Origin of the sequence: Variovorax boronicumulans, assembly GCF_030812215.1 — a bacterium.
In the GTDB taxonomy this organism is placed as follows: domain Bacteria; phylum Pseudomonadota; class Gammaproteobacteria; order Burkholderiales; family Burkholderiaceae_C; genus Variovorax; species Variovorax boronicumulans_C.
Genome location: NZ_JAUSSG010000003.1, coordinates 221,429 through 278,201, shown reverse-complemented (window position 1 = coordinate 278,201; position 56,773 = coordinate 221,429). Strand labels below are relative to the sequence as shown.

Sequence of the window (56,773 nt, the reverse complement as noted above, 5' to 3'; positions counted from 1 at the left end):
GAACTGGCGCTGCAACGCACGCGCATTCGACTGGCCAGCGGCGCGCGGCTCGAATGGCTGCCGCTGGAAGCGATCTGCTACAGCGGATGCCAAGCCGAGAACCGGCTGTCGATCGAGGTCGAACCGGGCGCGGAGATGATCGGATGGGACGTGACCGCACTCGGCCTGCCCAACGCCAACCAGCCGTTCGAGCGAGGCAGCTACCTGCAGCACATCGAAGTGCCCGGGGTTTGGCTGGAGCGGGGGCGTATCGATGCGGCGGATCAGCGGTTGCTGCAGAGTCCGCTGGGTTTTGGCGGACACAGGTGCATGGCGTCGCTGTTCTTCGTGTCAGGCTCGCCGGCAACACGGGCGCGGCGCGAAGTGCTGCTGGGGCATGCGCGCAGATTGCTTGAAGCGCACGAACTGTTCGATAGCGCTGGTGCGACCAGCCCGCACGGGGAGGTGGTTGTGCTGCGCGTGCTGGCGCCTGTGGTGGAGCCTGCGATGCAGTTGCTGCGGCAGGTCTGGCAGGCATGGCGGGGGGAGCTGTGGCAGTTGCCGGCAGCTACGCCGCGGATCTGGGCAACCTGAGCGCGTCTCGCTAACGCATGGGCAACTTCAAGACCAAGTCGAGCAAGTTGTCAGAAACAGCTTTTCCGGCGCAAGGCCGTTCCTCATACTTCCTTCCGTCCGCCTTCCACACCCCGATGAACTTGTTTCTGCCTTCACGTATGGTGATTCCATAAGAAACCTCGCCGACGTTAAACAGCACTGAATCAACAACCATGCCTTCTCCGTGTGGATTCAAATGCTCGCCCCGAAAGAAGTCGACGTGACGCGCGCCTTCGAAGGAGGGAAGCCTCAGCTCAATCGAGGAAGGACGCCCATAACGGTATTCCAGTTCTGCTCCCGGATCGAACCCGCGAATGATCGACGGGCCACAAAGCGAGGCCACTTTTTTGCTGCGCTTGATCTGGCAAGAAAAATATATGACCTCGTCCGCTGCACAGTGGGAGGGGGCGATGGCGCCAGCCTCGGCGTTGTGCAAGGGGGTCGCGAAAATCGCGATTGCGGCCGCATATCCTGCATAGCGATAGCGCGCTCGTTCCCGATAGGTCATGTATTTTCCTTTTGTCGCACCAAGGTTTTGCTGTCGGCAGGAACTGGTGCGTCATTCAATAGGCTCCAGACATAACCGAAGTATTCGACTCGATTCTCGAGGTGGGTAGTGCCGCCATTCACGGCACGCGTTACCAGCTCGATTGTTCCGGGAGCGGCGCCTGCGTCGGCGTGACGATTGATGCTTGCCCCCCGGAAGGCTCCTGCATTGATCCAATACTTCAATGCCACGTCGGCAGATATGAATGCATCCGCGGCCAGCAACGCCGGACTAGGGTCCGAGGTGTAGTTCCTCCCTCTGTAGGCTTCATAGCCTGCATAGTTGACACGCCCCGTCAGCTGGATAAGTCCTCGTCCCCTGAAGCGCTGGCCGTCACCGACCTGGATATTGCCGAGTGACTGAGCTTTTGTTTGCACTTGAGCCGGCCTGAGAGCAGCGTATTCGTTGCGAGTGTACGTAACACGTTGGCCATTTACCCTGTGGTAGACCAATCCAAGCCGCCAGGCAACGCCGCTGCGGTCGTCATGGTCGACGCCTGCCTCCCCCGGTGTGATGACTTCGTACATCGTGCGGAAATAGCGCTCGTTTCCTGTTTCTATGTTGTATTGCAGTGCGCCCGTTTCCTGAAAGCATTGGCTCAAGAAATGAGCTTTGCGTAACGCTGAATCCATCAGCCCATACTTGCGAAAGGCCTTGTTGAGGGCGATATGCAGGCTGGGCGGCATACCGTTTCCTTGTGTCGATCCATCGCGAAATCGCCGCATCGACTCCTCCCAACTCACACGGCTCGCAGCTGTTGATTTTCTTGGAAGCAGTTGCGCCATCTCTTTGAGCGCCAACCATCCGCACCTTCGCATCGAACCCACGAATTCCCTCGGGTGAAATCGCCAGTCAGCTTCTTTGAGCACCTTTGGCAAATCCTCAAAGGTGAGTCCATGCGCATGCTTGACGAAGCGATCCCATTTCCGGACCCCTGTGGGATCGTCGTCAGTCGACTTGAAATCTTCGGTCTCCAGCCAGCCATAGCGCGCCTCGACGGTCGTCCGATCCCACTCGCACGGGAACTTGCAGATCGCGCGTCGCAATTTCTTCCGCACGCCCGCCTCCCCGAGCCGCTTGGCCAACTCGACGCGTTCCATGCGCTGCTCGTTCTTCGGATCGGGATCGCGAATCAGCGTTTTCATATGCAGCGAGTCGCACCGCAGATCGGAGTTCGGGTCGTCGTCGAAGCAGTTCCAGCCCATGACCGGCAGAAAGTCGGAATCGCTGAATTTGAAGGTGCCCTGTGCGTTGAGATCTGCCCAGACCTCTCCAGTAGGCGTTGCGATCTTGCGCCAGTGGGCGGCGTTGGCGGGCAAAGGATCAGGCCCCAGATTGCGCCCGAAGCGCAGCAACTCGTACCAGCCGCTGGGGCTGCTTGCCGTCCGGGCTGCTGCGTCCAGGGCGCCATGGCGGTCATTGCACACGGCGTACAGGTCGTACTCGAAGCTCTGGCTCGCTGCACTCTTGACAGCGACGGACGCATTGACGCTGCTGATGTAGTCGTACCGGCTGTCGTTTCTGGATGTGCCAACAGACGCACCGAATCTGTCGTAACTGGTAAGCGTCGCTATGCCGTTCTCGTAGGCGATTTGCACCCACTGCGGATCCGAGAGCGCGTGAGCAGCGGTCGCACCAGCCGCGCCACCGGCACCATTCGCTACACCCAATTGACTGGTCGGCCGGCTCGCGCTTGTTGGCGTACCGGCTGGCAAGTAGATGTAAACGCTGCCGAATACGCTGTCGGCCCGACCGTCGGAGGCGGGCACCTGCGGATCCAACGGGTCGGCCCAGTTCGGCCCTCGTCGGGTCAGCCGCCGGAGATTCGCCTCGTCGCAGCAGATCTCGAAATGAATCTGCCCGTCATGTCCGTAGATCTGGCCAGGTGCCCCTATCTCATCCTTGCGGTAGATCGCATCGCCGACCGCCCACGGCGCCTTCGTCTTCGGACAGTGCGCGATGCTGGCGAGATGCATGCAGGCGCTGTAATAGACAACCTCCGTGACGACATTGCCCTCGGCACCGATCTCGGTCTTGTGCTCGATGACGACAAAGCCATCGCTGGTCCATGCGGCCGTGGGCGTATCGGCATGAAAAGGGTTGTAGTTGAGCGCGTGCTTGATGTCGCTGTTCGGCAGGGTCGGCGCGTGGACAAAGATCACCTTGCCATCGGCAATCGCACGAACGGGCAGATAAGCGCCACCGGAGCTCGGTGCCTGGATGTGAATCCCGTTGTGCCACCCCAGCTTCAAACTCAAGGGAAACGAGCCTTCCGGTGCATTGGTGCTCGCCAACCACGATGAGGGCTGTGCCATTGCAGCGTCGAGCCAGGCTTCTTCGGATTGCCCAGCGCGATCGGGCAGGAAAGGAGGACTGATGATCATGGCAACGCTCAGAGTGAGAAAGGGAAAGCCGCACCCTCGCGCGAAGCAAGGGTCAACTCGGGGCGCGGAAAGGCGACCACCTCGACCGGCCGGTTCATCGGCCCGACCAGCGCATGGCTGGCCGCATGCTCGACCCACCGCCCCTGTGTGCCGTGCTCGATGCCCTGCGCGTTCCATCGGCTGAAGCTGCCCCCGCCATTGATCAGCACTTCTTCTTTCGCCGTGATCGTGATGCGATTGGCGGCATGGGTGATATCGAGTTTGGCCAGCAGATGGATGCTCTGCTGCAGCGCCTTGAATTCGATGTTCGCGCCGGCCGCCACCAGCCGGATGCCGGCCTTGTACGAGAACATGCGGATGGCCTGCTTCACGCTGACGAGGAAGCTCTTGCCCGCGCTCACGCTGGTGTGGCCGCCGCTCGTCAGCGCGTGATGCACGCCGCTGGCCATGTGCGTGGACTGCGCCGTCGTGCTCTCGATGCCTGCCGGGCTGGCCAGCACGAGGTGCGGCTCGGCCAGTTCGGGGAAGCCGCCCTCGGCCCCGCGCCCGCCCGCCCCCTTGATCGCATCGTTCTGCGCCTTCAACACTCGCGTCACTGCATCCTGGTCACCCGTCGCGTGGGCTTCGGCCTGCTGGGCCGCGACTGACAGCTTCTCGTGCTGCTCGTGGCTTCCGGTGAGGCGCGTCAGTGTCTCGCCCATGGACTTGATGTGACCGTGCGCATGGGCGCGCGTCTCGGTCGTGATCAACAAACCTTCCGCGGCTCTTACAGCGCCATGCCCGTCGGTGCGCAGTTCGAACCCCTCGCCGCGCGGATCCTTGCGCCCCGCGTTGTCCTCGATGCGCGTGATGTGCCCCAGGCTGAGCTGGCTGTGCTGGTGGTCGGACTTGAGCTGCGCCTGGATCTTCGCGTCGGTGTCGTCCAGGACGAGGTGATTGCTGCGGCCCGCGGCGCTGTTGCCGCCTTCCTTCGTCAGTTCCCTCGACCTGAACCCCGAGAGCGCCGCCTGGCCGGGCAGCGTCCACGGCGGCAGGTTCGACTGGTTGTGCACGCGCCCCGTGCACACCGGAAGGTCCGGATCGCCGCCGATGAAATCGACGATGACCTCCTGCCCGATGCGCGGAACGTGCACGCCGCCCAACTGGTTGCCGGCCCACGGCGAACTCACGCGAATCCAGCAGGTGCTGTGCTGGTTCTTCTGGCCTAGCCGGTCCCAGGGAAACTGAACCTTGATGCGGCCGAGGTCGTCGGTCCAGAGGTTCTGGCCTTCGGGCCCCACGACAACGGCAACCTGGGGGCCGTGCGTGAAGGGCTTTGAACGCGCGAGCACGGGACGAAGCACTTCGGCAACGGGGTGCGCCGTCAGATCGACACCGATGCGCCACTGCTGCTTTCTGTTTGCTGCCGCCTCCTTGACCTGGCTGTCCTGCGCGACGTCCTCGATGAGGAAGCGCGTTTCCAGGATGAGGTACTCGGCATTGGCGCGCTCGCTGGGGTGCGCCCTGAGCTTGAACGTGCGTCCCGCCGCCATGCCGCGCAGATTGCCGCTGGCCTGCATCCGCGCCCCGTGCGTGCGCAAGGCCTGCATGCGCAGCAAGGCGAGCTGGTGCCCGTCGCCCTGCGGATCGTTGACTGCCTCCGCGCCCGCCCGGGGTTGCGCAGGGTGGCTGCCGGCGCGCGGGTGATGCCATTGGTAGACCTCCTGGTCGGCTTGCCCGGTCGGACGCGGCGCCTTGCGGCTCGCGCCCAGGTCGGCGCGGGGCCGGGTGTAGTCGTAGTCGCGGGTCGCATAGCGGCCGCTGGTGAGCTGGTGGCGGGGAACCACGCTGTGAAGGTATTCGGCATCGGGCTTCCAGCCCGGCGGGTGGTAGTCGATCTGCCGATACGCCACGTTCTCGCTGGTGCGGTAGGCGCCCATTTCGTCGCAGAGAACGAGGCGGTGCTTTCCTTCGGCGTGCTCGAAGTGATAGCTGATGCCCCACTCCTCGCAGAGACGGCAGAAGAAATCGAAGTCGCTTTCGTTGTACTGCGTCTGGTAGTCGCGGACCGGGTACCTCTCCATCAGGCGCTTGTCGAGCGGGAAAGCGTAGTCGGCCAGCAGCGCATCGAGGATCTGCACCACGCTCAGGTTCTGAAAGATCCTGCAGTCGACCGACAAGGCGGCCAGGTGCAGCCACGGCCGCAAGGTAAGCCTGTATTGCACATGCCGCCCTTCCTCGCCCCAGAAAGCCGCCTCGGTGATGAGCGCGTTGATCTCGCGCGGCGCGCCTTCATCGAGTTCGATGAGGCAGCTGATTTCGCGTCCGATGAAGTCGTCGAGGTTGAAGTCCGCCGCGCCGCTGGCGCCGAGGTTCAGGCTGTCGGGCGTCTTGAGCAGCAGTTCGTATTCGAACAGTTCGTTGACGCCCTCCCGGCCCGACAGGCGCACGGGCTCCAGCGCCGGGCGGCCGAGAAAAACGGGAATGGCGGGACTTTGGATCTGAAGCGTGCGTGAAGAAGAGGAAGGCATCGCCGCAGTGTTCCGGCTGGGCCGGGATAACACTGAGAACAATGGTCACGCATGCGAGGCCACGGCCAGAAAACCGCGGATCGCAGGAGATATGTCATGCCTCGCCGTCAGGCCGGCATGTCCGTCCGCGGCAACCGCAGGTGCTTCTTCAGCGTCTCGAACACCTGCCGCGTGACCGGGTTCACCACATGGCTTCGCACATACAGGTAGTACGCGAGGTCGGGCAGCCGCGGCATGCCGTCGCCCGCGCCCAGCACGCGCAATCCCGCGTCGAGTTGCTCGACGCCCCGCGCCGTCACGCCCAGCCCCGCCCTGAGCGCCGCCTTGATGCCGATCAGGCTCGACGAGGTGTACCGCGGCGTCCACGCCACGCCCGCCGCATCCAGCGCCTCGTGCCCGATGCGCCGGAAGATGCTCGGCCCGTCCGCCATGATCAGCGGCACCGGCTTCGTCGGGTCGTGCACATAGCCCGCCGCGCACAGCCACACGGTGGGCGAGTTGCGCAGCACCACACCCTCGAACTGCGACTGCGGATCGGCGCGGTTGGAGATGATCATGTCGACCTCGCCGCTCTTGAGCGATGTCATCAGGTAGGGGCTGCGGCCGATGTGGATGTCCAGCTGCAGCAGCGGCGACGTGCGCGCCACCTCGGTCAGCAGCAGCGGCAGCATGGTCTCGGCCACGTCGTGCGGCGCGCCGATGCGCAGGTTGCCTTCGAGCTGGCCCTGCCGCAGGCTTCGGAGCGCCTCGTCGTTGAGCGCGAGCATGTGGTGCGCATAGCTGAGCAGCCGTTCGCCGTGCTCGGTCAGCCGCTTCTGGCGGCCCTGCTTGATGAACAGCGGATGCCCGATCTGCTCTTCCAGCCGCTGCATCTGCTGCGTGATGGCCGACTGCGTGCGCCCCAGGTGAACGGCCGCAGCCGCAAAGCTGTGGTGGCTGACAACGGCCGCAAACGAGCGCAGCAGTTCGAGATCGAGCGTGGGCATACATTAATTTTATTGATGTGTTTCTTCTGCCGCTTGGATTGTTGCGTCACGCCGCCGTCACTACAGTGAATGCACACCAAACAGGCAACCCCACTGGAGAAACCGCATGAGCACCCCATCCGAGCAACGCCGCCAGGCGGTCGAGGCATCGATCGCCGAAATGAAGAAAGCCATCGGCGGCGCTGAACCAACCCGCGCCAAGCTCGATGCGGTGCTCGATTCGCTGCAAGGCCTGGCCGCCCACACCGAGTACTGGGGCGCCAGCGACTTTCCGCCGCCCGAAGCCGGCGAGCACCAGGCCCGCTACCTGATCGCCGAAGACCCGGACCAGAGCTACGCGCTCTACCTGAACGTGATGCGCCCGGGCAAGAAGATCGTGCCGCACAACCACACGACCTGGGCCTGCATCGCCGCCGTCGAAGGCACCGAGCACAACCGCGTGTACGCGCGCACCGACGACGGTTCCGTGCCGGGCGTCGGCAAGCTCGAGGAGACGGCGCTGGTCGTCGTCGCGCCGGGCAAGGGCATCGCGCTGATGCCTGAAGACATCCACTCGGTCGAGATCCAGGGCGAGCAGGTCATTCGCCACCTGCACATGTACGGCCGCGCGCTCGAAACGCTGAACCAGCGCACCGCGTACGACCTTGCCGCCGGCACGTACCAGACGATGGGCATCGGCGTACAGACGCGCCGCTAGGCCGCCCTCCTTCCACTTTTCTTGCTTCCTTCATGCGGGTCGCGCTGGCGCGACCTCGCAGGACCTCGTTCGTCCCAACGACTTGCTTGCCTCCATGACTTCCTACATCGACCCGAAGACCCTCAAATCCTGGCTGCACGACGGCGGCGAGATCGCGCTGCTCGACGTGCGCGAGCACGGCCAGTACGGCGAGGCGCATCTGTTCTACGGCATCCCGCTGCCCTTCAGCCGGCTCGAGATCGATGCGCCGCGCCTGGTGCCACGCCGCAGCGTGCGCGTGGTTGCGTACGACGACGGCGAATCCGCCGTGGCCCTGCGCTCGGCCGAGCGGCTGGCCGCGCTGGGCTACACCGACGTGCATGTGCTGCAAGGCGGCGCCCCCGCATGGAAGGCCGCGGGCTACGTGCTCTTCGCGGGCGTCAACCTGCCCTCGAAGACCTTCGGCGAGCTGGCCGAGGAGGTCTATCACACGCCCCGCGTCAGCGCCAACGAACTGGCCGGCATGCTCGCGCGCAAGAACAAGGTCGTGGTGCTCGACGGCCGCCCCGTCAGCGAGTTCCACAAGATGAACATCCCCGGCGCCACCTGCTGCCCCAACGGCGAACTGGCCTACCGCGTGCGGCAGCTCGTGCCCGACACCACCACGCCCATCGTCATCAACTGCGCCGGCCGCACGCGCAGCATCATCGGTGCGCAGACGCTCATCAACCTCGGGCTGCCCAACCCGGTCTATGCGCTGGAGAACGGCACGCAGGGCTGGTACCTGAACGATCACACGCTCGAACACGGCGGCACGCAACGCTACGCGGCCGACAGCGGCAGCACCGACCTGCGGCCTGCGGCAAAAGCGCTCGCCGAACGCTTCGACGTGCCCACGGTGTCCGCGAAGACCGTGCAGCAATGGGCGGCAGAAACGGATCGCACCCTGTTCCTGTGCGACGTGCGCACGCCCGAGGAGTTCGCGGCCGGCAGCCTGCCCGGCGCGCAGCACACGCCCGGCGGCCAGCTGATGCAGGCAGGCGACCAGTACTTCGGCGTGCGCGGCGCGCGGCTCGTGCTGCTGGACAACGACGGCGTGCGCGCGCCGACGGTCGCGAGCTGGCTGCGGCAGATGGGGCACGACGCGAACGTGCTCGAAGGCGGACTTGCGAGCGGGCTGTCGCTCGCCCCCACTGACACGCCGACCGCCCCCGCGTTGAAGACCATCGATGCCCAAACGCTGTCCGCGCGGCTCGCGCAAAGCGACGTTGCGTTGATCGACCTGCGCGGCAGCATGCAATTTCGCGCCGGCCACATCCCGCGAGCCCGCTGGTCCATCCGCCCGCGCCTCGCCGCGGACACGAGGGGCGAGACGCGACAGATCGTGCTCGTCGCCGACGACGCTGTGCTCGCCGCATGGGCCGCCGCGTCCGAGCTCGCCGATCACGCCCCGCTGCTGCTCGAAGGCGGCATGGCCGCATGGCGCACCGCCGGCCTGCCCGTCGAAGCCACGCCCGCATTGCCCGCCGATGCCGACTGCATCGACTACCTCTTCTTCGTGCACGACCGGCACGACGGCAACAAGGAAGCCGCGCGCCGCTACCTGGCGTGGGAGACCGGCCTCGTTGCACAGCTCGATGCACAGGAGCGCGCCGCGTTCCGGCTGCCTTCCGCCGCCTCGCACACCTAGCCACCGCCTTCTTTTCGCTCGTCGTTGTCCGTTCCTATTTCAGGAGTTCTGCCATGTCGTCTGCTCTTCGCGTCTCACGTTTTGCCCGCCTTGCCGTCGCCGCCACATGGCTCGCCGCGCTGGCCCTGCAGCCCGCATCGGCCGACCCGCTGCCCGCGCGCAACGGCTTTCCCTCGCAGACGGTGAAGTTCATCTCGCCCTTCCCGCCCGGCGGCGGCAACGATGCGACCGCGCGCCTGGTCACCACGCGCCTGCCTGAAATCATGGGACAGGCCGCGGTGGTCGACAACCGCGGCGGCGCGGGCGGCAACATCGGCGCCAAGACGGTGGCCGATTCCAGGCCCGACGGCTACACCGTGCTCACCTCGCAGGTGTCGATCATGGCGGTGAACCCCACGCTCTACGCCTCGGCCGGGTTCGACCCGGTGAAGAACTTCATCCCGATCACGCAGATCAACGCCGCGCCGCTCGCGCTCGTGGTCGATGCCAACTCGGCGCTCAAGAGCTTTGCCGACCTCGCCACCAAGGCCAAGGCCACGCCCGGCAAGGTGACCTATGCAACGCCGGGCAACGGCACGCTCTCGCACCTCGTGGGCGTGGTACTCGCCAAGGACAACGGCATCGACATGACCCACGTGCCCTACAAGGGCGCCGGCCCCGCGCTGACCGACCTGCTCGGCGGACAGGTCGACGTGCTCGTGACTTCCACCGCCTCGGTCGCGGGCCTCGTGCAGAACGGCAAGCTGCGCGTGCTCGCGGTGACCAGTCCGCGCCGCATCGGCGTGTTCGCCAAGGTCCCCACGCTCGAAGAGCTGGGCTATGCCGGTGCGCGCTTCGAGGACTGGTACGGCTTCTTCGCGCCGGCCGGCACGCCGCCCGAGCGCGTGGCCTACCTGAACGAAGCCATCGTGCGCACGCTGCGCCTGCCCGAGGTGACCAAGCTCGTGAACGACGGCGGCAGCGAAGTGGTGGCCAACTCGTCGGAAGCCTTCGCCGCACAGTTGAAGCAAGACATCGACCGGTGGTCGCGCATCGTCAAGCTCTCCGGCGCGAAGGCGGATTGACGCACCATAGAGGCTTGGCCCACGCTCGACAGAACACCACCATGTCCGACTTGCAGAAAGAAGACCCCGCGGTACAGGCGCTCGATACCCGGCTCACGCGCACCGGAAAATCCCCGTCCTATTTCGGCGGCACGCCCGTCAACGCGCCGCTGGTGCGCGCCAGCACCGTGCTGTTCGACAGCGTGGCCGCGATGCGTGACACCCGTGCTCGCCGCGGTGACGAGCGCGCCTTCAGCTACGGCGCACGCGGCACGCCCACCACCTTCGCGCTCGAAGATGCGGTGAGCGAACTCGAAGGCGCGTATCGCACGCGGCTCTTTCCGACCGGCCTCGCGGCCATCGGCATGGTGCTGCTGTCGTATCTGAAGCCCGGCGATCACGTGCTCATGTCCGACAGCGTGTACGAGCCGACGCGCAACCTGGTGCATTCGTTCCTTGAACCGTACGGCATCCGCAGCAGCTTCTTCGCGGCGGATGGCAGCGGCATCGAGGACCTGTTCGAGCCCACCACGCGCCTCGTGTACGCCGAGTGCCCCGGTTCGCTGGTCTACGAGATGTGCGACCTGCCCAAGCTCGCCGCGCTCGCGCATGCGCGCGGCGCGTTGCTCGCGGCCGACAACACCTGGGGGTCGGGCGTGCAGTACCGGCCTCTCGCGCTCGGCGCGGACATCTCCACGATGGCCGCCACCAAGTACCTCTCGGGCCACTCGGACGTGATGATGGGCACCGTCGCCACCACGCGCGAAGCCTGGCAGCCGCTCAACGAGCGCTGCGACGCCTTCGGCATGACCGTGAGCCCCGACGACGCCTGGCTGGTGCTGCGCGGCATGCGCACGCTTTCGGCACGGCTGCAGATGCACGAGCGGCATGCGCTCGAAGTGGCGCACTGGCTCGAGGCCCGACCCGAGGTGGCGACGGTGTTCTGCCCCGCGTTGCCGCAGCATCCGGGCCATGACATCTGGCAGCGCGATTGCCGCGGCACCAACGGGCTGATCTCTTTCGAGTTCAAGACGGGCACCGAGAACGTGGCCGTCGAGCGCTTCGTCGATGCGCTGTCGCTGTTCGGGCGCGGCTCGTCGTGGGGCGGCTACGAAAGCCTCGTGGCCTGGACCAACATGCGCGCGGCGCGCAGCGTGACCGACTGGAACACGCGCGGCGCGGTCGTACGGCTGCACATCGGCCTGGAGGCACCGGCCGACCTGATGGCCGACCTGGCGCAAGCGTTCACCGCTGCCAACCTGGCTAAGGCGTGACGACCAGCGTTCCCTGGTGATAGACCGGCGTGGTAGCGCCGTTGGCCGTGTAATCGAACTTGATGCGGAACGCATAGCTCCCGGCGGGCAGGCAATCGTTGATCGACAGGCCCGTGCTCGGATCGGATTGCGCGGTGCGCACGCAGGCCGAGTGGCCCAGGCTGATGAAGAAGAGGTTCGGGTCGGGGCGGTAGTCGCGCACGCTCGCCTCAATGAAGCGGCCACGCTTTTCCACCGGGATCGCCGCCTGCTGTTCCGGCGTGTAGAGGATTTCCTCAGCCGGAAACTGCGCAAGCGCCAGCGTCCCCTGCGATTGCGTCACTGTAATGCCGTCGGTCTGGTAGTAGACGGCGTTCGCAAGGCTCGAGGTCATCGTCAGCGGCGACGGCGCGAAGACGTAGGGCACGTTGGCGTTCTTCGCCACGTCCAGCTTCACGGTGAGTCGCTTCGGCGGCACGTAGCCGACATTGGACCGCGTCTCGAATGTGTATTCGAGCGTGTACTGCCCCGTCAGCGTGGCAGCCGGTATCTCGAGATTGAGGGTGCCTTTTCCGTCGCCGTCGTTCACCAATGACGACTTCACGTTCAGCGGCGAGTACCCGGCACGCACTTCCGACGATGACATGGGCGTGCCCTCGGCCGGGTTGATCTTCAGCGCGATCTTCTGGACGTCGGGGCTGAACGGCGTGCTCACCGCGATCGAATCGCTGCCGTTGGCGTCGAAGGTCGTGTTGCGCTTGACGACCACGTCGTACGGAATCTTGAACGGCACGTTGCCCAGCCGCACCGAGCAGATGCTGTCGAGGCAGGCATAGACGTTGATGTTGCCGCGGTAGACGCCGGCCTTCTTCGGATTGGGCTGCACCAGCACGCTCACACCGCCCTGACCGTTGCTGCTGAAGGGAATGCTCTGGGTGTTCGGCTTGAAGAGACTGTCGGGGTCTTCCAGGATCACGTAGAGCGTCTTGCCCGTGACGACGCTGAGGTCACCCGTCGCCATGCCGGTGAGCATGTTGACGTCGATGCTGCCGCCTTCGTAGAACTCCGCCTTGATGCTGGCAGGCGTGACGCTGGAGATGGAGAGGTTGACGGTGGTAAAGGTCGGGCTGATCGGAAGCCCCGATCCCGTGGGCTGGGCGGGCGGCGCAGCGCCGAGCGGGAAGCCGCCCCCGCCGCCGCCACCTCCTCCACCGCCGCAGGCGGTCAATCCAATGGCCACGGCGATTGCGCCGACGAAGCGCAGCAAACTGCCTCCCATGTTGTTTTCCTTTGATGTGTTGTGTGTGACAGGTGAGACGGCAGCGGACAGAGAGCTGTCACGCGCCGCGCGGGAAGATACCTGCGCCCTCGCGCACCGACAACTAGGTAGTTTGGGCAGTGGCGTTGACCCGCGTCGAGGTCTTGCCCTACCATTCCGGCCGCGGTGCAAGCCGCACCCGGGCCCGCGGGAAGGGTTGAACCCACTTGCTTTCGCATGTTGCCGCGCGCTCGCGCGGCGCCATCCACCAGCTCCTTTGTGCAGCCGGATTTGCGGGTCGTCGGCGCTTCATGCACGGAGGTTCATGTGAAACGCATTCCCGCCAGGCCCGATCTCGGGCATCTCAAGAAGCAAGCCAAAGAGTTGCTTGCCGGCTACCGAAGCGGCGACACAGCCGCCTTCTCCCGATTCCGCGAATCCCTCCCCCTTGCCGCCGGCAAGGACGATGCGGCCATTGCCGCGCTCGGCCTGCGCCTGCACGATGCGCAGTCGTGCCTCGCGCGCGAGTACGGCTTTGTGTCGTGGGTCGATCTGCAGGGCTTCGTGCTCGCCCGCATCGCGCAGGCGAACGACCCGGCGCGCGCGGTGCTGCTCTGGCTGCGCGCCGCGTATGCGGGCGAGATCTCGGGTGGCAACAACCTCGCAAGGCCCACGGTGGCTGCGCGCCTGCTCGAGGAAAGCCCGGGCCTCCTGGGCGACGACCCCTACCTCGCCTGTGCCATCGGCGATGCCGATGTGCTGCGCCGAGCGATCGCGCGCGATCCGGAGTGGGTCCGGCGCGCGGGCGGCCCGCTGCTGCTGCCGCCGCTCAATGCCGTCGCGTACTCCAGCCTCGTGCAACTGCCGGCCTTTCGCGAGCGCCTGCGCGCATGCGCCAAGCTGCTGCTCGATGCCGGCGCCGACCCGAACCAGACCATCGGCAGCCGTTGGCCGCCTGCATCGCTCGCTGCGCCGTCCGACACAGACCGCCTGTCCGCGCTGTACGGTGCAGCCGGGCAGAACCGCGACGTAGAGATCACGCGGCTGCTGCTGGACGCCGGCGCAGACCCGAACGACGGCGAATCGCTCTACCACTCGCTCGAAGAACCCGCCTGCACGCGCCTGCTGCTGAAGGCCGGCGCGCGCGTCGGCGGCACGAACGCGCTCTACCGCGTACTCGATCTCGACCGACTCGAATCGCTGCAACTGCTGCTCGCCCATGGGGGCGATCCGAACGAAGCCGCACCCGGCGTGCCGACGAGCGATTGGGGACGGCCGCTGCTGTGGGCCATTCGGCGGCGGCGCTCGGCCGCCCATATCGAGGCGCTGCTGGACGCAGGCGCCGATGCCTCCGTGCGCACACCCGAGGGCATCGACGCCCATACGCTCGCGCTGCGCTTCGGGCTGACGGACGTGGCCCGGTTGCTCGCGCAGCGGACCGGCGGCGATGCGCAGTTGCCGCCCGAGGAGCAGTTCGTCGCCGCATGCGCGCGCGGCGACGGGGCCACCGCGCGGCGCGTTCAGGCGGAGCATCCGCAGGTGCTTTCCGCGCTGTCGCCCACGCAACTGCGCCTGCTGCCCGAACTCGCCGCGCAACCGGGTTGCGGCGACGCCGTGCAACTCATGGTCGAGCTCGGCTGGCCGATCACCACGACCGGCGGCGACTGGGATGGCTCGGCGCTGAACCACGCCGTGTTCCGTGGCGACGCGGCGCTCACCCGCTTCCTGCTCGCGCACGGCGCCACCTGGACCGAGCGGCACGGCTTCGGCGACAACGTGCGTGGCTCGCTGTCGTGGGCCTCGCTCAACCGGCCCACCGACGATGGCGACTGGGTCGGCTGCGCGGAGGCGCTGCTCGCCCACGGCATGCCCATGGTGCAGCCCGACCCGGGCGGCTCGGACGGCGTGCTCGTCGATGGCCAGCTCGCGTGGTTCTCCGACGAGGTGACCGACTACCTGCTCGGCGCGTCCAGGGCGCCGTGAAGCGCAACGAGCGGGCCGCACGTGCCCGCTTGCTTCACGTCAATCAATCGCAAGCGCTCGCGCCCGCCGGCGAATTGCGCAGCCGGTTGAGAAACGTCAGTTGCACCTTCGCCGTTTCGCTCCCCTGCATCGCCGCCTGGCGCATCCACTGGCGCGCCTCGCAGCGATCGGCCCGCACCGACATGCCGTAGAGCACCGGTCCTGTGAGCAGCACCATGCCGAGCATTTCCTGCGCTTCGGCATCGCCCTGCGTGGCGGCTTCCCTCAGTTGCTGGAGCATCGTGCGGTAGTCGCGGGCGGTCTGGGCTTCGAGCGCGAGCTGGAAGCGCTGCGCCGCATGCAGCTCGAGGCTGCGATCCGACGGTCCCGCCGCGGCGAACGCCGCCACGAGGCAGAGCACGCCCGCAAGAAAGATGCGCCAGCGCAGCGACCAGCTTGCGATCTGGTTGAGTTCGGATGCCATCGATGTTCTCCACATGTCATTGATGTGGTGCCATCGTGGCCTCGCGCGCGCCAAAAGAAAAACTGGAATTCACGCAGGGCGCCTCAGGCGGCGCCTGAGGCTCGTGCCCCTCGTTGCGCGCTCAGAACTTCGCGGTCAGCGCCACCTGCAGTTCGCGGCCCGGCCCCGGCATGATCAGGTTGTCCACGGCGCCGTGCGCCGAGACGTAGTACTTCCTGCCGGTGATGTTCTTCAGGTTCACCGAGAGTTCGTAGCGTTCGGTCCGGTAGCTGGCCGCAAGGTCGCCGGTGACGTAGGAAGGCAGCGTCACCAGGTTGGTCAGCGAGGCGTAGCGCGCAGCCACGTAGTTCACACCGCCGCCCGCGCTCAGGCCGTTGCCCAGGTCCTTCATGAGCCACACGAAGGCCGAGTGCCGCGGCGTGAGTGCCGCCACCTTGCCCTGCACCGGCATCGCTGCCCCCACGGGCAACTGCAGCGAGCTCACAGTGGCCAGCGACTTGGTCATGCGGCCGTCCAGGTACGCATAGCCCGCGCTGATGTCCCAGCGCCCGGGCAGCTTGCCGGCCAAGGCGAGTTCCAACCCGTTGGTGCGCTGCGTGCCCACGTTGATCTGCCGTGCCGGATTGGCCGGGTCGGTGTTCTTCATGCCCGAGCGCTCGAGGTTGAAGAGCGCCGTCGTGAGGTTGAGCGCGCCGTCCAGGAAATCGAACTTGGCGCCGATCTCCTTGTTCACCGTGATCTCGGGTTCGTTGGCCGCGTTGTTGGCCGACAGCGCGAAAGTCTCGGCCGACGGCTGGAACGAACGGCTGTACGACACGTAGTACGACTGCGCCTCGGTCGGCTGCCAGACCAGGCCCGCGCGCGGGCTGAACTTGCGGTCGGTGCGCGAGATCGGCGCGAGCGAGCGCTCGAACGAGGTCTCCTGGTCGAACACGTCGTAGCGCCCGCCGACCAGCGCCTTCCATTGCGGCGCCAGCGTGATCTGGTTCTGCGCGTACAACGCCGCCGTCTTGAAGGTGGAATTGCTCGGGATCGCGCTGCTGGCCTGGTAGCTCGCGAACGGAATGGGCGCCGGCGCGGCCACCGGATTCAGGATGCTCACGCGCTCGTAGCCCGTGGCCGACGACACCGAGTACAGGCGCTTGTCCTGCTTGCCGAATTCGGCGCCGACCAGCCACTCCTGCTTGAAGCCGCCGAGGTCGTTGCGCCAGGTCAGGTCGGTCTGGTTGAACCAGCCGCTCTCGTCGCGGTCGACAAAGCCGCGCGTGCGGCCCACGGTCATGCGCACCGGGTCGGTGGTGCCGCTGGGCAGGGTGTTGAAGCGGTCGAGCTTGTAGCTGTAGTAGCGGGTGATGTTGCGCAGGCTCAGCGCTTCGCTGAAGCGGTGGTTCAGCGTGGCGGTGAAGGACTGCACCCGCGTCGTGGTCGTGTCGTCGCGCTTGGCGAAGGCGGAGCCGTAGTAGGTGCCGATGGGCACGTTCACCGGCCGGCCGTTGAGCGCCGGAATGCCGAAGTCGGTCAGCCGCTGGTCGTAGGCGTTGGTGTACTGCAGCAAGAGGTCGGTCTGCGGGCTGAACTTCATTGCGAGCGAGGGCGCGATGTTGTAGCGGTCGATGAACTGCTGGTCGCGGTAGCTGCCCGATTTCTCGCGCGCGACGTTGAGGCGGAACGCCATGTTCTCGCCGATGGGCCGGTTGATGTCGGCGGTGAGCCGCTTGAAATCGTTGCTGCCCAGGCCGAGCGAAACCTCGCCGAAGGGACGCTCGAAGATCGGCTTCTTCGTCACGCGGTTGACCAGCCCGCCCGACGAGCCCCGGCCGTACAGCACGGCGGCCGGGCCCTTGAGCACTTCGATGCGCTCGGTGTCCGACAGGTCGCGAAAGTACAGCGCGTCGTCACGCACACCGTCCACGAACCAGTCGGCGATGGCGGTGAAGCCGCGGATCACCACCTGGTCGCGCTGGCCGTCGCCGGCGTTGAAGGACACGCCGGGCACGTTGCGCAGCGCGTCCTGCATCGAGGTCGCGCCCTGGTCGCGCAGGAGCTGCGCGGGCAGCACGTTCACCGCCTGCGGAATGTCGCGCAATGGCGCGGAGCCCTTGGTGGCGGTGCTGCTGGCGGAGGGCGCGTAGCCGGCATCCTGCTCGGCGTTGACGGTCACTTCCTTGAGCGTGCTGGCGGCGTCCTGGGCATGGGCCGTGCAATGAAGAACGGCCAGCGTGGCGACGAACAGGGACGGATGGCGCAGGCGAAAACGCGGCGCGCGCGAACGAACGGACATGGTTGAAATTCCCTCAGGGCGATCTTTTTTGAAAGCGCGAAGCGCCATGCCGTCCCGCCATCCATCGGATGACGAAACGCATGGGCCCTGCCTGGAAAAATCTGGGTTGGGTTCCCTTCCCGATCCGGACCGGCGCAGCGTCCGGGGGATCGGTGAAGGGGGTCGCATCGCGCGACCGGGGGATTGTAAGCAGCCGTACTACACGGTCTGTTGGCGGTCAGCCGGCGATCAGTTCGCGCTCAGGTCCATCAGCATGCGCGACAGCAGGTACACCCGCGGCACCACGCTCTCGACCTCGGCGTACTCCTCCGGCGTGTGGATGCCGCCACCCACGATGCCGAAGCCGTCGAGCACCGGCACGCCCACGCCGGCCACCAGGCTCGCGTCGGCCGCGCCGCCGCTGCTCTCGATGGTGAGCTTCTTGCCGATCTCGGCGTAGATGCCCTCGGCCATCTTCACCAGCTTGTCCGAGGCGGGCGAACGCGGCATCGGCGGCAGGCCGCGCACGAGGCGCACGCGCACTTCGGTGTCGGGGATCAGCTTGTTCTGCGAGATGCGCACCATGTCCTTCTCGACGCGGTCGAACTCGTCCGGCGTAGCGACGCGCACGTCGCCCTTGGCGCTCGCGCTCGCGGGAATCACGTTGGTCGCGCCGTTGGCCGTGAGCACCGTGAAGTTGACCGTGGTCTTCTTCGCCGCGTCCGCCGTCTTGGAGAGCTGCAGCACCTGGTGCGCCAGTTCCATCGCGGCGTTGCGGCCGGTCTCGGGTGCGACGCCCGCGTGCGCGGCCAGGCCCTTCACCTCGACAAGCGCCGTGGCCGAGCCCTTGCGCTCGACCACGAGGCCGTCGGCCGGGCGGCCCGGCTCCAGGTTCAGCGCCACGTCGTGCTGCCTGGCCACGCGCTCGATGAGCGCGGTGGTGCCGACCGAGCCCATCTCCTCGTTCGTGTCGATGAGGAAGGTGATCTGCCCGTAGTCCTTGAAGCCGATCTTCTGCAGCACCTTCAGCGCCTGCAGCCCGGCGACGACGCCGCCCTTGTTGTCCATCACGCCCGGGCCGTAGGCGCGGCCGTCCTTGATGTAGAACGGCTTGGCCGCGGCCGTGCCGTCCTTGAACACGGTGTCGATGTGGGCGAGGATCAGGATCTTCTTCTTGCCCTGCCCCGTCAGCGTGGCGACCACGTTGGAGCCGGGGTGCGGATCGGCCGGGAAGGTCTCGATGCGGGCACCGAGCTGGCGCAGTTCGTCGACGGCGATCTCGCGGACCTTGGCGAGCCCTTCGGTCACCGTCGAGCCCGAGTCGATGTTGACCATGCGCTCCAACAGCTTCAGCGCCTCGTCCTTCTGCTGCGTGGACGCATCCAGCGCACCCTGATGCGGCTTCTGGGCCATGGCATTGCCGGCCAGCAGCGCACAGGCGAGCACCACGCCGTGGCAGGCGATGCGCAGCGGCGCGCGGTTCTTGGTGGGGGATGAGCGCTTGGGAAAAGTCATACGGTCCGTTTCTGTTGTTCGTTCGATGTGCGGCATCAGCCCGGCACGAAAAGAAAAGCCTGCTCCACGCGGGCGGAGCAGGCTATCACCCGCGTTCCGCGCGGGTCAAGCGAACGACGTACCGACGGGGCGCTAGCAGCAACGCCCTTTGCCGGCCCCGTACCGCGCCTCCAGCCGCTCGCGGAAGAAGACCTCGTAGCTCATCGGCGCTTGGTCGGGGTGCGTGGCCGCCATGTGGGTCAGGTAGGCGTCGTAGTCGGGCAGGCCGACCATCAGCCGCAGCGACTGCTTGAGCGAGCGGGCGAAGTAGCGCCCGGCTTCCGGCAAGGCGAGGGCCATGGCCGTACTCAGTGGGCAGCCGCAGCCGACGCGCCAGCCGGTTCGAACGGCGTCTCCTGCGTGGTTGGCCGGTTGGCCGCGCGCGCCGCAAGGCAGGCCTTGATGCTGTAGACCAGCACGCTCAGCACCACGAACATGAAGAGCGCACACAGCGCCGCATCGAGGCGGTCGTTGAAGACGATGCGCGACATCGCCTCGGGCGTCTTCGCCGGCGCCACCAGCACGCCGTTGGCGAGGCCTTCGGTGTACTTGGCCGCATGCGAGAGGAAGCCGATCTTCGGGTCCGCCGAGAAGATCTTCTGCCAGCCTGCCGTGAGCGTGCAGGCCAAGAGCCACGCGGCCGGCGCGATGGCCACCCACGCATAGCGCTCGCGCTTCATGCGGAACAGCACCACCACGCCGAGCAGCAGCGCAACGGCAGCAAGCATCTGGTTGGAGATGCCGAAGAGCGGCCACAGCGTGTTGATGCCGCCCAGCGGATCGACCACGCCCTGGTAGAGGAAGTAGCCCCAGGCCGCCACGCACAGCGCCGTGGCCACGAGGTTCGCCGGCAGCGAATCGGTGCGCTTGAGCGCGGGCACGAAGCTGCCCAGCAGGTCCTGCAACATGAAGCGGCCAGCACGCGTGCCGGCGTCCACCGCCGTGAGGATGAAGAGCGCCTCGAACAGGATCGCGAAGTGGTACCAGAAGGCCATCATGGCCTGCCCGCCGATCACCTGGTGCAGGATGTGCGCCATGCCCACGGCCAGCGTCGGTGCGCCGCCTGCGCGGCCGAGAATGGTGGTTTCGCCCACGTCCTTGGCGGTCTGCAGCAGCATCTCGGGCGTGGTCACGAAGCCCCAGCTCGAGATGGTCTGCGCGGCCTGCTGCGCGGTGCTGCCGACCAGCGCGGCCGGGCTGTTCATCGCAAAGTAGATGCCCGGCTCGATGCACGAGGCCGCCACCAGCGCCATCACCGCGACGAACGATTCGGCCAGCATGCCGCCATAGCCGATGAAGCGCGCATGGCGCTCGTTGTCCAGCATCTTGGGCGTGGTGCCCGAGGAGATCAGCGCATGAAAGCCCGACACCGCCCCGCACGCGATGGTGATGAAGAGGAACGGGAACAGGCTGCCCGACCACACCGGCCCGTTGCCCTGCGCAAACTGCGTGACGGCCGGCATCTGCAGCGTCGGCATCACGAACACGATGCCGATGGCCAGCGCGATGATCGTGCCGATCTTCAGGAAGGTCGAGAGGTAGTCGCGCGGCGCGAGCAGGAGCCACACCGGCAGGCTCGCGGCGATGAAGCCGTAGCCCACGAGCATCCAGGTGAGCGCCTTGCCGTCGAAGGTGAAGAGCGGCGCCCACTCGGCGCTCTGGCTCACGGCCTGGCCGCCGAAGATGGCGAGCATGAGCAGCACGAAGCCGATCAGCGACACCTCGCCGATGCGCCCCGGGCGGATGTAGCGCAGGTACAGGCCCATGAACACCGCCACCGGAATCGTCGCGGCCACCGTGAAGGTGCCCCACGGCGATTCGGCCAGTGCCTTCACCACGATCAGCGCCAGCACCGCGAGGATGATGATCATGATCATGAAGGTGCCGAAGAGCGCGATCATCCCGGGCACCACGCCCATCTCCTGCTTGACGAGATCGCCCAGCGAGCGGCCGTCGCGCCGCGTGGAGATGAAGAGAATGATGAAGTCCTGCACCGCACCCGCGAACACCACGCCCGCCAGCACCCACAGCAGGCCGGGCAGGTAGCCCATCTGCGCCGCGAGCACCGGGCCCACCAGCGGCCCCGCGCCCGCGATGGCCGCGAAGTGGTGGCCGAACAGCACGTTCTTGTCGGTCGGCACGTAGTCCAGGCCGTCGTTGTGGCGGTGCGCGGGCGTCTTGCGGTTGCCGTCCAGGCCCAGCACCTTGTCGGCGATGAAGAGGCTGTAGTAGCGGTAGGCGATCAGGTAGGTGCAGATCGCGGCGGCCACCACCCAGAGGGCGTTGACGCTTTCACCACGGGTCAGGGCCACGGTGCCCAGCGCGAATGCGCCGACGACGGCCACGACCAGCCACACCAGGTGGCGGCGGAGGGTTTGCATGCGGATGTCTCCTCGATATTGGAACCGGGGAGTTTTGCCTTATGGGGGTGCGTTGGCATCCGTCGGACCGCGTGGGCGGGCCGCGTGGCACTGCGTAATGGAAAACCCGAGGGGTGCATGGGCCCAACCGGATCGACCGCACCCCGCGGGGCGCGAGAATGCCGCCACGTATCTGGAGAACTCCCCCATGTCCACCGTCACCATCCACCCCGGGATCAACGTTCGCAACGACGGCGCCTTCGTGCTGTTCGGCGGCGTCAACGTCCTCGAGTCACGCGACCTGGCCTTGCGCACCGCGGCCGAATTCGTGCGCGTTGCCGGCAAGCTGGGCATTCCCTATGTCTTCAAGGGCAGCTTCGACAAGGCCAACCGCTCGTCGATCCATTCGTACCGCGGCCCGGGCCTGGACGAGGGCCTGAAGATCCTGCAGGAGGTCAAGACCGAATTCGGCGTGCCGCTGCTGACTGACGTGCACGAGCCCTGGCAGGCAGCCCCGGTCGCCGAGGTGGTCGATGTGCTGCAGCTGCCCGCCTTCCTGGCGCGGCAGACCGACCTGGTGGTGGCGCTCGCCAAGACCGGGCGCGTCGTCAACATCAAGAAGCCGCAGTTCCTGAGCCCGTCGCAGGTGCTGAACATCGTCGAGAAATTCAAGGAAGCCGGCAACGAACAGATCATCCTGTGCGACCGCGGCACCTGCTTCGGCTACGACAACCTGGTGGTCGACATGCTGGGCTTCGGCGTGATGAAGAAGGTGACGCAAGACCTGCCGGTGATCTTCGACGTGACCCATGCGCTGCAGCAACGCGAGGCCGGCGCCGCCGCTTCCGGCGGCCGGCGCGAACAGCTGGTGGACCTGGCGCGCGCGGGCATGGCCGTCGGCCTGGCCGGTCTTTTTCTCGAAGCCCATCCGGACCCGGCGCAGGCCAGGTGCGACGGCCCGAGCGCGCTGCCGCTGGCGCAGCTGGAGCCGCTGCTGACGCAGCTCAAGGCATTGGACGATCTGGTGAAGTCGTTCCCGGTGTTGAATATCTAGCCAGCTTCAAGGGCTCAGGGCCGTCGCGCCTGCGTCGGCTGGCGCGACCAATAAACGCCATCGAGCCGGTCGAGCCGCACCTCGCCGCCGGTCGATGGTGCGTGTACGAAGCGCCCGTCGCCGACGTAGATGCCCGCGTGCGACGGCGTGGAATTGCCGAACAGCACCAGGTCGCCGGAGCGGATCTCGGACATCGCCACGGGCCGCCCGAACGACGCCATCCGCGCCACCGTGCGGGGCGGCACCTGCCCCAGGCTGCTGCGGTACACATAGCCGATGAGCCCGCTGCAATCGAAGCCGCCCTCGGGCGTGTTGCCGCCGTAGCGGTACGGTGTGCCGACGAGGCCGAGGGCATGGATCGTGATGCTGTTCGACTGCTCGGTCGTGAGCGGCGGGATGCTGGAGACCGGTGGCGGCCGCTGCGGCGTGGGTGGACTCGCGCAACCCGCCATCAAGAGGAAGGCGCCCATCGAAAGCAGTCGGAACATCGGCATGCGGGCGCGTTGCGTTGGCACGGTGGTGTCTGGCATGTGGGAGCGGCAGGTCTTGTGGACGTGGGCCGACTTTAGCGGGCCGGTGGTCCCGCCCCGTCGAGCATCCATTCGCGAAAGACGAGAACACGCATGCCCTCGCGGCTTCGTGCCGGACTCCGGGAGGGGCAGATACCCAGCGGGGCCCGCATCGTATGGCACGATCCACGAATGCCAGAGCCGTCACGCCGCATCCCGTACCGCACCTGGCCAGGTGCCCTCGCGGTGCTCCTGGCCATCGCCGCCTATGTGGGCGGCCTCACTTTCTGGGACAGCCGCACGCCCGGCGCCCGGCCCCTCGACCCAGGGGAGACGGTCTCCGTCGGACATGCCCGGTTCATGCCCGCCAACGGTTGGGAGATGGACGTCTCGCGCTCCAAGGCCGGCAGGTCGCTGATGCTCTTCAAGGGCGGCCACAAGTTCCTCGTGACGACGGGCCCCTGGGTCGGCGGTCCGAACGGCCCCCTGGTGCGCCAGCAACGGCTCATGGAGCGCGGCCAGCACCTGGAGATCGACGGCGACATCTCCGATTTCGTCACTTCCTGGGGCCTGCAGGGCAAGACCTTCGCCTACTACGGCTCGAAGCTCGCGGGCCGGTTCTGGCAGGTGGTCGACCTGCAGCGAAAGTCGCTCGTGCAGATCGATTTCTACGGTGCCAGCGACGGCCTGAACGAGGCGATGGCAGACGCCCGCAGCATGCTGGAGTCGATGGACCTGGAGGCTTCGCCATGAGCGCCGCGCCGGACTGCCTCAAGCAAGCGCGCACCGCAGTGCGAAGCATGAAGGTATTCCAATGACTTCCGACACGCTCGCAGGACCCGAGCAGGATCGCGGCGAATGGCCGGTGGGCACCGACTCGTTCTTCCAGCCGCATCGCGCGGCCTTCTGGCTGCTCGCGGCGTTGATCGTCAACGGCTTGTTCTACACGATCAACATGTTCTCGATGGGCTTTCGCGTGGTGCCCGTCACCGCGTTGCTGGGCCTTTTGGTGTGGGGCATCTACACGCTGGTGTTCCTGCTCGTCTTTCGCACGCTGGACCTGCTCGAGCAGCATCCGCCCGAAGCCTTCGTGCTGGCCTTCGCTTGGGGCGGCCTCGGTGCGGTGTACTTCGCGGCACCGGCGAACATCGCGATCCAGAGCCTGTGCGCCAAGCTGGTGTCGCCGGACTTCGTGGCCGTGTGGGGGCCGGCCATCGCGGGCCCGATCACCGAGGAGTTCCTGAAGCTCGCGGGCGTCATCCTGCTGGTGCTGGTCGCGCGCAACCAGTTCCAGACGTACCTCTCGGTGCTGATCGTGGGCGCCATGACGGGGCTGGGCTTCCAGGTGGTCGAGAACCTGAGCTACACCGTCAACGCCTCGATGCACTTTCCGCTCGAGAACCAGGTGTACCCGGTGCTGCTGAACCTGCTCACGCGCGGGATGATGAGCGGCCTCTGGAGCCACGCGGCCTACACGACGATCGCGTCCTTCGGCGTTGCCTGGTTCCTGCTGCATCCGGAGCGATCGAAGGCGACGCGGATTGCCGTGGCCGTGTTGTGCTTCGCGCTCGCGTGGGCCATGCACTTCATCTGGAACTCGCCGTGGCTGGAAGACCTCTTCGACGGCAGCTACCGCGAGATGGCGGTCATGCTCGCCGTGAAAGGCATCCCCGCGATGATCGCGGCGGGGCTCTTCTGGCGCGTTGCCGCACGCGAGAACGGCGCGTACCTCCATGCGCTCGCGGCCTACTTCGTGCCCGAGCGCGAACTGATCCGCGACGACGAATGGATGCGCCTGGGCGCACCGCTGCAGCGCTACAAGGTGCGCCGCGAGATGGGCTGGACTTTCGGCCTGCGGGCAAGGCGGCTGAAGACGCAGCTGCAGCGCGAGCAACTGCGGCTGGTCCGCAAGGCGATGACGTACGGGCGCGGCGCGCAGACGCTGCGGCATGAGGTGACGATCCGGCGCATCCGGGCGGAGCTGGAGCCGTTGGTTCAGGCGCGGCCGTAGGCATGGGCATTCGGGTGTGTTGCGTGGACAGGATGATGCGCGATTTTTGAAGATAGCCGGACAGCGCACCAGTCAATGCTGCCGCGCGTAGCGCCCCGGCGATTGCCCCACATGCCGGCTGAACGCCGTGCTGAACGTGCTGGCCGAACCGTAGCCCACGCGTTCCGCGACCTCCGCGATACCGACATCCTCGCGAGCGAGGAGGTCCTTCGCGACGGCCATGCGCCAGGCCAGCAGGTACTCCATGGGCGGCAGCCCGACCGCGCGCAGGAAGCGCTCGAAGAACGCCGAGCGCGACAGTGCCGCCTTCTTCGCGAGCTCGGCCACCGTCCACGGTTGCGCGGGATCGCCGTGCAGATGCCGTAGCGCAATGGACAAGCGCGGGTCTGCCAATCCGCGCAGCAGCCCCGGTGGCGCGCCCTCGCCGGGCGCCGAGCGCAGTGCCTCGATCAGCAGCAGTTCAACCAAGCGTTGGAGCACGAGATCGCGCCCCGACCTCTCTTCGATCGACTCCTCCCGCACGAGCTGCACCAGCACCGAAAGCCGCCCCACGTCGCGCACATGCAGCAGCGTCGGGAGCAGCGACGCCAGCAGCGAGGCATCCGGCGAGTCGAAGGCGAAATAACCGCCGAGCATTCGCACATCCGGCGGACCGTCTTGCCTGCCGTGGCGGATTTCGTCCGTCGGCGCGGGCGCCAGCCTGGGGTCGACGAAGACAGGCTCCGCTGGTTCGAGACCCGACATCGTGAACCCGGGCGTGGACGGCATCAGCACGAAATCGCCGGCCACGAGGGTGATGGGCTCCTGCCCGTCCACGGCCAGCGTGCATTGGCCCTCGAGCATCGTGCAGAAGCTGGGCTCTCCAAAGGCCGAGTAGCGCACCGCCCACGAGCCCGCACCACCGATCACCTTCGAATACACCGCACGCGGGCGGAGCAGCGAGACGACCTCTGCGAGTGGATCGGCCATTCAGGACTCCTGCAAACAAATGATGGACATTTGATTATAGAAAGTCCTGCACATCGCCGATATCGTGACGCACCTTCAACCCGAACCTCAAAGGAAAGAAACCCAATGAAGACCGTCCTGATCACCGGCTGCTCCTCCGGCTATGGCCTGGAAACCGCGCGCCACTTCCTGGCCCAGGGCTGGCATGTCGTGGCCACCATGCGCACACCGCGCGCCGACCTGCTGCCCCGCTCGGAGCACCTGCGCGTTCTGCCGCTGGACGTGACGAAGCCCGGGAGCATCGCCGCGGCACTCGAAGCCGCCGGCCCCATCGACGTGCTCGTGAACAACGCCGGCCTCGGGCTCTTCGGCGCATTCGAGGCCACGCCGATGGCCACGGTGCGCGAGATCTTCGAGACCAACACCTTCGGCATGATGGCGATGACCCAGGCCGTGCTGCCGCAGTTCCGCCAGCGCCGGTCGGGGCTGGTCATCAACGTGACGTCGACCGTCACGCTGGCCCCCATGCCGCTCGTGGCGGCGTACACCGCGAGCAAGACCGCGATCGAAGGTTTCACCGAATCGCTCGCCTTCGAGCTCGAGCCCTTCGGCGTCCGCGTGAAGCTGGTGGAGCCGGGCTACGGGCCGAGCACGCGCTTCACCGCGAACGGCGCAGAGCGCATGCAGGGCCTGATTCCCGAGGCGTATGCGCCGTTGGCGCAGTCGATCTTCGCGACGCTGGGGAATCCGGCCGCGGTGACCACCGAAGCGGACGTGGCCGAGGCAGTGTGGCGCGCCGCGAACGATGCGGGCGCGACGCTGCACTATCCGGCGGGCGCCGACGCGATCGCGCTGTCTCAGGGACAGTGAAGTGCCGGTCGCGCGAGTGAGTTGGCGTTCAGGGCGGGTCCTGCGGCTTCGAGAGTGCCCTGAGCACCGAGACACCCAGGCAGGTCCGCCAGAGCCCGAACGGCACGAGCAAGGCGGCCAGCAGCCGGTGCAGCACCGGCTGGAAATGCAACACGGCCCACACGCCCAGCGCAGCGAGCGCGAGTCCGCCCACGGCATTCAGCACGCCGCCGCTGAACCACTGCAGCGTCAGCAACCGGGCGGTCAGTGCCAGGATGTGGTCGGCGATCCCGAGTTCGAAGTAGCTGGCCAGCGCATAGACGCCGAGCAGCAGCAGCGGGGCCACGGCGATGCCGATCAGGAGGTACAGCAGGATGTCGATCAGCGTGTTCATGCGGCGAGCCTCGGTGCGGGAGCTTTTCGGCCATCAGGTCGATGAACCGTCGGACACGCGGCTCCAGCAGACGTTGCGTTCACATCCTCGGTGGGCAATGTGGGTTGTCCTGTTCAGGCCGGGGACTATCGCTTCAACCACCCCAGCCCCTTCGCATGCAGGCTCTGCACATAGAGCCGCTCGCGCGTTTCGGTGACGGCCGTAGTCTCGGGGTACGCGCCCGTCGCATCCTGCATGCTCGCGAGCACCTTGCCGTCTTCGCTGAATGCGACCACATGGCCATACGCCTTCGGCACCGGCCACAGCGCACGCGGCAGGCGCATCGTCACGCTGCGCAGGAACGGCTTGCCGGCGAGCTTGTCGATGGTTGGGTTGCGCGGCTTCACGAGGCCCACCCAGATCTTGCCGTCGAGCCCACGCATCAGGTTGTCGGGGTAGCCGGGGAGGTTGTCGAGCAGCACAGCGGCTTGCGGATTGGGGAGGCCCGCCCCCACATCGAGGTTGCTCGCGTCGATGGCGATCTTCCATACGCGGTACTTGCCGGTCTCGGCAACGAACAGGCTTTTCTCGTCGGCACTCAATGCGATGCCGTTCGCGAACGCGAGGCCGCGCGCGACGACGCGCGTGGCCTTGGTCGCCGGGTCGTAGGCCAGCACACGGCCCGTGGCGGACTGCTCGAGGATGTCGAGCACGCTGGCCTCGAAGGTGCCGCCCCACTCGGCCGGCGCGAAGCGGGTCGATGCGTCGGTGAAATACATCGTGCCGCTGCCGCGCGCCACCACCACGCCGTCGGCATAGCGGATCGGCTGGCCGTCGACCTGGCTGGTGAGCACGGTGATCTGCTTGGACGGGCTGATCGACAGCAGCCCCCTGATGGCGTCGGCCGCGATGAGATTGCCGGCTGCATCGAAGTCGAAGCCGAGCACGCGGCCGCCTGTGTTGACGAAGGCCTCCTGCGCACTGCCATCGGGGTTCATGCGAAGGATGTTGCCGCTCAGCACCGTGGTGTAGAGCTTGCCGTCGGGGCCGATGGCGATGTGCTCGGGGCCCTCCTCTCGGCCAAGGTCGATCATGTTGAGCTGGGCGAGCTGGTCGTTGACCGCAAAGGCGCCGGTGTAGCCAGGGTCGGTGGGCGCGGACCAGACAACGGGCTTGACGGGCACGGGCCAGAAAGCGAGGTAGGCGATGGCTGCGAGCAGCAGGAGGCCGAATGCGGCAAGGGTTTTCTTCAGCATGTCGGCCCTGTCTTGGCGTGAGGGTTGGCGTGAGGAAGATCGCCCGGCTGAATCTGCAGCCACGGCCATCGCGAAAGATACGACGCCGCTTTCGCGTCGAACAGATTGCGATGCGGCATCAGCGGGTTCATTGTCAGTACGCCGTCGTACAACATGGAGAGACCGTTCGGCGCATAGAGCTCGCTCGGCCGGACGCCGACGCAGGTAGCCGGAACCAGGAAGCGGTCGATGCCGTCGCGCGCGCTGCGCAGCGCTTCGTAAGGGTGGCCGAAATACGATTCGTACCAGAGGTGAACGCGCGCCTGGTTCGAGGCTTCGACCGTGATGCCGAGATCGCCCAGCGCATCATCGACCCGCGCCTGCACGCGACGCTCCCCTGCCTCGCTCGTGTCGCCGGCATCGAAGTAGAAGAGGTCGTAGTCCTTGATGCCCGCTTCCGGCGCCGCACCGGACCGCAGGTTCCAGACGGTCTGAAAAAGGCAGCCTGCGACCAGCCATCCGTCGGGGAGGGCCAGGTCGTGCCAGCGCTCGAGGATTGCGCGGTTGTTGCGATTCTTGAGGATGTCGGTGATGAAGCGTTCTTGCATGGCGTGAAGGAAACGGCGCGAGGGGTGCGTCTCGGAAACTGGTGCGTGCACCGTTACCAGGGAGATTCGAATATAGATGCGCAACCGCAGCTTCCGGGCAAATGAACTGCTCATCCCCACGCCTGCCAAGGACCAGGTTCAGGGCAACCTGATCGGACCTTCGCCGCTCGTTGAATCAGCACAGCACTGACGCGCCGCCAGCTCCGCCAGATAGCGCCGCAGCAATGCCACCCGCCGTGGCCTGAAGCTCGCGCCGGTAGCCTCCACCATTTGGATGCGCTCGGCACGGAACATCCGGAAGTCCTCGCGCAGGCAGCACCACGAAAGCACCACGAGCGTCTTGTCGAGATACATGATCGCGAGCGGCCAGATCTTTCTTTCGGTCGCTTCGCCCTGCTTGTCGGTGTAGCGGATCAGCAAGGCCTCTTCGCGCCAGCATCCCTCGCGGACGATGCGCAAGTCGGGCAGCGGCGGATAGCGCTCTTCGTCTTCGAAGCGATGCACCTGCGAGACGGCATGAAGGATGTGCTGCTGACTCGTCGACGGCAGCGTGGCGGCCACCTTGCCCAGCACGGCGGCTGCCGCCTTGGCCAGTGCGGGGTCGCCCATGTGCCGCACCTCGGCCAGGCCCAGCGCGAGCGCCTCGATCTCGATGCGGCTGAACATCTGCGGCGGCAGCGTGCCGTCTTCGATGAGGCAATAGCCGTAGCCACGCTCTCCGCCGATGTCGGCGCCGGCCGTGCGCAGGCTCTCGACGTCACGGTAGATCGATCGCACAGACACACCCGTTTCCTCCGCCAGCACGGCCGCAGTGACGGGCGCGGGCAGCGTGCGCAGCGCCTGCAGCAGGCGGAAGAGACGGTCGGGACGGGCCATGGCTTTCGGGTGGCGTGGAGGTTTGCAACTGCCAGAAATTGGCAGGTGCCCTGGCTAGAGTAACAGCAGCAATTTTGCTAACCCTCAGAGAGAAAGCCAGCCATGTCAGTGAAAGCAGTGACCCATATCAATCTTCGAGGCAACGCCCGCGAGGCGCTTGCGTTCTATCAATCGGTCTTCGGTGGGCAGATGCAGGTCGTCACGTACAAGGACATGGGGCGGGTGCAAGACCCCACCGATGCGGACCGCGTGGTGTGGGGCCAGGTCGCGGCCGACGACGGGTTCTGCGTGATGGCGTTCGACGTGCCGGTGGGCACGCCGTGGAACCAGGGCGACAACGCGTTCTACGTTTGCGTGCGTGGCGACACGGCGCAGGAAATCGCCGCGCGGTGGGAGAAGCTGGCCGAGGGATCGACCGTGTTGCAGCCGCTTGCGCCTTCGCAGTGGTCTGCGCTGTACGGGATGTTGAAGGACCGGTTCGGGGTGGTGTGGGTGCTGGATGTGGTGGCGCACTACAACCCGGCCTCAGCGTAATCTTCTTGATCCTTCGGCTCTAGAAGCCGAAGACCAACAGCAGGTTGTTCGCGGGCATCGCGCGCCGCTCGCGCAACGCAAGGCCCGCCTGGCGCGCCTCTGCGGCGACGTCTTCCAGGCGGCGGATGCCCCAGGCGGGATTGCGGGCGCGCAGGTCCTGGTCGAACGCCGTGTTGCCCGGAGCCGTGGGGACGCCGTCTTCGACATAGGGCCCGTAGGTGATCAGCAATCCGCTGGAACGCAGATGACGCGCGGTGCCTTGCATCAGGGCGGCGCATGTGGCCCACGGCGCGATGTGCAGCATGTTGGCGCAGTAGATCGCATCGAACTTTTCTCCTTCTCCTTCGGCGAACGCGGCGTCCTGCGAGGGCCATCGAGGCGACATCACGTCGAGCAGGAGTGGCTGGCGGAGATTGGGGAGTGCGGCTTCCTCGACCCGGCTGGCGAGCGCAGGCAAGGTGCGGGGGTCTGCATCGGTGGGTTGCCAGGTCCATCGAGGCATCGAGGCCGCGAACCACGCGGCGTGCTGGCCCGTGCCGGATGCGATTTCCAGTGCGGTGCCGTGCTCGGCGAGAACGCGGGTCAATGCGTCGAGGATGGGCTGCTTGTTGCGATCGGCGGCTGGGCTGTAGGGGAGTTCGGGCATGCGTATTGGACTTGGATGAAGGCGGTTTGCAGAATATCGGAGAGCGAGGTGACGTGGACGCATGCGGTCATCCAGCGATGTCCGCGTTGCGGCGACAGTCATCATTGAACTATGGTTCGCAGCGCGCGACCATGCCGGGTCCGATCGACGATGCGTCCATGGTCGATCCGGGTTGAACGCTATGGCCGTCATAGCTCAAAGCGTTTGCCCTGCTCGTTGTTACCGATTCAGAATGCACGGCCCTCAATCAAATCAAAGAACTGGAGATCCCGATGACCCAGAATCAAACGGAAGCCAAGTGTCCCGTCCACCATGCGGTCGGTCGCGGTACCGTCAATCGTGACTGGTGGCCCAACCAGTTGCGGGTGGACCTGCTTCACCAACACTCCTCCAAGTCCGACCCGATGGGCCAGGACTTCGACTACGCGAAGGAGTTCAAGAGCCTCGACTACGAGTCGCTGAAGAAGGACCTGCATGCGCTGATGACCGACTCGCAGGCCTGGTGGCCGGCGGACTTCGGCCACTACGGCCCCTTGTTCATCCGCATGGCCTGGCACAGCGCCGGCACCTACCGCACCGGCGACGGGCGTGGCGGCGGCGGCCGTGGCCAGCAACGCTTTGCGCCGCTCAACAGTTGGCCCGACAACGTCAACCTCGACAAGGCCCGGCGGCTGCTCTGGCCGATCAAGCAGAAGTACGGCCGCAAGATCTCGTGGGCCGACCTGATGATCCTCACCGGCAACGTGGCCCTGGAATCCATGGGCTTCAAGACCTTCGGCTTCGCCGGCGGCCGCCCGGACACGTGGGAGCCCGACCAGGACGTCTACTGGGGCAACGAGACCACCTGGCTCGACGACAAGCGCTACACCGGCGACCGCGAGCTGGAGAACCCGCTCGGCGCCGTGCAGATGGGCCTGATCTATGTCAACCCAGAAGGTCCGAACGCCAACGGCGACCCGGTCTCTGCGGCCCGGGACATCCGCGAGACTTTCGCCCGCATGGCGATGAACGACGAGGAGACCGTCGCCCTGATCGCCGGCGGCCACACCTTCGGCAAGACCCACGGCGCGGGTCCGGCGGACCTCGTCGGCTCGTCGCCCGAAGGGGCCGATCTGGAAGAAATGGGCATGGGCTGGAAAAGCACGCATGCTAGCGGCATCGCCGGCGACGCCATCGGCAGCGGCCTGGAAGTCACCTGGACCCAGGAACCGACGAAGTGGACCAATCTCTTCTTCGAGAACCTGTTCAAGTTCGAATGGGAGCCGGTCAAGAGCCCGGCCGGCGCCGGGCAGTGGCAGGCCAAGGGCGCACCGGCCGACATTCCGGATGCGCACGACAAGTCGAAGAAACGCGTGCCGACCATGCTGACCACCGACCTCTCGCTGCGCCTGGACCCCGCCTACGAAAAGATCTCGCGGCGCTTCCTCGAGCACCCCGAGCAGTTCGCCGACGCCTTCGCGCGCGCCTGGTTCAAGCTGACGCACCGCGACATGGGTCCGCGCTCGCGCTACCTGGGCCCGGAAGTGCCGAAGGAAGAGCTGATCTGGCAGGACCCGATCCCCAAGGTCGATCACCCCCTGGTCGACGACAAGGACGTCGCGGCGCTCAAGGCCAGGATCCTGGGCTCGGGCCTGTCGGTCTCCGACCTCGTGCTGACGGCCTGGGCATCCGGCGCCACCTACCGCGGCTCCGACATGCGCGGCGGCACCGATGGCGGCCGCATCCGCCTGGCGCCGCAGAAGGACTGGGAAGTCAACGAGCCTGCGAAGTTGGCCAAGGTGCTCAAGACGCTGGAAGGCATCCAGGGCGAGTTCAACAAGGCGCAATCGGGCGGCAAGAAGATCTCGATGGCCGACCTGATCGTGCTGGCCGGCTGCGCCGGCGTCGAGCAAGGCGCCAGGAACGCAGGCCATGGCGCGACGGTGCCCTTCACTCCCGGTCGCGCGGACGCGTCGCAGGAACAAACCGACGTGGAGGCCATGAAGGTGCTCGAGCCCGTGGCCGACGGCTTCCGCAACTACCTGAAAAAGGACTATGCGGTTCCCGCCGATGCGCTCCTGGTCGACAAGGCCCAGCTGCTGACGCTGACGGCACCCGAGATGACGGTGCTGGTGGGGGGCATGCGCGCGCTGGGCGCCAACGTCGGTGCCACCAAGCACGGCATCTTCAGCCAGAAGGAGCATGCGCTGACCAACGAGTTCTTCGTTCGCCTGCTCGACCTGAACACGACCTGGAAGGCCGTGCCCGGCGAGAACAACCTGTACGAAGGCGTTGACCGCACGACGAGCGAGCGCAGGGGCAGCGCGACGCGCGTGGACCTGGCCTTCGGCAGCAATTCGGTGCTGCGCGCCCTGGCCGAGGTGTACGGCAGTTCGGACGCGCAAGAGAAGTTCGCGCGGGACTTCATCGCGGCATGGACCAAGGTGATGAACCTGGGTCGGTTCAACCTGGCCTAGACGGTCCTCGCGCTGTCATTGCGATGCAGCGCCACCGAGCGGTCGCCATGGTGCGAGCGCTCGGTGACGCCATTGCATGGCATCCCAAGCGCATCGCTCAACCCTGCCCGAACTCCCGCGCGTGCTCCACCGCGTACTTGATGAGTTCCGCCTGCCCTTCGATGCCCAGCCGCCGCTTGATGCTCTGGCGGTGCGCCTCCACCGTGCGCACGCTCAAGCCCAGGTCGCGCGCAATCTGCTTGCTCGATTCGCCCCTGCCTAGCGCGGTGAGGATCTCGCTCTCGCGCGGCGTGAGCAGCGGGCGCGGCGCCTGGTTGCGAAAGAGCTTCTTCGAAACAGCCGGGCTGAGGAAGGTGCCGCCCGCCGACACCGCCTCGATGGCGGCCACGATTTCAGCCGCGGGCGCGTCCTTGAGCACATAGCCGCGCGCGCCCACCTGCATCGCCTTTTGCACGTACTCGGGGTTGTCGTACATGCTGAGCATCACGATGTGCGGCGCAGGCTGCCGATGCTGCTGGTCATTGCGCTCCAGCACCAGCGCGGCGAGATCGATGCCGTTCATGTCCTTCATGCCGACATCGACCAGCATGAGATCGGGCCGCAGCGTGTCGAGCAGCGCCAGCGCCTCGGCACCGCTGCCGGCCTCGCCGACGATCTCCAGGTTGGGCATGGCGCCAAGGCGCGCACGCAGGCCGTCGCGCACCAGCGGGTGGTCGTCCACGAGGAAAAGGCGGACGGGCCTGGGCGACGGCTGCGCGGTTGTTGTTGTTGTTGTTGCTGCTGTCGTTGTCATTCCGGCCTCGCACTGCGGGCCGGCACTTCGGCCTCGATGGATGTGTAGCCGCGGCCCGAGCGCATCGCCAGGCGCCCGCCGATGGCCTCGATGCGCTCGCGCATGTTGCGAAGGCCGATGCCGTGGCGCGGGTCGAGCTGCATCGCCTCGACGTCGAAGCCCACGCCGTCATCGCTCACCTCCAGCCGCACGGCCTCGTCGTTGAAGCCCAGCGAGATGTGCACGCGATGCGCCTGTGCGTGCTTGCGCACGTTGGTGAGCGCCTCCTGCGTCACGCGGAAGAGCGCGGTCTTGGTTTCCTGCGAAAGCTCGAAGGGCTCGCCCTCGACCATGATGGAGGCGTCGACGCTGCCTTCCTCGCCGAACTCGTGGCCCAGGCGCTCCAGCGCGGCGGGCAGGCCCAGCGTGTCGAGCAGCGCGGGACGCAGGCGGTGCGAGATGCGGCGCACTTCGGTGAGCGAATCGTTCAGCCGCTGCAACGCCTTGCCGAGTGCGGGCGGCGCCGGCTGGTGGTCGCGGCCGAGCGCGTCGACGGCCGATTCGATCAAGAGCTTGGCCGACACCAGCGTCTGGCTCGTGCCATCGTGCAGTTCACGCGCAAGGTGGCCGCGTTCTTCTTCCTGCGACTGCACCACGCGCCGTGCGAGCAGCCGCAGCTTGGCTTCGGCCACGCGGTGTTCGCTGAGGTTGAGGAACACGCCGGCCGCGCTCACCACGCCCAGGCACAACGCCGCGATGCCGGCAATCCACAGTAGCGTGGCGGTGACGTTGGCGTTCATCTGCTTGTCGAGCGCATCCATGGTCGACTCGATGTCGTCCAGGTACAGGCCCGTGCCGACCATCCAGTTCCAGCGCGGCAGCGCCGTCACGTAGCCGAGCTTGGGCGCCATCTGCGCACTCGAGGGCTTGCGCCATTCGTACTCGACGTAGCCGCCGCCGTTTTCCTTTGCGCCCTTGATGAGCTCCTGGATGGTGAAGCGCCCGCGCGAGTCGCGCATGCCCCAGAGGTTCTGGCCGACCAGCTCGGGCTGGCGCGAGTGCATGAGGGAATTACCCTCCAGGTCGTACACGAAGAAATAACCGTCGTCGCCGTAGTCGAGTGCGGCCAGGCGGCGCAGGGCTTCGTTGCGGGTGGCTTCGTCGTCCAGGCCCGAGTCGTACAGCGGGCGCAGGTTGCTCACGGCCAGTTCGACATAGCTGCGCAATTCGCTGCGGCGCTGGGCCATGTAGCTGCGCTCGATGAGCGCGCGCTCGCGCTGCGCGAGGTCGTGCTCCTGGTGGCGCACCGCGAGCGCCACAAGCACCAGTGCGACGAGCAGCGGGGCGACGGCCAGCGCGACGATCTTGGTGCGGAGGTTCATGGGGAAAGAAGCCTACCACCGGGCTCGAAGCGGCAAAAAGCGGCTCGCCGCACAGGGTCGACCCGGGCCTTCCCCTCCCCAAAAACCTGGCCCACGGGCCATTCAGCGCCCGGTGTTCGTTCTTCCACCCATATCCATGCAGCGTTCACGGCGCGCCCGCTGCGGAAGGACAGGCAATGCCGGAGACGACCACCAGCCGGACTTCCGAAAAGGCCGACCCGTTCAATGCAAACTGGTCGGCCGGCCCGAAGCCACCCATGCGTCGAGCCCGCCGGTGAGCGGCAAGGCGCGCCGCGCACCGCGCGCCAGCAGCACCCGCGCAGCCTGTGCGGCCGACACTTCGTTGGGGCAATTGCAGTACAGCACCACGTCGCGGTTCGGGTCGATCGCGAGGTCGAGGTGCCGGTGTTGCAACGCCTTGAGCGTGTACGGCAGTGCGCCCGGAATGCGGCGCGGATCGACCTGCACGCCGGCCTTGCCGCGCACGTCGATGATCAATGGCGGCTCCTCTCCGCTCAAGAGTTCGTGCAGTTCCTCGACCGAGATGCGCGGCATGCCGGTGAGTCGCATGAAGGCGCGGCGGCGCCAGTAGCGCACGGCCAGCGTCACGAGCAGCAGCACGGCCACCGCGGCTGTGGCGATGCCGCCGGCCTGGGCCAGCACGGCGAGCACTTCCTGGATCTGGTCGCGGAAGGTCCAGCCAAGACCGAGGAAGAGGCCCGTCCAGATGAGCGCGGCACCCACGTCGAAACCGACGAAGCGCCGCACCGACATGCCCAGTGCCCCCGCCATCGGCGGCGCGACCACCGACACGCCGGGCACGAACTTGGCGGCCACGAGCGACATGCCGCCCCAGTCGGTGATGAGCGATTCGCCGCGCCGCACGCAGGAGTCGGGCGAAAGCGAGATGCGGCACAGCAGGCGCATGAAGCGGTAGCCGAAGCGGCGGCCCGCATAGAACCAGGCGCCGTCGCCCAGCAGGTTGGCAGCGACCGCGGCGAGCACCACGCCAACGACCGACACATCGCCCGCCGCAAGCAGCGCGCCCGTGACCACCAGCACCGCGGCCGCCGGCACCGGCAACCCGAGGCGCGCGGCGAAACTGGCGACGAACACCACCAGGATCGCGTTCTGCACCAGCAGCGACATCAGCTGTGCCATGCCAGCCTTTCGGTCGATGCGCGAAGCAGTTGCGGGATGGGAGCGGGGTTCATGCGAGCCCCGATTGTCCGGCATGGCCCAAGAACGTACCGGGCGCAGGCCATTCGAGAACGCCGTTTCAGCCGGTCCGCGAGACGCTGAAAGCGAAGGTGTTCACCCCGCCCTCGCTCGACGCACTGACCTGCCCGCCATGCATGCTCGCCACCGCCTTCACGATGGCCAGGCCCAGCCCATGGCCGTGGTGCTCGCCGCCGCCGTCGTTGCGGGCGGCGTCCACGCGGTAGAAGCGGTCGAACAGGTGCTGCAGGTGCGCCTCGTCGATGGCAGCTCCGGGGTTCGACACGGCGATCCATGTCGCGCCCGGTTCTTCGCGCAGCGTGACGGTGATCTGCGCGCCCGGCGGCGAGTGCTCGATGGCGTTCTGCAGCAGGTTCGACATCGCCCGGCGAAACAGCGCGCTCTCCAGCCGCGCCTCGGCCCGCACGTCGCCCGAGATGCCGACCTGTGCGCGGCTCTCGTCGAGCACGAATTCGAAGAAGTCGATGGTCTTCCTCACCTCCTGCGCCACGGGCGTGAGCACCAGCCCGGTGGCCACCTCGCCGCGGTCGGCGCGCGCGAGAAAGAGCATGTCGTTGACGATGGAGCGCAGCCGCTCCAGGTCTTCCAGGTTGGCCTGCAGCACCTCCTCGAAGTCGCCCGCGCTGCGCTGGCGCGAGAGCGCGACCTGCGTGCTGCCGATGAGGTTGGCCAGCGGCGTGCGCAGCTCGTGCGCCACGTCGGCGTTGAAGGATTCGAGCTGCCGGTAGGCCTCTTCGAGCCGGCTGAGCGCGCCGTTGAAGGCCTCGGCGAGCGCGGAAAGTTCGACCGGCAGCGCCGTCGTCTGCAGGCGCTGCGACAGCGTCTTGGGCCGCAGCGCCTGCGCCTCGCCCGACAGGCGCTCCAGCGGCCGCAGGCCGACCCGCGCGATCCAGTAGCCCGCCAGCACCACCACCAGCACGCCGCCGAGCCCGAGCACCAGCAGCGCGCTCAGAAAAGTCTTTCGGGTGCGCTCGTAGGGTTCCGAGTTGCGCCCCACGATGAGCCGCACCGCCGGGCGGTCCTCGAAGGGCGGGATGTGGACCGAGAGCGTGCGGAACGGCCGCTCCTGCCCCGGCAGCAGGATGTTGCTGCTGCGGCCGTTGGCCTCGCGGGTGAGGCCATCGAGCTCGGCCAGGCCCTTGCCGTACTGGAAGCGCGGATCGTCGCTCAGCACCCAGAAGCGCACGCTGCCGTCTTCGGGTGTGAGCGCGTCCATGCGGGCCTGCACGCGCGACCAGCGGTCGGCGGTGCCGATGGCGCCGATCCAGTACTGCAGGCTCTTCAGCGTGGTGTCGAGCTCCTCGTACTGGTGGCGTTCGAGCTCCCGCACCAGCACGCCGTGCAGCGCGGCGCCGATGAGGGCGAAGGTGGCGAGCGCCGCCGCCGCGAACATCGCCACCAGCCGCACGGTGATGGAGCCCCTCACGAGTTTCACAGGGCGCCGCCCTCCCCTTGCGCTTCGCTCTCGCCGCCCGCATCGGCATCGCGCAGTTCCATCACGTAGCCCATGCCGCGGATGGTGTGCAGCACCTTGGGGCTGAAGGGCGCATCGATCTTGTCGCGCAGCCGCTTGATCGCCACCTCGACCACGTTGGTGTTGCTGTCGAAGTTCATGTCCCACACCAGCTCGGCGATGGCGGTCTTCGAAAGGATTTCGCCCTGCCGGCGCGCGAGCACCGCGAGCAGCGCGAATTCCTTGGCCGTAAGGTCGATGCGCGTCGTGCCTCGGAAGGCCTTGCGCGCGAGCAGGTCGATCTGCAGGTTGGCGATGCGCAGCTGCACCGGCTCCTGCTTCCTGCCGCGCCGGTTGAGTGCCTGCAGCCGCGCCAGCAGTTCGAGAAACGAGAAGGGCTTGACGAGGTAGTCGTCCGCGCCTTCGTGCAGGCCCTTGATGCGGTCTTCGACACGGTCGCGCGCGGTGAGCATGATGACCGGCGTCTGCTTCACGGCGCGCAGTGCGCGCAGCACCGCGAAGCCGTCCTGTCCCGGCAGCATGACGTCCAGCACGATCACGTCGTACTCGTGGGTGAGCGCCAGGTGCTGGCCGTCGATGCCGTTGTGCGCCATGTCGACCGTGCAGCCCTGCTCGGTCAGCCCCTTGGAGAGGTAGTCCGCGGTTCTCAGCTCGTCTTCGACAATCAGGATCTTCATGCTTTTGTCTCGCTCCATTCGGCGGGCACTCAACCGTGCGCTTCGGCCACCGGCGGTGGGGCCTCCTCACCGCGCCTTGCCGCCTTGCGGGCCTTGCGCGCTTCCTTGCGGCTCAGGTACCAGTAGTGGGCGCGATCCAGGTACAGGTAGACCACCGGCGTGGTGAACAGGGTGAGCGCCTGCGAGAGTATCAGCCCGCCGACCATCGCGTAGCCCAGCGGGCGGCGCAGCTCGGAGCCCGAACCGTGGCCCAGCATCAGCGGCAGGCCCGAGAGCAGTGCGCACATGGTGGTCATCATGATCGGGCGGAAGCGCAGGAGGCACGCCTGGTAGATCGCCTCCTTCGGCTCCATGCCCTGTTCGCGTTCGGCCTTGAGCGCGAAGTCGATCATCATGATCCCGTTCTTCTTCACGATGCCGATGAGCAGGATGATGCCGATCAGCGCGATCACGCTGAGGTCGTAGCCCCCCGCCATGAGGATCAGCAACGCACCCACGCCAGCCGAGGGCAGCGTCGAGAGGATCGTGAGCGGATGGATGTAGCTCTCGTACAGGAGGCCCAGCACGATGTACACCGCCACCAGCGCCGCGGCGATCAGGTAGGGCTGCGACGACAGCGAATCCTGGAAGGCCTGCGCCGTGCCCTGGAACGCACCGCTGAGCGACTGCGGAATGCCCATCTCGGCCTGCGCCTTGTTGATGGCGTTGACCGCATCGCCCAGCGCATGGCCCGGCGCGAGGTTGAACGAGATCGTGACCGCCGGGAACTGGCCCTGGTGGCTGATCGAAAGGTACGCGGTCTTGCTCGTGTCGACCTTCACGAAGGTGGAGAGCGGCACCTGCTGGCCGGTGAGCGGCGAGGTGAGGTACAGCTTGCTGAAGAGCGCCGGGTCTTTCTGCAGTTCGGGCGTTACCTCCAGCACCACGTGGTAGCTGTTGAGCTGCGTGAAGTACTGCGCCACCTGGCGCTGGCCGATCGCGTCGTACAGCGTCGCGTCGATGGTCGCGGGCGAAATGCCGAAACTCGATGCGCGGTCGCGGTCGATGGTCAGCACCGCGGATGCGGCGGCGTTCTGCTGGTCGGACGCGAGGTCGGTGATCTCCGGAATCTGGCGGAATCGCGCGAGCAGCTTGGGCGCCCAGGTGTTGAGTTCGTCCAGGTTCGAGTCGGTCACCGTGTACTGGTATTGCGTGCGCGACGCGCGGCCGCCCACGCGGATGTCCTGCCCCGCCTGCAGGAACAGGTTCACGCCCTGCACCTTGGCCAGCTGCGGACGCAGCCGCGTGATGATCTCGTCGGCGCTCGCGGTGCGGCCTTCATCCTTGGGCTTCAGGTTGATATAGAAGTTGCCCGTGTTGAAGGTGGACGAACTGCCGTTCATGCCGAAGGCCGAGACATCCGGGTCCTTGCGCACCACGTCGGCCAGCTCCAGCATGCGCGCGTTCATCGACGCGAACGAAGCGTCCTGCGCCGACTCGGCAAAGCCCGAGATGAAGCCCGTGTCCTGCTGCGGAAAGAAGCCCTTGGGAATGATCGCGAACAGCACGCCCGTGGCGGCCACGGTCGCGACGAACACGCACAGCGTGATGAACTGGTGATCGAGCACCACATGCAGGCCGCGCTTGTAGCCGTTGAGCATTGCGTCGAAACCGCGCTCGAACAGAAGGTAGAGCCGGCCGTGCTTGCGCGCATGCTCGTTCTTCAGGAAGCGCGAGCACAGCATCGGCGTGAGCGTGAGCGAGATGACGACCGACACCACGATGGTCAGCGTGACCGTCACCGCGAACTCGCGGAACAGCCGCCCCACGATGCCGCCCATGAGCAGCAGCGGAATGAACACCGCGATGAGCGACACCGAGATCGAGATGATGGTGAAGCCGATCTCGCCCGCGCCCTTGTACGCGGCTTCGAGCGGCGACATGCCCTCTTCGACGTAGCGGTAGATGTTCTCCAGCATCACGATCGCATCGTCCACCACGAAGCCCACCGCGATGGTGAGCGCCATGAGCGAGAGGTTGTCGAGGCTGTAGCCCAGCAGGTACATCACCGCCACCGTGCCCAGCAGCGCGAGCGGCACCGTCACGCTCGGAATCAGCGTGGCTGGCACGTTGCGCAGGAACACGAAGATCACCGCCACCACCAGCGCGATGGTCAGCAGCAGCGTGAACTCCACGTCGAGCACCGAGGCGCGAATGGTCTGCGTGCGGTCGACCAGCGCGTTGACTTCGACCGTGGGCGGAATCGACGCCTTCAGGCGCGGCATCGCGGCGTTGATGCGGTCCACCGTCTCGATCACGTTCGCGCCCGGTTGCTTGGTGATGGCCAGCACGATGGAGCGGCCGTTCTGGATGGTGTTGCCTTCCGGTGCGGCGGCGCCCGCGTAGGCCCAGCCGGCGATCTTCGCGTTCTCGGGACCGTCGATGGCCACGCCCAGGTCGCGCACGCGGATCGGCGCGCCGTTGCGGTAGGCCAGGATCACGTCGTTCCACGGCTGCGCCTTGAGCAACTGGTCGTTGGTGTAGACGGTAAAGCTCTGGTTCGGCCCGTCGATGGTGCCCTTGGGCGCGTTCACCGTGGCCGACGAGAGGACCGTGCGCACGTCTTCCAGGCTCAGGCCGAGCGCGGCGAGCTTGGCCGGGTCGAGCTGCACGCGCACCGCGGGCTTCTGCGCTCCGCCGATGTTGACGAGCCCCACGCCTGCGATCTGCGAGATCTGCTGCGCGAGGATGTTGTCGGCGTAGTCGTTCACCTCGGTGAGCGGCAGCGTCTTCGACTGCACCGAGAGAATCAGGATCGGCGAATCGGCTGGGTTCACCTTGCGAAAGCTCGGCGGACTCGGCAGGTTGGCGGGCAGTTGCCCGGTGGAAGCGGTGATGGCCGCCTGCACGTCGAGCGCGGCGGCGTCGATGTTGCGGTCCAGGTCGAACTGCAGCGTGATCTGCGTGGAGCCGAGGCCGCTGGTCGAGGTCATCTGCGACAAGCCGGCGATGAGCGAGAACTGCCGCTCCAGCGGCTGCGCCACGTTGGAAGCCATCGTCTCCGGGCTTGCGCCCGGCAGGTTGGCCGACACCTGGATGGTCGGAAAGTCGACCTGCGGCAGCGGCGCGACCGGCAGTAGCGGGAACACCGCCGCGCCGACCAGGAGAATGGCCAGCGCGAGCAGCGTGGTGCCGATGGGGCGCTTGATGAATCCGGCGGAAATGCTCAATTGCCGCTCCCGGTGCTGGTCGCGACTTGCGCCGCGTTGCCCGTCTTCGTGGCCTTCGCGACCGCCGGCGGCTCGACGATGGTGGCGCCCGCGCGCAGCTTGTACTGCCCATCGACCACCACGCGCTGGTCGGCCGAGAGGCCCTTGTCGATCACGGCCACGCCATCGGCGATCTGCAGCACGTGCACGGGCACGTTGCTGACCTTGTTCTCGGCATCGACCACCCAGATGTAGGTGCTGTCCTGGCCGCGCTGCACGGCGGCGGCGGGCACGGTCAGCGAATCGGGCCGGCGGTCGAGGTCGAGCCGCACGTTGACGTACTGGCCGGGCCACAGCGTGTGCTGCGGGTTGGCGAAGCTGCCCTTGAGCTGCACCGTGCCATTGGTGGTGTCGATCTGGTTGTTCAGCAGGATGAGCTTGCCGGTGCCCAGCATCTGGTTGCCGGCGCGGTCGTAGGCCACCACCGCGAGCGGCTGGTTGCTTTGCTGCTGCACGCGGTTGATGTCCTGGACCGCTTCTTCGGGCAGCGTGAACTGCACCGCGATGGGGTCGATCTGGTTGATGACGACGAGCCCGTTGGTATCGGCCGCATGCACGATGTTGCCCGGGTCGACCAGCCGCGCACCGACGCGGCCGTTCATCGGCGAGACGATGCGGGTGAAGCTCAGCTGCACCTCGGCGTACTGCACCTGCGCGGCGTCGGTCTGCACGGTGGCGGCGAGCTGGTTGACCAGCGCCTTCTGCGTGTCGACCTGCTGCTGCGTGGCGGCGTCCTGCGCGATGAGCGTGGTGTAGCGCTTGAGGTCGGCGCGGGCGTTGGAGAGCTGGGCTTCGTCCTTGGCCTTGGTGGCCTGCGCCTGTGCGAGCTGGGCCTGCAGCGTGCGCGGGTCGAGCTGCGCGAGCAGCTGCCCGGCCTTCACGTCCTGCCCTTCGGTGAAGCCGACCTTGTCGAGCTGCCCGTCGATGCGCGCCTTGACGGTGACCGTGGCCATCGAGGCGACGGTGCCGATGCCCGAGCGGTAGACCTGCACGTTCTGCGGCGTGACGCGCGCGGTCGTCACCTGCACGGGCGGTGTCTTCGGTGCTTCGGGCTTGGCGCCGAAAGCCTTGTTGTGGTTGAGCGCCCAGGCGCCGCCGCCCAAAACGATCACGAGTGTGGCGGCCGCGACCCAGGTCGAGCGGCGCTGAAGAGGAGCTTGGGTTGTCGTCGTCATGGCATCAATTTCCGGAAGTCGTTGCAGCGGCAGCGGAGGCGTTCCAGCCGCCGCCCGTGGCCGCGATCAGCGAGACGCTGGCCGCGAGCTGGCGACCGAGCACCTGTGCGGCCGTGCGCTGGTTGGTGAGGGAGAGCTGCTGCGCCGTCACCACGCTCAGGTACGTGGCGGTGCCGGCGCGGTATTGGCTCAGGGCCAGGCGTTCTGCGAGCTGCGAGGCCTGCACGGCCTGCGCCTGCAGGGCGGATTCGCGGTCGAGCACGCGCAGGGTCGCGAGGTTGTCCTCCACCTGCTGGAAGCCGCCGAGCACCGTCTGCTTGTATTGCGCGACCGAGGCGTCGTAAGTGGCCACGGCCTGGTCGGTGTGGGCCTTGCGCAGGCCCCCGTCGAACACCGTCTGCGCCAGCGCGGCGCCAAGCGACCACACGCGGCTGGGCGTATTGAAGAGCGATGCGAGGTTGCCGGCGCTGAAGCCGCCGCTCGCGCTGAGCACGATCTGCGGGTAGTACGCGGCCTTGGCGACGCCGATGTTGGCGTTGGCGGCCTGCACGCGGCGCTCGGCGGCGGCGATGTCGGGACGGCGTTCGAGCAGTTCGGAAGGCAGGCCCGCGGGCGTGACCGGAAGCTGCACGCGCAGCGCGTCGGTGGACGAAAGCGATGCGGCCGTCGTCTGTGCGGATGCAGCGAGCGGCGCCAGCGAGAAGGATGCGGGCGCCTGCCCCGTCAGCACGGCGACGGCGTGTTCGAGCTGGCTGCGCTGGGCTTCCAGGTCGACGGCTTGCGCTTCGGCGGTCTTGAGCTGGCTTTCGGCAAGCGCCACGTCGGACCGCAGCACGGTGCCCGCGGCGTACTGGTGCTGCGTGAGTTCGAGCGCCTTGGCGTAGGCCGCGGTGGTGCTGGCGTACAGGTCGCGCTGCAGGTCGATGACGCGGATCTGCAGGTAGTCCTGCGCGAGCGTGGTCTGGATGCTGAGGCGGGCGCCGGCCAGGTCATCGGCGCTGGCCTCTGCATCGGAATTGCCGGCCTCGACGGAGCGGCGCACGGCACCCCACAGGTCGGGCTCCCAGCTCGCGGCGAGCCCGAAGGTGTCGGTGGTGGCGCGTTTGATGGCGCCGGTGCTGTGGGTCTGGGCGCGGTTGGCGCCCGCATCGAGGCCAACGGTCGGGAAGAAGCCTGCGTGCGCGGCGGCGGCAATGGCCTGTGCTTCGCGGTACTGGGCTTCGGCGACGCGGATGTTCTGGTTCGCGGCGTTGGCCTGCACGACCAGCGCGCTCAGCGTGCCGTCGCCGTAGGCCTCCCACCAGGGGTGGCTGGCGTCGATGACCTGCGGGGTGGCGGTCTTCCAGGGGCCGGCTTCCCTATAGGCAACCGGGACGTCCATTTGCGGACGAACATAGTCGGGACCGACGGCGCAGCCTGCCAGGAGCAGTGCGGCGAGCGCGATGGCTGTCGCTTTGGGTGATGGGGAGGTGGCGAAGAGAACCATGGTGGGTTCACTCTAAGAACCCGGTTCCCTCCCCTCGCTGTCGACTAACTGACAGTTCTGACAGTTTTGCCAGAACCGGGACGGTCAACGCGGCGCGTCGCCCTTGCGGTACTCGGCAGTCAACTCGTCCAGCTTCTGCTTGAGCGCCGGGTCGAGCTTGTACTCGGCCGCAGCAATCGTCGCGTCCAACTGCTCCGGCCGGCTTGCGCCGAGCAGCGGCGCGGTGATCAACGGATTCGCCATCACCCACGCCACCGCCAGCGTCGCGAGCGGCACACCTGCTTCGTCGGCCAGCTTGTGCAGTTGCGTCACGGTGTTGAAGCTGCGCTCGTTCCAGTAGCGGTCCTGGTACATGCCGCCGGCCGTGCCGAGCGTGAAGCGGGTGTTCTCCTCGGGCTTGGCGCCGGGCTTGTACTTGCCGGTGAGCAGGCCGCCGGCCAGCGGGTTGTAGGGAATCACGCCCAGCCCCTCTTCGCTCGCGAGCGGCAGCAGCTCGCGCTCGATCTCGCGAAACAGAAGGCTGTAGCGCGGCTGCACCGACACGAAGCGCGTGAACCGGTGCAGGTCGGACTTGCCAAGAGCGCGCGCGAGGCGATAGGCCAGGAAATTCGACACGCCGATGTAGCGCGCGCGGCCCGACTTCACGATGACGTCGAGCGCCTCCAGCGTCTCTTCGAGCGGCGTCTCGCGGTCGTCCATGTGCAGCTGGTACAGGTCGACGTGGTCGGTCTTCAGCCGCTTGAGCGAGAGGTCGATGGCGTCCAGCAGGTGCTTGCGCGATGCGCCCTGGTCCCAGGGATTCGGGCCGACCTTGTTGACCGCCTTGGTCGCAACCACGAAGCGGCGACGGCCCGCTGCGCCCTGCTTCTCGAGCCAGTTGCCGATGATCTCCTCGGTGCGGCCGGTGGTCTCGACGGTGCCGCCGAGCGGATACACGTCGGCGGTGTCGAGGAAGTTGATGCCGCCTTCGGCCGCCTTGTCCAGGATCTGGTGCGACACCGCCTCGTCGGTCTGCAGGCCGAAGGTCATGGTGCCGAGGGCGAGGCGGGACACGGTGAGGCCCGTGCGGCCGAGGCGGGTGGTGGGAATGCTCATTGGGGCGCGCTCCGAGGGAGATGAGGGGGAGGTGGGGAGGGATGGAAGGGCGGCGGCCATCATAGGCACGGCCGCGCAACCCTGCAGGCGCCGGAGATTTCAGGTGGTTTCCAGATGCACGCCGGGCGCGCCGCAGGCCACCGAGAAGCGGGCCATGGGCGACACGGCCGAGTCGGCATTCTTCTCGTCGTCCACCGCGCGGAACTCGACCGCGCAGCCGCGTGCATCGAGCGTCATGAGCGCGTAGCCGCGCTTGTCGGCGCGGCCGTAGCGCAGGTGCTCGTTCTTCGCGAGCATGTGGGCCACGCTCGCGGCACTCGGACCTTCGGAGGTGATGGCGCCGCCGACGAACTCGGTCGCGATGGCCGGGCCCTGCGGCTCGCGGCGCAGGTCGGCGGCCCAGAAGGCGTGCACGTCGCCGCTGACGACGAGCGCATCGCCGCCGCGCGCCTTGTTCTCGGCCAGCGCGTCGAAGAGGCGCGTGCGCGAGGCGGCGTAGCCGTCCCAGCCGTCCATCCAGTAGCCGTGCTCGGGGCCGCGCTTGCGATCGGCCTCGGCGAGCAATGTGGGCTGGGCGATGACGGTCCACCGCGCGGGCGGCGCGGCGAGTTCGTTGGCGAGCCACGCTTCCTGCTTCGCGCCGAGAAAGCTGCGTCCTGGTGCGGACCGGTCGGCGCAGTCGGCCAGCGGCGAGGCGCTGCGGCCCACAAGGCAGGCATGGTGCGAGCGGTACTGGCGCCCATCGAGCAGCAGCACGTCGAGCATGCGGCCGAAGCGGTGCCGGCCGTAGATGGTGGCGTCGGCGCCGCGCGGGCGCATGCGCGCCGGTACGGGCATGTGTTCGTACCAGGCTTGATACGCGGCGGCGCGGATCGCGAGGAACTGTGCGGGGTCGACGGTGCGCGGCGACACGTCGTCGGTGTAGTCGTTGGCCACCTCGTGGTCGTCCCAGGTCACGAGCCAGGGAAAGGCGGCGTGCGCGGCCTGCAGGTGCGCATCGGTCTTGTAGAGCGCATAGCGGTCACGGAACTCGGCCAGCTGCGTCGGGATGCCGCCTTCGTGATGGCGCACATGGCGCGAACCCCAGGAGCTTTCGTAGATGTAGTCGCCCAGGTGCACGACGAAGTCGAGCGGCTGCGCGGCCATGTCGCGGTAAGCCGCGTAGTAGCCCTGCTCGTACTGCTGGCACGAGGCGAAGGCGAAGCGGAGCGACTGCGCGGCCTCGTCGCCTTCGGTCGGCGCGGTGCGCGTGCGGCCCACGGGGCTGCGTGCGCCGCCTGCAGCGAAGCGGTACCAGTACGGGCGGCCCGGCTGCAGCCGTTGCACTTCGACATGCACCGAATGCGCGAGATCAGCCGTGGCCGTCGCCGTGCCTTTGGCCACGACGCGCCGGAAGCGCTCGTCCTCCGCGACCTCCCAGCGCACATCGACCGGCGCATCGCCCATGCCGCCGCCCTGCAGCGGCTCGGGCGCAAGCCGCGTCCACAGCACCATGCCGTCGGGCCGGGGCGTGCCCGAAGCCACGCCCAGCGTGAAGAGGTCGCGCGATGCCTGCTGTGCGTGCAGCTGAAGAAAGGGATGGCCCAGCGACGCGGCGGCAAGCCCGCTGCACAGCAGGCGCCGTCGCGAAATCGGCCGTGCACTCATCGGCGCGCGGCCAGCGCGAGGTCGGGCCGGTCGGTGGTGATCTGGCGGATCGGCATCGCGAGCCAGTGCGCGATCTCGTCGGGCTCGTTGATGACCCACGCGCCCAGCCGCTCGGTGCCGAGCGCAGCCAGGCACTGCGACCACGTCGCCGCAAGCAGCTTCTTCTCGACCGCGACCACGCACCCCGGCATCGCCGCATAGCGCGCAAGCGCGCGGCCGATGCCGCCGAGCATCTCGGCCGAGCGGTGGTCCAGCGACGCGAGCACGCGGCCGCCCGGCCAGCAGGCGAGCACCTGCTCCAGCACGTCGGGCACGAAGCAGGTCAGGTAGCTGCGCTGGGCCACGCCCGCGTCGTGCAGCGCCTGCACCATGCGCGCCACCGCGCCGGCGGGCAGTTCGCCGGCGGCGTCGGTCTTGATCTCCACATGCAGCTCCATGCGCGTGGGCGCGAAGAGGCGCAGCACCTCGGTGAGCGACGGCACGCATTCGCCTCGCTCACCACCCCGCTCTCCTTGCCCTTCGCGCAGCCGCGTCGCCAATACCTCGGCGCCCGTGCGGTCGCGCACGGGCCCGGTGCCTTCGGTGGTGCGGTCGAGCAGCGGATCGTGGATGACCACGGCCGTTCCGTCGCGCGTTTCCTGCACATCGAATTCGACCGCATCGGCGCCCGATGCGATGAGCTTGCGAAATCCGCCCAGGCTGTTCTCGGGCCAGAGGTTGCGTGCGCCGCGGTGCCCCACGATGATCATTTTCTGCAGTGTCCTTGTTGGTTGCGTACGCTTCACTTGCTGCTGTCCACCAGCCCTTTGACGAACGATCGCTGCAACGCTACCACCACGAGGATGGGCGGCAGCATGGTGAGCAGCGCGGCGCTCATCGCCACGTTCCAGGCCGGTTGCGAATCGGCGCGCGGGATCAGGTGCTTGAGGCCGATCACCGCCGTGGCCATGTCCTTGTCGGTGGTGAAGAGCAACGGCCAGAGGTACTGGTTCCAGCCGTAGAGAAACAGAATGATCGCGAGCGCCGCGATGTTCGAGCGCGACAGCGGCAGCAGGATGGTCCAGAAGAAATGCATCGGCGAGGCGCCGTCGATGCGCGCCGCTTCGCACAGTTCGTCGGGCACGGTGAGGAAGAACTGGCGGAACAAAAAGGTGGCCGAGGCCGAGGCGATCAGCGGAAGGATCAGGCCCGGATACGTATCGACCATGTTCCACGACAGCTGGATGTCGATGCTGTGCCCGGTGACCGCGTTCCACGCCGCCGACAGGTGCAGCTTCTCCACCAGCCACTGCACCGGCAGCGCCGCATTGGCCACCGACTCGTAGGTCGGCGAAATGCGCACCTCGATCGGCAGCATCAGCGACACGAAGATGAGCCAGAACGCCGTCATGCGGAAACGGAAGCGGAAGTACGTGATCGCGAAGGCGGACAGCAGCGACACCGCGATCTTTCCCACCGTGATGCCGAGCGCCACGATGAACGAATTGAGGAACAGCCGGCCGAAGTTGGCCTGCGTCCACGCGGTGCGCAGGTTCTGCACGAACTGGTCGCCGGGGAGCCACGGCAGCGGCACCTGCTGCACCTCGCCGATGGTGAGCGAGCCCGCGACGAACGCGAGGTACAGCGGCACGCAGACGCACGCCACGCCCACGAGCAGGATCGCGTGGCAAACGGCGTCAAGCACGGGGGCGCGTTCAACCATGAGCGTGTTCCTTGGGCATGAAACTCATACGTCGTAGCTCACGCGCCGCTCCACGTAGCGGAACTGCAGCAGCGTCATGAAGAGCGCGAAGATCATCAGGATGACCGACTGGGCGGCCGAGGAGCCGAGGTCCAGGTTCACGAAGCCGTCGATGTACACCTTGAACACCAGCACATTGGTCGCACCTGCCGGCCCGCCCTGCGTGACCGCATCGACGATGGCGAAGATCTCGAAGAAGCCGTAGACGAAGTTCATCACCGCCAGGAAGAACATCGTGGGCATGAGCAGCGGCAGTCCGATGCTGAAGAAGCGCTTGAGCGGCCCCGCGCCATCCACGGCCGCCGCCTCTAGCAGCGACGACGGCACCGCCAACAGGCCCGCAAGCAGGAAGATGTAGTCGTAGCAGACGTGCTTCCACGAGGCCGCGAGGATCACCAGGATCATCGCGTCGGAGCCCACGCGGTTCGGGTCCCATGCAAAGCCGATCGCATGCAGCACGTGCGCGAGCGGCCCCACTGCGGGGTTGAAGAGAAAAGCCCAGAGGATGCCCGCGATGACCGGCGCAATGGCGTAGGGCAGCAGGATGATCGCCTTGTAGAGGCCGCGCCCGCGGATCACGCGGTCGCTCGCGAAGGCCAGCACCAGCGCGACCGCGATGGTCAGCAGGTTCTGCAGCACGGTGAACACCACCGTGACCTTCACCGACTCGTGGTAGGTCTCGCTTTGCAGCAGCTGCGCGAAGTTGTCGAAGCCGACGAAGTGCACCGTGTTGCCGAACGGGTCGGACAGGAAGAAGGCCTGCCCGAGCGCGCGGAACGACGGAATGAAAAAGAAGAACAGCAGGATCGCCAGCTGAGGCAGGAGCAGCAGCACGGGCAGGCGCACGTCCTTGAAGTGCGCGCGCTTGAGTCCCGCTTCGGGCTTGGCCATGCGTGTTCTTCCGCAAGCGGTGCCGCTTCAGTAGCGGCCCTTGTTGAGCTTCTCGTACTGGCGCAGGATTTCATTGCCGCGCTTGACGGCATCGTCCATTGCCACCTGCGGCGTCTTCTTGCCCGCGACCACGTTCTCGAACTCGTCGCGCTGCGCCATCATGGTCTGGGTGAAGTTGCCGAAGTGAAAGCCCGTGGAATTGGCCGTGGGCGTGCCGCGCGTGAGCTGCAGGATCGCGATCTCGCGCGTCGGGTGGTCCTTGTAGTAGCCCTCGGACTTGGCCATCTGGTAGGCCTTGTTGGTCAGCGGCACGTAGCCCGTCGCCTTGAGCCACCAGACCTGCGTCTCGGGCTTGGCCAGGTAGTCGAGGAAGGCCGCGGCGGCCTCGTACTCGGCCGGCTTCTGGCCCTTCATGACCCACAGCGATGCACCGCCGATGGTGCTGTTCTTGGGTTGCTTTCCCTCTTCCCATGGGAGGTACGTGGCGCTCCAGTCGATCTTGGCCTCGCGCTCGATGCCGCTGTGCGCGGCGGTCGATGCGAAGAAGGTGGAGCACTTGCCCGAGGTGAAGAGCTGCTCGGGGCTCAGGCCCTGGCCGGCGATCTGCATCACGCCGTCGTCGATCCACTTCTTGATGCGCCCGATCTGCGAGACCACCGAGGTCTTGTTGTAGGTGAACTCGGTGTCCAGGCCCTGGTAGCCGTTGGCCTTGGTGGCATAGGGCAGGTCGTTGATGGCACTGTAGTTCTCCAGCAGGCTCCAGTGGTAGTCGCCCGCGAGCACCGAGCCGCAGGCCGAGATGCCCTTCTGCTTGATGGCGTAGAGCTGTTTCTCCAGTTCTTGCCACGTCTCGGCAGGCTTGGCGAAACCCGCCTTCTCGAAGTGCGCCTTGTTGTACCAGAGGATGGGCGACGAGGAGTTGAAGGGCATGGTCATGAGCTTGCCCTTGTAGCTGTAGAAGCCCGCCACGGGCTTGACGAAATCGGCCCAATCGACCTTGTAGCCGCGCTGGTCGAGCAGGTCCTGCACGGGCATCGTCGCGTCGGACAGCAGCATGGTCATGAAGCCGCGCTCGTAGATCTGTACGAGCGCGGGTGCGCGCTTGGCGCGGTAGGCGGCAATGGTGCCGTTGATGACCTCGTCGTAGTTGCCTTTGTTGACCGCGACGACCACGTACTTCTGCTGCGAGGCGTTGAATTTCTTCACCAGTTCGTCGACACGCTCGCCGAGTGCGCCGCCCATGGCGTGCCACCACTGGACCTGCACGGGCTGGGCGGCCGCGGGCATGGCGCTCGCGAGCCATAGCGCGGATGAGATGGCCAGCGTGGCCAGGGTGCTGCGTCGGTCGAGATTCATCGCTGTCTCCTGTGGATCGTGGGGTGCAGGTTCAGGCGGACCAGAAGCCGCCGGGACTGAAGAGATCGGTGATCGCGGCATCGAGCCAGCCGAGTTCGTCGAGCAGGTCGAGCACGGTGTAGCGGCGCCGGATGAGGCGGGCGCGGCGGTAGTCGGCCGCAAGGCGTGCAGCGGCGATGCCGAGGTCGTCCGGGTGCGCGGCACCGCCGAGGGTGCGCAGGCGCTGCTGCATGTCGGCCGCGCCGATGAGCTGGTGCGCGAGCTGGGCGCGCAGGTCGGGCCAGATTGCAGCGAGGGCTTCGATGCGCGCGCGCCGGCCGCCAGTGGCGCGTTTGGCTTGCATCTCCTCGCGCGCGGCGGTGCGGAATTCGTCGCGATCGAAAGCTGCGTCGATCTCACGCAAGAGCGCGGCGTCATCGAAGCCGTCTTGCGCCTGTGCGACGGCCGATGCAAAGGCGTTGTCTGGCCGCGCCAACAGCCATTCGTACATCGCGAGCATCGCGACGCAGCCCACGCCCACGCAGGCGCCATGCGCGGCAGGCTCGCCGTCGATCTGCAGGTTCTCCATTTCCCACAAGTGGGAGAACTGGTGGTCGCTGCCGCTGGCCGGGCGCGAGTTGCCGTGGGCCTGCATCGCGAAGCCGCTGACCAAGAGGCCCGCCATGAGGTCGCCCGTGGCCTCGGGGTCGCGTGCGGCGATGCGGCCGGGCGCGTCGAGCCAATCGCGCAGGTGCGCCTGCACCATGTCGTAGGGGCGGCGGCTCAGGGCTTCGACGCCCAGCGCATCGGCCAGCAGCCAGTCGGCGCCGGCCACGGTCTTGCCCGCGAGATCGCCGTAGCCCCACGCCGTCATGCGCGCGGGCGCGGCGCCGAGCACGCCGAGGTCGGCCAGCACCGCAAAGGGCGGCGGACAGGCGAACGTGCGCTTGAAGCCGTCTTCGTCGAGCAGCGCCGCGCCGGAAGCCGCGTAGCCGTCCATCGAGGCCGCGGTCGCGAGGCAGACATAAGGTTTGCCCGCGATCGACGCCGCGTGCTTGACCAGGTCGCTGATGACGCCCGAGCCCACCGCCACCGGCGTGAGGTCATGCGCGGCGAGCTTGCGCGCGATGGTGGCCGAGGCCGAGACGCGGGGCTTGAGACGCGGGCGCGCGGGCAGCATGAGCGGCGGCGCGAGTGCGATGCCGCGCGCTTCGAGCAAGGCTTGTGCAGCCTCGCCCGCGACGTCCCAGGTGGTCTCGTCGGTCACGAGCATCCAGCGGGCGCCGGGGGCGGCGCGCTGCAGCACGTCGGGCATCGCGCGCACCGCGGCGCGCTCGACGACGACTTCTTTCGTGACCGCGGCATCGCGCAATGCGGCCCGCAGCGGGGATGTCTTTTCGCTCATGTCTCCAGGGATTTCTGCGCCGGGTTGGCCGACGATGAACAAGTGTATATTCTGAAATGCATTTGTTTCAAGCAGGTGACTACCCGGTGTTTTCACCGGCCGCGCGGCAGAATCGGCACACAACAACGGAGCATTCGGATGGCAGAGGAAGATCAGGTGGCCGTGCGCGTGGCCTGGCTCTACTACATGGAGGGCCTCACGCAGGACGGCATCGCCACGAAGCTCGGGCTCACGCGGCTGCGCGTGAACCGGCTGCTCGGCGAGGCGCGCGAGAGCGGGCTCGTGAGCATCAAGATCAACTCGCGCCACGAGAGCTGCCTGCGCCTCGAAGAAGAACTGCGCACGGTGTGCGGACTGCGCGAGGCGGTGATCATTCCGACGCCCGAGAGCCCCGACCTCATTCCGGTGCTGCTGGGCCGCACGGCCGGTGAATACCTGTCGCGGCTGCTGGAAACGCAGCGCGTGCGGGGCCTGGGCGTAGGCTGGGGCGCGACGCTGCGCGAGGCGATCCGGCACGTTGCGCCGGGGCAGTGGCCGAACCTGAACGTCAACTCGATCATGGGCGGGCTCACGCGCGGACTGGAGATCAACACCTTCGAGACCGCCAGCGCCTTCGCGGCCCGGCTCGGCGCGCAGTGCAGCTACCTGGCCGCGCCGCTGTATGCGGGCAGCGCGAAGTCGCGCGACACCATCGTCTCGCAGGACGTGTTCAAGGAAGCGTTCGGGCAGATCGCCGCCAACGACGTCGCGCTGCTGAGCGTGGGCGACCTGAGCACGCGGTCATTGCTGGTGCGCTACGGACTGCCCAAGGACGTACCGGTGGCGGGGCTCAGGCAGGCCAAGGCGGTGGGCGACATCATCGGCCAGTTCCTCGACCGCCACGGCAAGCCCGTGAAGCACGCGCTGAACCAGCGCGTGGTGGCGCCCTCGCTCGAGGAGCTCGCGCGCATCCCGACGGTGATCGTCGCCTCGGGCGGCGAGAACAAGGCGCCGATCATCGCGGCCGTGCTGTGGGCGAAGTTGCTGTCGGTGCTGATCTGCGACGAGCAGACCGCGCGTGCGGCGCTGAAGCTCTACGAGGCGCTGGCCGCGCGCTGAACGGCGCCCAGGCGCACATCGGCCCGCGCGCTCATCACGCCCCAGCCGAAGATGCCGATGCCCGCGAGCGCGAGCAAGGCGCCGACCCAGCCGGTGGAAGTCCAGCCCAGTCCCGCCGAGATGGCCACGCCGCCCAGCCACGCGCCGAGCGCATTGGCCATGTTGAAGGCCGAATGATTGAGTGCGGCGGCGAGCGTCTGCGCATCGCCGGCCACGTCCATCAGGCGGATCTGCAGCGCCGGGCCGATGGCGACGGTGGTGCCGATCAGGAACACGCCGATGGCGGCCGTGACCACATGCTGCGCCGCGAAGGTGAAGAGCGCGAGCACCAGCACCGCGTAGACGAGCACACCGGCGATGGTGCGCATGAGCGACTTGTCGGCCAGCCGCGAGCCCACGATGTTGCCGGTGACCATGCCCAGGCCGAACAGCGCGAGCACGAAGGGCACGTTGTGCACCGACAGGTGCGCCACCTCGGTGAGCGTGGGCTTGATGTAGCTGAACACCGCGAACATGCCGCCGAAGCCGATGGCGCTGATGCCCAGCGTGAACCACACCTGCTTGCGCTTGAGCGCGCCGAGCTCGCGCCACGGGCTGGCGCCGGCGGCCGCTGCGATGTCTGGCACGTCGCGCCGCACGAGCACGATGGCCACGAGCGCGATCGCCCCGACAAACACGAAGGCCGCGCGCCAGCCGAAGAGCTGGCCGAGCCATGCGGCGATGGGCACGCCGACCAGCGTGGCGCCGGTGAGCCCGAGCATCACGAGGCCGACGGCGCGGGCGCGGCGCCCGGGCGGTGCGAGCGTGGCGGCCACGAGCGCGGCCACGCCGAAGTAGGTGCCGTGCGGCAGGCCCGTGGCAAAGCGCAGCAGATTGAGCGAGAGGTATCCGGGTGCCATCGCGCTGGCGAAGTTGCCGGCGGCGAACACGGCCATCAGCGCGATCAGCAAGGCGCGCCGGCCCCAACCTGCCGCGAGCACGGCCAGCACCGGGGCGCCGACGACCACGCCGAGCGCATAGGCGCTGATGACGTGGCCGGCCTGCGGGATGCTGACATCGATGTCGCGCGCGACCTCGGGCAAGAGGCCCATGATCACGAATTCGCCGGTGCCGATGGCGAAACCGCCAACGCCCAGCGCGAGCACCGCCCGCAGGAAATTGACGGGCGCAGGCGAAGGGGAAGAAACGGGAATGGCGGTGTCCGCGCTGTCCAGCGCGGGTGGGGAGGCGTTCAAGGCCAGGCTCCTGGGAGGGGTGCCCGGCGGCGACGGGCAGCCTCGAATTTTAGGGTAAACCCTGAATCGAGGCCGATACGCAAATTCCAAGACCCTGCATCGGCGAGGCCTCGCAGGCCCTGCCGAGAATCGATCAGATCGCCACGAGCTGGCGCACGCCCTGCGCTTCCATGTCCTTGCCCAGGCCGCGCGCGATGACTTCGCCGCGCTCCATCACGAGGTAGTCGTCGGCCAGCTCCTGCGCGAAGTCGTAGTACTGCTCGCACAGCACGATGGCCATGTCGCCGCGGTCGGCCAGCATGCGGATGACGCGGCCGATGTCCTTGATGATGCTCGGCTGGATGCCTTCGGTGGGCTCGTCGAGAATCAAGAGCTTGGGCTTGGGCGCAAGGGCCCGCGCAATGGCCAATTGCTGCTGCTGCCCGCCCGAAAGATCGCCGCCGCGCCGGTTGATCATCTGCTTGAGCACCGGGAACAGCTCGAACAGCTCCGATGGAATGGGCGTGCTGCCGCTCTTGTAGGCCAGGCCCATGCGCAGGTTCTCTTCGACCGTGAGCCTCGCGAAGATCTCGCGCCCCTGCGGCACGAAGCCGATGCCCGCCCTCGCCCGGTCGTAAGGCGTGGCCTTCTGGATCGGCTTGCCTTCGAGTTCGATGCTGCCGCTCTTGATGGGCACGAGGCCCATCAGCGACTTGAGCAGCGTCGTCTTGCCCACGCCGTTGCGGCCGAGCAGCACGGTGACCTTGCCGAGCGTGGCTTGGAAGCTCACGTCCCTGAGGATGTGCGAGCCGCCGTAGTACTGGTGGATGTTCTTGACTGTCAGCATGGCTTCGATTCCTCCGTCAGCGGCCCAGATAGACCTCGATCACGCGCTCGTCGGCCTGCACTTCATCGAGCGTGCCCTGCGCGAGCACGGAGCCGTCGCACAGCACGGTGACGATCTCGGAGATCGTGCGGATGAAGCTCATGTCGTGCTCCACCACCATCAGCGAATGCTTGCCCTTGAGCGTGAGGAACAGCTCTGCCGTGCGCGCGGTTTCCTCGTCGGTCATGCCGGCCACCGGCTCGTCGAGCAAGAGCAGCTTCGGGTCCTGCATCAGCAACATGCCGATCTCGAGCCACTGCTTCTGGCCGTGGCTCAGGTTGCCGGCCAGGCGCGACACGCTGTCGGCCAGGTGAATCGTCTCCAGCACTTCGGCCAGCCGGTCGCTCT

General features: G+C 67.1%; 48 protein-coding genes (2 of these 48 cut by a window edge). 13 read left to right on the top strand and 35 right to left on the bottom strand.

The window, feature by feature from the left end; all coding sequences use genetic code 11:
- On the top strand, window positions 1-573 hold the 3' portion of the coding sequence (locus J2W23_RS10625; RefSeq protein ID WP_176659581.1) for an urease accessory protein UreD. The gene continues 258 nt to the left of window position 1, outside the view; only the last 573 of its 831 coding nucleotides appear in the window; its start codon lies off the left edge, out of view; its stop codon occupies window positions 571-573.
- Between the two features lie 10 nt (window positions 574-583).
- Here J2W23_RS10625 and J2W23_RS10620 read toward each other — a convergent pair whose 3' ends face one another.
- The 4 genes from J2W23_RS10620 to J2W23_RS10605 form a co-directional block, all read right to left on the bottom strand.
- Entirely contained in the window at window positions 584-1,102 is a 519-nt protein-coding gene (locus J2W23_RS10620) for a hypothetical protein (protein WP_307648677.1), read from the bottom strand.
- On the bottom strand, window positions 1,099-3,525 hold the full coding sequence (locus J2W23_RS10615) for a hypothetical protein (protein ID WP_307648676.1): 2,427 nt from the start codon (window positions 3,523-3,525) through the stop codon (window positions 1,099-1,101). Before J2W23_RS10615 ends, J2W23_RS10620 begins: the two co-directional genes overlap by 4 nt.
- Before the next feature lie 8 nt (window positions 3,526-3,533).
- Complete coding sequence (locus J2W23_RS10610) at window positions 3,534-6,035, bottom strand: type VI secretion system Vgr family protein (protein ID WP_176659578.1); 2,502 nt, start codon at window positions 6,033-6,035, stop codon at window positions 3,534-3,536.
- 107 nt (window positions 6,036-6,142) lie between these two features.
- Window positions 6,143-7,021 (bottom strand): LysR substrate-binding domain-containing protein, encoded by an 879-nt coding sequence (locus J2W23_RS10605; protein ID WP_176659577.1) that lies wholly within the window; start codon window positions 7,019-7,021, stop codon window positions 6,143-6,145.
- Between the two features lie 106 nt (window positions 7,022-7,127).
- Between J2W23_RS10605 and J2W23_RS10600 the strand changes: the two genes are divergently transcribed.
- From J2W23_RS10600 to metC, 4 genes are all read left to right on the top strand, one after another.
- Window positions 7,128-7,718 carry a cysteine dioxygenase family protein gene (locus J2W23_RS10600; protein WP_307648675.1) on the top strand — a complete coding sequence of 197 codons (591 nt, stop codon included), beginning with the start codon at window positions 7,128-7,130 and terminating at the stop codon, window positions 7,716-7,718.
- 94 nt (window positions 7,719-7,812) lie between these two features.
- Window positions 7,813-9,387, top strand: a complete 1,575-nt coding sequence (locus J2W23_RS10595) for a rhodanese-like domain-containing protein (protein ID WP_307648674.1) — start codon at window positions 7,813-7,815, stop codon at window positions 9,385-9,387.
- 53 nt (window positions 9,388-9,440) lie between these two features.
- Window positions 9,441-10,451, top strand: a complete 1,011-nt coding sequence (locus tag J2W23_RS10590; RefSeq protein ID WP_307648673.1) for a Bug family tripartite tricarboxylate transporter substrate binding protein — start codon at window positions 9,441-9,443, stop codon at window positions 10,449-10,451.
- Between the two features lie 41 nt (window positions 10,452-10,492).
- Window positions 10,493-11,704 (top strand): cystathionine beta-lyase, encoded by a 1,212-nt coding sequence (gene metC, locus J2W23_RS10585; protein WP_307648672.1) that lies wholly within the window; start codon window positions 10,493-10,495, stop codon window positions 11,702-11,704.
- Here the strand turns inward: metC and J2W23_RS10580 are convergent.
- The gene (locus J2W23_RS10580; protein WP_307648670.1) at window positions 11,694-12,962 is read right to left on the bottom strand and encodes a hypothetical protein; all 1,269 of its coding nucleotides are present in this window, start codon (window positions 12,960-12,962) and stop codon (window positions 11,694-11,696) included. The genes metC and J2W23_RS10580 overlap by 11 nt on opposite strands.
- Before the next feature lie 306 nt (window positions 12,963-13,268).
- On the opposite strand from J2W23_RS10580, the gene J2W23_RS10575 reads away from it, so the two are divergent.
- Window positions 13,269-14,924 carry an ankyrin repeat domain-containing protein gene (locus J2W23_RS10575; RefSeq protein WP_307648669.1) on the top strand — a complete coding sequence of 552 codons (1,656 nt, stop codon included), beginning with the start codon at window positions 13,269-13,271 and terminating at the stop codon, window positions 14,922-14,924.
- 43 nt (window positions 14,925-14,967) lie between these two features.
- On the opposite strand, the gene J2W23_RS10570 is transcribed toward J2W23_RS10575, so the two are convergent.
- From J2W23_RS10570 to J2W23_RS10550, 5 genes are all read right to left on the bottom strand, one after another.
- Window positions 14,968-15,387 (bottom strand): sel1 repeat family protein, encoded by a 420-nt coding sequence (locus J2W23_RS10570; protein WP_176659571.1) that lies wholly within the window; start codon window positions 15,385-15,387, stop codon window positions 14,968-14,970.
- A 121-nt stretch (window positions 15,388-15,508) separates the two neighbouring features.
- A complete protein-coding gene (locus J2W23_RS10565; protein WP_307648668.1) occupies window positions 15,509-17,668 on the bottom strand; it encodes a TonB-dependent receptor in 2,160 nt (719 codons plus the stop codon).
- Window positions 17,669-17,896: 228 nt separating this feature from the next.
- Window positions 17,897-19,162, bottom strand: coding sequence for a glutamate carboxypeptidase (locus J2W23_RS10560; RefSeq protein WP_307648667.1), 1,266 nt, complete (start codon window positions 19,160-19,162; stop codon window positions 17,897-17,899).
- Between the two features lie 132 nt (window positions 19,163-19,294).
- Complete coding sequence (locus J2W23_RS10555; protein ID WP_176659568.1) at window positions 19,295-19,501, bottom strand: YbdD/YjiX family protein; 207 nt, start codon at window positions 19,499-19,501, stop codon at window positions 19,295-19,297.
- Window positions 19,502-19,509: 8 nt separating this feature from the next.
- Window positions 19,510-21,582, bottom strand: a complete 2,073-nt coding sequence (locus J2W23_RS10550; protein WP_307648666.1) for a carbon starvation CstA family protein — start codon at window positions 21,580-21,582, stop codon at window positions 19,510-19,512.
- A gap of 187 nt (window positions 21,583-21,769) precedes the next feature.
- Here J2W23_RS10550 and kdsA point away from each other — a divergent pair, with 187 nt between their 5' ends.
- Window positions 21,770-22,615 (top strand): 3-deoxy-8-phosphooctulonate synthase, encoded by an 846-nt coding sequence (kdsA, locus tag J2W23_RS10545; RefSeq protein ID WP_176659566.1) that lies wholly within the window; start codon window positions 21,770-21,772, stop codon window positions 22,613-22,615.
- A 14-nt stretch (window positions 22,616-22,629) separates the two neighbouring features.
- Here kdsA and J2W23_RS10540 read toward each other — a convergent pair whose 3' ends face one another.
- Window positions 22,630-23,145 (bottom strand): C40 family peptidase, encoded by a 516-nt coding sequence (locus tag J2W23_RS10540; RefSeq protein ID WP_307648665.1) that lies wholly within the window; start codon window positions 23,143-23,145, stop codon window positions 22,630-22,632.
- Window positions 23,146-23,316: 171 nt separating this feature from the next.
- Here J2W23_RS10540 and J2W23_RS10535 point away from each other — a divergent pair, with 171 nt between their 5' ends.
- Window positions 23,317-23,877, top strand: coding sequence for a hypothetical protein (locus J2W23_RS10535; RefSeq protein ID WP_176659564.1), 561 nt, complete (start codon window positions 23,317-23,319; stop codon window positions 23,875-23,877).
- Between the two features lie 61 nt (window positions 23,878-23,938).
- Window positions 23,939-25,135 (top strand): PrsW family intramembrane metalloprotease, encoded by a 1,197-nt coding sequence (locus J2W23_RS10530; protein WP_307648664.1) that lies wholly within the window; start codon window positions 23,939-23,941, stop codon window positions 25,133-25,135.
- 72 nt (window positions 25,136-25,207) lie between these two features.
- Here J2W23_RS10530 and J2W23_RS10525 read toward each other — a convergent pair whose 3' ends face one another.
- Window positions 25,208-26,104, bottom strand: a complete 897-nt coding sequence (locus J2W23_RS10525; RefSeq protein ID WP_307648663.1) for an AraC family transcriptional regulator — start codon at window positions 26,102-26,104, stop codon at window positions 25,208-25,210.
- Between the two features lie 105 nt (window positions 26,105-26,209).
- Here J2W23_RS10525 and J2W23_RS10520 point away from each other — a divergent pair, with 105 nt between their 5' ends.
- A complete protein-coding gene (locus J2W23_RS10520; RefSeq protein ID WP_307648662.1) occupies window positions 26,210-26,953 on the top strand; it encodes an SDR family oxidoreductase in 744 nt (247 codons plus the stop codon).
- 28 nt (window positions 26,954-26,981) lie between these two features.
- On the opposite strand, the gene J2W23_RS10515 is transcribed toward J2W23_RS10520, so the two are convergent.
- The 4 genes from J2W23_RS10515 to J2W23_RS10500 all read right to left on the bottom strand — a co-directional run bounded on the left by J2W23_RS10515 (window position 26,982) and on the right by J2W23_RS10500 (window position 30,024).
- Window positions 26,982-27,326: a hypothetical protein gene (locus tag J2W23_RS10515; RefSeq protein WP_307648660.1), complete on the bottom strand. Its 345-nt coding sequence runs from the start codon at window positions 27,324-27,326 to the stop codon at window positions 26,982-26,984.
- Between the two features lie 125 nt (window positions 27,327-27,451).
- Entirely contained in the window at window positions 27,452-28,561 is a 1,110-nt protein-coding gene (locus tag J2W23_RS10510; RefSeq protein WP_307648659.1) for an SMP-30/gluconolactonase/LRE family protein, read from the bottom strand.
- On the bottom strand, window positions 28,555-29,148 hold the full coding sequence (locus tag J2W23_RS10505) for a nucleotidyltransferase family protein (protein WP_307648874.1): 594 nt from the start codon (window positions 29,146-29,148) through the stop codon (window positions 28,555-28,557). Before J2W23_RS10505 ends, J2W23_RS10510 begins: the two co-directional genes overlap by 7 nt.
- 138 nt (window positions 29,149-29,286) lie before the next feature.
- On the bottom strand, window positions 29,287-30,024 hold the full coding sequence (locus J2W23_RS10500; RefSeq protein ID WP_307648658.1) for a helix-turn-helix transcriptional regulator: 738 nt from the start codon (window positions 30,022-30,024) through the stop codon (window positions 29,287-29,289).
- A 102-nt stretch (window positions 30,025-30,126) separates the two neighbouring features.
- On the opposite strand from J2W23_RS10500, the gene J2W23_RS10495 reads away from it, so the two are divergent.
- Entirely contained in the window at window positions 30,127-30,558 is a 432-nt protein-coding gene (locus tag J2W23_RS10495; RefSeq protein WP_307648657.1) for a VOC family protein, read from the top strand.
- A 19-nt stretch (window positions 30,559-30,577) separates the two neighbouring features.
- On the opposite strand, the gene J2W23_RS10490 is transcribed toward J2W23_RS10495, so the two are convergent.
- Complete coding sequence (locus tag J2W23_RS10490; RefSeq protein ID WP_307648656.1) at window positions 30,578-31,204, bottom strand: DUF938 domain-containing protein; 627 nt, start codon at window positions 31,202-31,204, stop codon at window positions 30,578-30,580.
- Window positions 31,205-31,476: 272 nt separating this feature from the next.
- On the opposite strand from J2W23_RS10490, the gene katG reads away from it, so the two are divergent.
- On the top strand, window positions 31,477-33,660 hold the full coding sequence (gene katG, locus J2W23_RS10485; protein WP_307648655.1) for a catalase/peroxidase HPI: 2,184 nt from the start codon (window positions 31,477-31,479) through the stop codon (window positions 33,658-33,660).
- A gap of 97 nt (window positions 33,661-33,757) precedes the next feature.
- On the opposite strand, the gene J2W23_RS10480 is transcribed toward katG, so the two are convergent.
- The 15 genes from J2W23_RS10480 to J2W23_RS10410 all read right to left on the bottom strand — a co-directional run bounded on the left by J2W23_RS10480 (window position 33,758) and on the right by J2W23_RS10410 (window position 53,227).
- Window positions 33,758-34,453 (bottom strand): response regulator transcription factor, encoded by a 696-nt coding sequence (locus tag J2W23_RS10480; protein ID WP_307648654.1) that lies wholly within the window; start codon window positions 34,451-34,453, stop codon window positions 33,758-33,760.
- Window positions 34,450-35,814 carry a cache domain-containing protein gene (locus tag J2W23_RS10475; RefSeq protein WP_176659552.1) on the bottom strand — a complete coding sequence of 455 codons (1,365 nt, stop codon included), beginning with the start codon at window positions 35,812-35,814 and terminating at the stop codon, window positions 34,450-34,452. Before J2W23_RS10475 ends, J2W23_RS10480 begins: the two co-directional genes overlap by 4 nt.
- Window positions 35,815-36,036: 222 nt before the next feature.
- Window positions 36,037-36,975 (bottom strand): DedA family protein/thiosulfate sulfurtransferase GlpE, encoded by a 939-nt coding sequence (locus J2W23_RS10470; RefSeq protein ID WP_176659551.1) that lies wholly within the window; start codon window positions 36,973-36,975, stop codon window positions 36,037-36,039.
- 118 nt (window positions 36,976-37,093) lie between these two features.
- A complete protein-coding gene (locus tag J2W23_RS10465; protein ID WP_307648873.1) occupies window positions 37,094-38,479 on the bottom strand; it encodes a heavy metal sensor histidine kinase in 1,386 nt (461 codons plus the stop codon).
- Window positions 38,480-38,484: 5 nt separating this feature from the next.
- Window positions 38,485-39,204 (bottom strand): heavy metal response regulator transcription factor, encoded by a 720-nt coding sequence (locus tag J2W23_RS10460; RefSeq protein ID WP_176659550.1) that lies wholly within the window; start codon window positions 39,202-39,204, stop codon window positions 38,485-38,487.
- Between the two features lie 29 nt (window positions 39,205-39,233).
- On the bottom strand, window positions 39,234-42,413 hold the full coding sequence (locus J2W23_RS10455; RefSeq protein WP_307648653.1) for an efflux RND transporter permease subunit: 3,180 nt from the start codon (window positions 42,411-42,413) through the stop codon (window positions 39,234-39,236).
- Window positions 42,410-43,627, bottom strand: coding sequence for an efflux RND transporter periplasmic adaptor subunit (locus J2W23_RS10450; protein WP_307648652.1), 1,218 nt, complete (start codon window positions 43,625-43,627; stop codon window positions 42,410-42,412). Before J2W23_RS10450 ends, J2W23_RS10455 begins: the two co-directional genes overlap by 4 nt.
- Window positions 43,628-43,631: 4 nt before the next feature.
- Window positions 43,632-45,113, bottom strand: coding sequence for an efflux transporter outer membrane subunit (locus J2W23_RS10445; protein WP_307648651.1), 1,482 nt, complete (start codon window positions 45,111-45,113; stop codon window positions 43,632-43,634).
- An 84-nt stretch (window positions 45,114-45,197) separates the two neighbouring features.
- Entirely contained in the window at window positions 45,198-46,208 is a 1,011-nt protein-coding gene (locus J2W23_RS10440; RefSeq protein ID WP_176659546.1) for an aldo/keto reductase, read from the bottom strand.
- 99 nt (window positions 46,209-46,307) lie between these two features.
- Window positions 46,308-47,855: an alkaline phosphatase D family protein gene (locus tag J2W23_RS10435; protein ID WP_307648650.1), complete on the bottom strand. Its 1,548-nt coding sequence runs from the start codon at window positions 47,853-47,855 to the stop codon at window positions 46,308-46,310.
- A complete protein-coding gene (locus J2W23_RS10430) occupies window positions 47,852-48,604 on the bottom strand; it encodes a glycerophosphodiester phosphodiesterase family protein (protein WP_307648649.1) in 753 nt (250 codons plus the stop codon). Before J2W23_RS10430 ends, J2W23_RS10435 begins: the two co-directional genes overlap by 4 nt.
- Before the next feature lie 32 nt (window positions 48,605-48,636).
- A complete protein-coding gene (locus J2W23_RS10425) occupies window positions 48,637-49,557 on the bottom strand; it encodes an ABC transporter permease subunit (protein ID WP_307648648.1) in 921 nt (306 codons plus the stop codon).
- 24 nt (window positions 49,558-49,581) lie between these two features.
- Entirely contained in the window at window positions 49,582-50,487 is a 906-nt protein-coding gene (locus J2W23_RS10420; RefSeq protein WP_176659542.1) for an ABC transporter permease subunit, read from the bottom strand.
- 27 nt (window positions 50,488-50,514) lie between these two features.
- Entirely contained in the window at window positions 50,515-51,843 is a 1,329-nt protein-coding gene (locus J2W23_RS10415; RefSeq protein WP_307648647.1) for an extracellular solute-binding protein, read from the bottom strand.
- Between the two features lie 31 nt (window positions 51,844-51,874).
- On the bottom strand, window positions 51,875-53,227 hold the full coding sequence (locus J2W23_RS10410) for a sn-glycerol-1-phosphate dehydrogenase (protein ID WP_307648646.1): 1,353 nt from the start codon (window positions 53,225-53,227) through the stop codon (window positions 51,875-51,877).
- 138 nt (window positions 53,228-53,365) lie between these two features.
- Between J2W23_RS10410 and J2W23_RS10405 the strand changes: the two genes are divergently transcribed.
- Window positions 53,366-54,325 (top strand): sugar-binding transcriptional regulator, encoded by a 960-nt coding sequence (locus J2W23_RS10405; protein WP_307648645.1) that lies wholly within the window; start codon window positions 53,366-53,368, stop codon window positions 54,323-54,325.
- On the opposite strand, the gene J2W23_RS10400 is transcribed toward J2W23_RS10405, so the two are convergent.
- The 3 genes from J2W23_RS10400 to urtD form a co-directional block, all read right to left on the bottom strand.
- Entirely contained in the window at window positions 54,301-55,560 is a 1,260-nt protein-coding gene (locus J2W23_RS10400) for an MFS transporter (RefSeq protein ID WP_307648644.1), read from the bottom strand. The genes J2W23_RS10405 and J2W23_RS10400 overlap by 25 nt on opposite strands.
- A 133-nt stretch (window positions 55,561-55,693) precedes the next feature.
- The gene (urtE, locus tag J2W23_RS10395; RefSeq protein WP_042581180.1) at window positions 55,694-56,386 is read right to left on the bottom strand and encodes an urea ABC transporter ATP-binding subunit UrtE; all 693 of its coding nucleotides are present in this window, start codon (window positions 56,384-56,386) and stop codon (window positions 55,694-55,696) included.
- A 16-nt stretch (window positions 56,387-56,402) separates the two neighbouring features.
- Window positions 56,403-56,773 carry the final stretch of an urea ABC transporter ATP-binding protein UrtD gene (urtD, locus tag J2W23_RS10390; RefSeq protein WP_307648643.1) on the bottom strand. It continues 508 nt past the right edge of the window, so only the last 371 of its 879 coding nucleotides appear in the window; its start codon lies off the right edge, out of view; it ends in the stop codon at window positions 56,403-56,405.

Coding starts and splice junctions, on each gene's coding strand:
- J2W23_RS10435 (WP_307648650.1), bottom strand. CDS start 47,855: ATGAGTGCACGGCCGATTTCGCGACGGCGCCTGCTGTGCAGCGGGCTT.
- J2W23_RS10565 (WP_307648668.1), bottom strand. CDS start 17,668: ATGTCCGTTCGTTCGCGCGCGCCGCGTTTTCGCCTGCGCCATCCGTCC.
- J2W23_RS10450 (WP_307648652.1), bottom strand. CDS start 43,627: ATGACGACGACAACCCAAGCTCCTCTTCAGCGCCGCTCGACCTGGGTC.
- J2W23_RS10410 (WP_307648646.1), bottom strand. CDS start 53,227: ATGAGCGAAAAGACATCCCCGCTGCGGGCCGCATTGCGCGATGCCGCG.
- J2W23_RS10550 (WP_307648666.1), bottom strand. CDS start 21,582: ATGCAAACCCTCCGCCGCCACCTGGTGTGGCTGGTCGTGGCCGTCGTC.
- J2W23_RS10570 (WP_176659571.1), bottom strand. CDS start 15,387: ATGGCATCCGAACTCAACCAGATCGCAAGCTGGTCGCTGCGCTGGCGC.
- J2W23_RS10530 (WP_307648664.1), top strand. CDS start 23,939: ATGACTTCCGACACGCTCGCAGGACCCGAGCAGGATCGCGGCGAATGG.
- J2W23_RS10445 (WP_307648651.1), bottom strand. CDS start 45,113: ATGGTTCTCTTCGCCACCTCCCCATCACCCAAAGCGACAGCCATCGCG.
- J2W23_RS10535 (WP_176659564.1), top strand. CDS start 23,317: ATGCCAGAGCCGTCACGCCGCATCCCGTACCGCACCTGGCCAGGTGCC.
- J2W23_RS10555 (WP_176659568.1), bottom strand. CDS start 19,501: ATGGCCCTCGCCTTGCCGGAAGCCGGGCGCTACTTCGCCCGCTCGCTC.
- kdsA (WP_176659566.1), top strand. CDS start 21,770: ATGTCCACCGTCACCATCCACCCCGGGATCAACGTTCGCAACGACGGC.
- J2W23_RS10620 (WP_307648677.1), bottom strand. CDS start 1,102: ATGACCTATCGGGAACGAGCGCGCTATCGCTATGCAGGATATGCGGCC.
- J2W23_RS10540 (WP_307648665.1), bottom strand. CDS start 23,145: ATGCCAGACACCACCGTGCCAACGCAACGCGCCCGCATGCCGATGTTC.
- J2W23_RS10510 (WP_307648659.1), bottom strand. CDS start 28,561: ATGCTGAAGAAAACCCTTGCCGCATTCGGCCTCCTGCTGCTCGCAGCC.
- J2W23_RS10500 (WP_307648658.1), bottom strand. CDS start 30,024: ATGGCCCGTCCCGACCGTCTCTTCCGCCTGCTGCAGGCGCTGCGCACG.
- katG (WP_307648655.1), top strand. CDS start 31,477: ATGACCCAGAATCAAACGGAAGCCAAGTGTCCCGTCCACCATGCGGTC.
- J2W23_RS10600 (WP_307648675.1), top strand. CDS start 7,128: ATGAGCACCCCATCCGAGCAACGCCGCCAGGCGGTCGAGGCATCGATC.
- J2W23_RS10495 (WP_307648657.1), top strand. CDS start 30,127: ATGTCAGTGAAAGCAGTGACCCATATCAATCTTCGAGGCAACGCCCGC.
- J2W23_RS10525 (WP_307648663.1), bottom strand. CDS start 26,104: ATGGCCGATCCACTCGCAGAGGTCGTCTCGCTGCTCCGCCCGCGTGCG.
- J2W23_RS10430 (WP_307648649.1), bottom strand. CDS start 48,604: ATGATCATCGTGGGGCACCGCGGCGCACGCAACCTCTGGCCCGAGAAC.
- J2W23_RS10420 (WP_176659542.1), bottom strand. CDS start 50,487: ATGGCCAAGCCCGAAGCGGGACTCAAGCGCGCGCACTTCAAGGACGTG.
- J2W23_RS10475 (WP_176659552.1), bottom strand. CDS start 35,814: ATGAACCTCCGCACCAAGATCGTCGCGCTGGCCGTCGCCCCGCTGCTC.
- J2W23_RS10605 (WP_176659577.1), bottom strand. CDS start 7,021: ATGCCCACGCTCGATCTCGAACTGCTGCGCTCGTTTGCGGCCGTTGTC.
- J2W23_RS10490 (WP_307648656.1), bottom strand. CDS start 31,204: ATGCCCGAACTCCCCTACAGCCCAGCCGCCGATCGCAACAAGCAGCCC.
- J2W23_RS10415 (WP_307648647.1), bottom strand. CDS start 51,843: ATGAATCTCGACCGACGCAGCACCCTGGCCACGCTGGCCATCTCATCC.
- J2W23_RS10590 (WP_307648673.1), top strand. CDS start 9,441: ATGTCGTCTGCTCTTCGCGTCTCACGTTTTGCCCGCCTTGCCGTCGCC.
- J2W23_RS10560 (WP_307648667.1), bottom strand. CDS start 19,162: ATGACTTTTCCCAAGCGCTCATCCCCCACCAAGAACCGCGCGCCGCTG.
- J2W23_RS10595 (WP_307648674.1), top strand. CDS start 7,813: ATGACTTCCTACATCGACCCGAAGACCCTCAAATCCTGGCTGCACGAC.
- J2W23_RS10520 (WP_307648662.1), top strand. CDS start 26,210: ATGAAGACCGTCCTGATCACCGGCTGCTCCTCCGGCTATGGCCTGGAA.
- J2W23_RS10425 (WP_307648648.1), bottom strand. CDS start 49,557: ATGGTTGAACGCGCCCCCGTGCTTGACGCCGTTTGCCACGCGATCCTG.
- J2W23_RS10515 (WP_307648660.1), bottom strand. CDS start 27,326: ATGAACACGCTGATCGACATCCTGCTGTACCTCCTGATCGGCATCGCC.
- J2W23_RS10610 (WP_176659578.1), bottom strand. CDS start 6,035: ATGCCTTCCTCTTCTTCACGCACGCTTCAGATCCAAAGTCCCGCCATT.
- J2W23_RS10460 (WP_176659550.1), bottom strand. CDS start 39,204: ATGAAGATCCTGATTGTCGAAGACGAGCTGAGAACCGCGGACTACCTC.
- J2W23_RS10580 (WP_307648670.1), bottom strand. CDS start 12,962: ATGGGAGGCAGTTTGCTGCGCTTCGTCGGCGCAATCGCCGTGGCCATT.
- J2W23_RS10470 (WP_176659551.1), bottom strand. CDS start 36,975: ATGGCACAGCTGATGTCGCTGCTGGTGCAGAACGCGATCCTGGTGGTG.
- metC (WP_307648672.1), top strand. CDS start 10,493: ATGTCCGACTTGCAGAAAGAAGACCCCGCGGTACAGGCGCTCGATACC.
- urtE (WP_042581180.1), bottom strand. CDS start 56,386: ATGCTGACAGTCAAGAACATCCACCAGTACTACGGCGGCTCGCACATC.
- J2W23_RS10405 (WP_307648645.1), top strand. CDS start 53,366: ATGGCAGAGGAAGATCAGGTGGCCGTGCGCGTGGCCTGGCTCTACTAC.
- J2W23_RS10480 (WP_307648654.1), bottom strand. CDS start 34,453: ATGACAACGACAGCAGCAACAACAACAACAACAACCGCGCAGCCGTCG.
- J2W23_RS10615 (WP_307648676.1), bottom strand. CDS start 3,525: ATGATCATCAGTCCTCCTTTCCTGCCCGATCGCGCTGGGCAATCCGAA.
- J2W23_RS10440 (WP_176659546.1), bottom strand. CDS start 46,208: ATGAGCATTCCCACCACCCGCCTCGGCCGCACGGGCCTCACCGTGTCC.
- J2W23_RS10505 (WP_307648874.1), bottom strand. CDS start 29,148: ATGCAAGAACGCTTCATCACCGACATCCTCAAGAATCGCAACAACCGC.